This is a genomic window from Pseudomonas sp. HMWF032 (assembly GCF_003060885.1).
In the GTDB taxonomy this organism is placed as follows: Bacteria; Pseudomonadota; Gammaproteobacteria; order Pseudomonadales; family Pseudomonadaceae; genus Aquipseudomonas.
The window spans coordinates 606,542-663,366 of sequence record NZ_QAIG01000005.1 but is presented as its reverse complement, the minus strand read 5'-3'; the positions used below and the strand labels follow the sequence as shown (position 1 = coordinate 663,366).

The following is a 56,825-nucleotide window of genomic DNA, read 5'->3' as shown; positions in this document are numbered from 1 at the left end:
AAGTCATGCGCCGCTGCCTGAGCACGCCGTACTGCTGCAGGGCGACGGCGGGCGCCGCGCAGATAGCCGCGAACAGCTTGCCGGCCTTGGCCTGCTCACGCAGCCGCTCAGCCAGCGGCTCATGCTCGGCCAGGCGCTGCGCGCCCGGCATGCCGCCAGGCAGCACGATCAGGTCGAAGGGCTGGGCCAGCACATCCACCAGCATGATATCGGCGGTCAGGCGCGTGCCACGGGCACAGGTGATCATCCGCCGGCTTTCGATGCTGGCCACTACCACCTCAACCTCGGCACGCCGCAGTACGTCAATCAGGGTTACGCATTCAAGGTCTTCGATACCATCGGCAACGCTGATCAGGGCCCGTGCAGTCATCCTTCCACTCCTTGTTTAGGGCGTGCATAAACTGTCCGAGCGGTCATAAATTCACCCGCTCCAGACGAGCTGATATGATGCGCGCCTTTTTCCAGATCGCCAGCAAAAACATGCACTCACATGTGGATGTGCTTTGCTTTCGGTTTGCATAAACACGGCAAGAAGGCCGTTACGGGGAGCGCCACATGCTGGAAAGATTGTTCCAACTCAAAGCCCACAACACCACGGTGCGTACCGAGCTTCTGGCGGGTTTGACCACCTTCCTGACCATGGCCTACATCCTCTTCGTCAACCCGAGCATCCTCGGTGAAACCGGCATGGATAAAGGCGCGATCTTCGTCGCCACCTGCCTGGCCGCCGCCATCGGCTCGGCGATCATGGGCCTGATCGCCAACTACCCGATTGCCCTGGCACCGGGCATGGGCCTCAACGCCTTCTTCACCTACACCGTGGTGCTGGGCATGGGCCACACCTGGCAGGTGGCACTGGGCGCAGTATTTATCTCCGCCTGCCTGTTCTTGCTGCTGTCGATCTTCAAGATCCGCGAATGGATCATCAACAGCATTCCCCTGGAGCTGCGTTCGGCGATTGCCGCCGGTATCGGCCTGTTCCTCGCACTGATTGCCCTGCAAAGCGCCGGCATCGTGGTCGACCACCCGGCCACGCTGGTGAGCATGGGCGACCTCAGCAAGCCCCAGGCACTGCTGGCCATTCTCGGTTTCTTCGTGATCGTCGGCCTAGAGGCGCGCAAGGTCACCGGCGCGGTACTGATCGGCATTCTGCTGATTACCCTGATCAGCATGGCCCTGGGTATTTCGCAGTTTGGCGGCGTGGTCTCGATGCCGCCGTCGCTGGCACCGACCTTCCTGCAGCTGGACATCATGGGCGCGCTGGACATTGGCCTGATCAGCGTGATTTTCGCCTTCCTGTTCGTCGATCTGTTTGACAACTCCGGCACCCTGATCGCCGTCGCCAAGAAGGCTGGGCTGATGCGCAAGGACGGCCATATGCCGAAGATGGGCCGCGCACTGATCGCCGACAGCACTGCCGCCATGGGCGGCTCGCTGCTGGGCACCTCGACCACCACCAGCTACATCGAATCGGCGGCTGGGGTGTCCGCTGGCGGGCGTACCGGTCTGACGGCCTGCGTGGTCGCCGTGCTGTTTCTGCTGGCGCTGTTCTTTGCCCCGCTGGCCGGCAGTGTACCGGCCTTCGCCACCGCCCCGGCGCTGATGTTCGTCGCGGTGCTGATGACCGCCGGAATGGCCGAGATCGACTGGGAAGACATCACCGTTGCCGCACCCGTGCTGATCACCGCCCTGGCCATGCCGCTGACCTTCTCCATCGCGTCCGGCATCGCCTTCGGCTTTATCGCCTGGGTGGCCGCCAAGACCCTGGCGGGCCGCTGGCGCGAGCTGAACCTGATGCTGGTGATCCTCGCTGGCTTCTGCGTGGTCAAACTCGGCCTGTTCTCTTAAGCCCGTTCGCACCGCCCGCCAGCAGCCATGCCGGCGGGCGCCTCCAGCGCTGATTAGCGAGTAACCCATGAGCCGTTCCCAGTTCGATCCCGCCAACTACGCCGCCCAACTTGCGGAAAAGCAGCAGCGCCTGATCGAGCTGTTGGCAGCCTTCGATGCGCCCGCTCCCGAGGTATTCGAGTCGCCGCGCGAGCACTATCGCCTGCGCGCCGAGTTTCGCCTGTGGCGCGAAGGGGAAGACCGCCACTACGCCATGTTTGAAGCGGGCGACAAGTTCACACCGATTTTCTTCGAAGATTTCCCCATCGCCAGCGCGCAGATCAATGCGCTGATGCCGCGCCTGAAAGCGGCCTGGCAAGCCAGCCGTGAGCTGGGCCACAAGCTGTTCCAGGTTGAGTTCCTCACCACCCTGGCCGGCGACGGGCTGATCACCCTGTGCTATCACCGCCCATTGGATGCCGCCTGGCAGGCCGACGCTGAAAAGCTCGCCGCCGAGCTGCAGGTCAGCATCATTGGCCGCTCCAAGGGCAAGCGCATCGTCATGGGTAAAGACTATGTCGAGGAGAAACTGCAGGTTGCCGGCCGCACCTTCAGCTACCGCCAACCGGAGGGTGCGTTTACTCAACCCAACGGCGAAGTGAACCAGAAGATGCTCGCCTGGGCTTATGACGCGCTCGGCGAACGCAAGGACGACCTGCTGGAGCTGTATTGCGGCAATGGCAACTTCACCCTGCCGCTGGCCACCCGCGTACGCAAGGTGCTGGCCACCGAGATCAGCAAGTCCTCGGTGAATGCCGCGCTGGCCAACCTGGCCGACAATGGCGTGGACAACGTCACGCTGGTGCGCCTGTCCGCCGAAGAGCTGACCGAAGCGCTGAATGACGTACGACCGTTCCGCCGCCTGGCCGGCATCGACCTGAAAAGCTACGACTTCGGCTGCGTCTTCGTCGACCCACCGCGTGCCGGCATGGACCCGGACACCTGCGAGCTGACCCGACGCTTCGAGCGCATTCTGTACATCTCCTGCAACCCGGAGACCCTGGCCGCCAACATCGCCCAACTCAACGACACTCACAAGGTGACGCGCTGCGCGCTGTTCGACCAGTTCCCCTACACCCACCATATGGAGTCGGGCGTTCTGCTGGAGCGCCGTTAAGGTTAGAGGCGCTGCAGGCCACGCAGCGCCCAGAAGCACAGCCCCGCAGAGACCACTTCCAACAGCAGCGCGTAGAGATTGAACGTCTGCTGCGCGCCACCATCCAGCCACAACCCGCCAATGCGTGCCAAGGCCAGGGCGCTGTAGAGCAGCACCAGCAGGGTCAGCGCCGCACGGGTCAGATCGAGCCGACTCAGCGACAGGCCGATAAACGCCGCCAGGCCCAGTTGCAGGCCACCATAGTAGGCGCGCACGTCCGTGGCAGCGGCCGGCGTCATCAGCAACATGCCACTGAGGTTGGTCATTTCATGGGGCTGAACAAAGTAGGCCAGCCCCAGACCGGCCAGCGCCAACAGTTGAATCACCAGTACTACGCGTGCAAACAGCATGGACACTCCCCCCTGAAATCGAGCACGCAGCATAAGCTGCGCCCGTCCGATTCGGAAATCGCCGGTGGCTGGCCACGGCCGCCCGGCGCTATGCTCAGCCTTTTACCTGCCAGGAGTCACCCCATGCGCCAGTTGTTTGTTGTTGCCGGGCTACTGCTCAGCAACCTGAGTTTTGCCGCCGATCCGCTGACCATCGACGTGCACCGCGATGCCAACTGCGGCTGCTGCAAGGCCTGGATCAGCCACCTGCAGGACAACGACTTTAACGTGGTCGACCATGTCGAAACCGACATGGTCGCTGTCAAGCAGCGCCTCGGCGTGCCGCCACGCCTGGCCTCGTGTCATACCGGAGTGATCAACGGCCAATTCGTTGAAGGCCACGTACCAGCCGCCGACATCCTCAAGCTGCGCCAGCAACCCGATCTGCTCGGTGCAGCCGTACCGGGTATGCCTGCCGGCTCACCTGGCATGGAGTATGGCAATGTGCGTGATGCCTACCAGGTCATCGGCCTGGATAAACAGGGCGCAGAACGAGTGATCAGCGAATACCCGGCACACTGATAGCAAGGAGCCCATATGTCACCTGTGGTTTATTGGCAACTCGATGTCTTCGCCGAACGGCCGCTGGCCGGTAACGGCGTAGCGGTATTCCCTGATGCGCGCCAGCTGGATCCGGCCGTCATGCAGGCGCTGACCCGCGAGCTGCGCCAGTTCGAATCGATCTTTCTGCTGCCTGGCAGAGACCCGCAGGCTCAGGGCGCGCGAATCTTCACCATGGAAGAGGAACTGCCCTTCGCCGGCCATCCGATCCTCGGCGCCGCTGCCCTGCTGCACCATCTGCAGAGCGATTACACACACGCCGAATGGACTCTACAGCTGGCGGCCAAGAGCGTGCGCTTGCTTACCCGTCGCCAGGAACGCGGTTTCTATGCGCAGATGGACCAGGGCGCAGCCGAATTTGGAGCGCAGCTCAGCCCCGCGCAAGCGCAGGTGATCGCCGAAGCCTTTAACTTGAACAGCACCCACCTGGATCACCGCTACCCAGCCAGGGTAATCAGCACCGGCCTGCCCTACCTGATTCTGCCCGTCAGCGCCCAGGGCTTAGCCCTGGCCCGACAGCAGCGCATGCTAGATGCCGAGCTGGCGTCCCATGCAGCTGCCTTCGTTTTCCTGCTGGACATGGATAACCGCGAAGGGCGCACCTGGGATCCTTTGGGGGTTATCGAAGACATCGCAACCGGCAGCGCCGCGGGTCCGGTCGCGGCCTTCTTGGTGGAGCACGGCCTGCACCGGCGTGCCGAACACTTCAGCCTCAATCAGGGACGTTTCCTCGGCCGTCCCAGCAGGCTGGATGTTTGCGTTGGCAGCGACGACAGGATCAGCGTGGGGGGCAGCGTGCAATTGTTGGCACGCGCCGAGTTATGGGTAGATCCGCGCGAACTCGCCTGAGTGCCGGGTAAACGACGTTGCATGGCTGAAACAGACAAAAGGGGCAGGACGATGCACAGGAAACGCGAAACACGCAGTGACAACAGACTGAACGCTGCCCGCCTGGATAACTGACATAAAAAATGCCGCTCACCTGACCCGGTCAGCGGCAGGTTATGCCTATTGCGCCCAAGGCGGTGGCGGTTCTTCGCCCTTGGGCTCGTCTTCGGCATTCAGCAGCGCCTGGCGGCGTGCTTCATCGGCCAACGCGGCCTTGATCTCACGCATCACCGCGTCGATATCAGCCTCTTCTTCCGGATCATCGAACTCACCGGTCAGCGGGCTGTCCGGGGTCAGTTCACCGGCTTCATACAGCGCCCACATTTCCTTGGCGTACTTGGTGAACTTCAATTCCGGGGCAAACTGACCGAAGTAGGCGGACATGTTGCCGACATCACGCTCGAGCATCTTGAACGCATGGTTATTGCCAGCCGCATCCACCGCCTGCGGCAGGTCGATGATCACCGGGCCCTCGGGGCCGAGCAGCACGTTGAATTCCGACAGGTCGCCATGCACCAGGCCAGCGCAGAGCATCTTCACCACTTCCTGAATCATGAAGGCGTGGAACTCGCGGGCATCGTCGGGGTGCAAGTCGACATCATTGAGACGCGGGGCCACATCGCCCTCGCCGTCGTCGACCAGCTCCATCAACAACACGCCCTCAAGAAAATCATAGGGCTTGGGCACGCGCACACCGGCATTGGCCAGGCGGAACAACGCCGCCACTTCGGCGTTCTGCCACGCCTCTTCCTGCTCCTTGCGCCCGTACTTACTGCCCTTGGCCATGGCGCGAGCGTCACGACTGTTGCGCGTCTTGCGGCCCTCCTGATACTCGGCGGCCTGGCGGAAACCACGTTTGTTGGCTTCCTTATAGACCTTGGCGCAACGCAGCTCATCGCCACAGCGCACCACATAGACGGCGGCTTCCTTGCCGCTCATCAGTGGTCGTACCACTTCATCGACCAGCCCGGCCTCAACCAGCGGCTCAATACGTTTTGGCGTCTTCATCAGCTTTAATCAGGGGTCCTTTGTTGCCCAAGTCGACTCTGCCGCCCGTTATACGGCAATCTGCGCCAAGCGCCCACCCTGGACGGGCCATCAGCTCGCCAGCAGGTGCTGTCGCAGTGCGGCGATGGCGTAACGCACCTTGGCTGGCTGGGCATCGCGGCGCGGGGTCACCAGGTAAATGCCGAAGGGCGCAAGCCGCCACTGCGGCAGCAGTTCACGCAAACGGCCACTGGCTAGCTCCTCGCGTACTTCCTGTTCCGGCTGCAATGATACGCCCATCCCCGCGAGGGTGAAGTGACGCACGGCGAGGATGTTGTTGCAACTCACCCGACTTTCCACCCGCAATTTTTCCACCTGACCATGTGGTCCCTGCAGTTGCAGTGCGTTGAAGGCATTGTCGCCGTGCAGGACCAACCAGTCCTGGCCGATCAGGTCATGCGGCTGCTCGATCGGCGCCTTGCGTTGCAGATAGGCCGGCGCAGCGCACAGCAGCATGCGGGTGTCACCGATATGCCGCGCCACCAGGCTGGAGTCGTCGAGATGACCGACGCGAATCGCCAGGTCGATGCGTTGCTCGATCAGATCAATGTGTTCGTCATGAAAGAACAGTTTGAGACTCAGGCCGCTGTGCGCCTGCAGCAACGGCGCCAAAGCGGCACTCAGTGGGCGTCCGGAGAAACCCACCGGCGCGGCAATGCGCAACTCGCCCACTGGGGCATCACGCAACTCAGCCAGACGCTGCTCCGCCTGCTGAGCCAGCACCAGCACCTGGGCACAGCTCTGGTAGAAGGTCGCACCAGCCTCGGTCAGCGTCAGCTTGCGGGTGGTGCGGTGCAACAGACTGACCTGGGTACTCTGCTCCAGCTTGCGGATCTGCTGGCTGACCGCCGAGGCGGTCATCCCCAGCACCTCGGCGGCCGCCACCATAGAGCCGCAATCAACCACCGTGGCGAACACCGCCATGCGTTTCAGCTGCTCCATTCGTAAGCCCTGCTTAATAGTTAAAGCCTTTTTAACCTATTTTTCCGCGCTTTATCCATCTGCGATTATCTTTGTCAAATAATCGTATCTGGAGACACCCATGAAACTTGCTCTGATCGGTGCCAGCGGCTTTGTTGGCGCAGCGGTGCTGCAAGAGGCCCTCGACCGCGGCCACCAGGTCACCGGCATCGTCCGCGACCCAGCCAAGCTGGCGCAACACCCAGCACTGCATGCCGTGGCCGGCGATGCCTACAACGCGGCCGCCCTGGCCGAACAGCTCAAAGGCCATGATGCGGTAATCCACGCCTTCAATCCGGGCTGGGGCACTGCGGATCTGCGCGAGCGTTTTATCGCCGGCAGCCAGGCGATCATCGCGGCCAGCCAGCTAGCCGGAGTGCGCCTGCTGGTGGTCGGTGGCGCAGGCAGCTTGTATGTCGCCCCGGGGGTACAACTGATCGACACCCCGGAATTTCCCGCCGAGTACAAGGACGGTGCGGAAGGCGCACGGCAGACGCTGCGTCTGCTTCAGGCCGAACAGCGGTTGGACTGGAGCTTTGTCTCGCCACCGGCCTTGCTGCAGCCCGGTGTGCGCACCGGGCAGTTCCGCATTGGCGGCGATCAATTGCTGATGGCGGGCGACGCCCCCGCACAGATCTCGGTGGCTGATCTGGCGGTGGCCATCATCGACGAACTGGAACACCCGCAGCACCTGCGCCAGCGCTTTACCGTGGGTTATTGAACGCCACGCTTGTCCATCCCATCAGGAGAACACCATGCAACTGCACACCAGTGCCTATGTCGCCACCAGCACTCCGGCCCGCTATATCAGCCGCCTGTGCAAGCACTTTGCGCACAAAATCCCGGTGAGTTTCGATGACCAGCAAGGCCGTATCGAATTCGACATCGGCACCAGCACCCTGCAGGCCAGTGCCGAGGGCCTGACCTTGCGGGTGGAAAGCAGCAATGCCGGTCACCTGCTGAAACTGCAGCAGGTGATCGCCAGCCACTTCGAACGTTTCGCCTGGAAAGAAGCGCTGAATCTGGAGTGGCGCTGATCAGCGCGCGGCTGGCTCCGGTCAATCGCCTCGTCAAGCGAGGGGTGAGCAAGGCAGCACTGTTTGCCATGACGGAGCCGGCTTAACCCTCTACACCCAAGCCAACCCAGTGCATTCAGCAGCATACGAGCTGACCGTGACCACGCCGCCCCCGTCTCTCGCGATCGTTACCTGCTATTTGAAAGTCAGATATGAATTGGCAGTACCTCCAGCACAGCCGACAATCGGTTCAGGATCAAGGAGGCGCCCATGCTCGATTCAGACCTTTGCTGGCAGGCCGTCTGCACGCGTGATGCCGCGCAGGATGGACGCTTTGTCTTCGCCGTGCGCAGCACCGGCATCTATTGTCGGCCCAGCTGCCCGGCACGGCGACCCAAGCGGGAGAACGTGAGTTTTCATGTCGATGCTGACGCCGCCGCAGTCGCGGGCTTTCGTCCGTGCCAACGCTGCTCGCCGCAGGGACAGAGCCCGGCCGAGCAATTAGACGCGCTGGTGGTGGCCGCCTGTGAATTGCTCGACCACAGCGAACAGCCGCTGACCCTCGCCCAGCTAGCCGCCCGCATCGGCGTGTCCGCCTCGCACCTGACACGCGCCTTCAAAGCCCGCACCGGGCTGACCCCGAAGGCCTGGTGTGAGGCGCAACGCCGCGCGCGCCTGGAACAGCAGTTGCCGACGGCAGGCAGCGTGCTGGACGCCGCGCTGAACGCCGGCTACTCCAGTACCCGCGCGTTGTATCAGCAGGCGGCAGCTCTGAGTCCAGCGCAACGACGTAAGCAGGGTGCGGGCGAACAGCTGCACTACTGCATCGCACCCTGCCCGCTCGGCCACTTACTGCTGGCCAGCAGCGCCAAGGGCATCTGCGCGCTGCTGTTTGGCGACGATCCGGCTGCGCTGCAACATGAGCTGCTGCAACGCTTTGCCGCCGCCGAACTGCACCGGGATGACGCACGCCTGGGCGATAGCTTGCGCCAGGTGCTGGCGCAGATCAGCGAGCCGCAACGCGCAGCTCAATTGCCGCTGGATATTCGCGGCACCGCGTTTCAGCAACAGGTGTGGCGCGCCCTGCAACAGATTCCGCTGGGGCAGACGCGCAACTACACCGAACTGGCCGTACAACTGGGCAGCCATCCCCGCGCCATAGCACGCGCCTGCGCCAGCAACCCGCTGGGCCTGCTGGTGCCGTGCCACCGGGTCATTGCCAGCAACGGCAGCCTCAGTGGCTACCGCTGGGGGCTGGCACGCAAAGCGGCGCTGCTTAAGCAGGAAACCAGCGGCGACGCGCAATAGCGCTGTCTGCAAACGACATAAATGGCAGAGAACCATTTTTAGCGTCGCACAGCGACGGCCCGGAGGGTGGCCGCCAGGGACGACAGGCCATAAAAAAGAGCGGCGCCACCTACGTGGGCCGCTCCAAATCACGGAGTTGCATACATCAGCCCCTGCACAGCGTACGGGGGCTGCTGTTTGATTACTTTTCCAGGATCGCAGTCACACCTTGCCCACCCGCCGCGCAAATTGAGATCAAGCCACGCCCCTCCTGCGCCACCGACAGTAACTTGGCCAGGTTGGCGACAATGCGCCCGCCAGTGGCGGCAAACGGATGCCCCGCCGCCAGCGAGCTGCCCTTGACGTTCATTTTGCGGCGGTCGATGGAGCCCAGCGGCGCATCCAGACCCAGGCGGGTCTTGCAGTAGTCGGCGTCTTCCCAGGCCTTGAGGGTGCACAACACCTGGGCGGCGAAGGCCTCGTGGATTTCGTAGTAGTCAAAGTCCTGCAGGCTCAGCTTGTTGCGCGCCAGCAGGCGCGGCACGGCATAGGCAGGGGCCATCAACAGGCCTTCCTTACCCGCGCCGACAAAATCCACGGCGGCGGCTTCGCCGTCCTTCCAGTAGGCCAGAATCGGCAAACCACGGGCTTTGGCCCACGCCTCACTGGCCAACAGCACCAGGGATGCGCCATCGGTCAGCGGCGTCGAGTTGGCGGCGGTCAGGGTGCCGCGCGGGCTGCGCTCAAAGCAGGGCTTGAGGGTGGCGAGTTTTTCCAGGCTGATATCGGCGCGCAGGTTCTGGTCGCGGGTCAGGCCACGGAACGGCGTGAGCAGGTCGTCGTGCCAGCCTTCGGCATAGGCGGCAGCGAGTTTCTGGTGGCTGGCCACGGCCAGTTGGTCCTGCTCATCACGGGGGATCGCCCAGGTTTGCGCCATCAGCTCGCAATGCTCGCCCATCGACAGCCCGGTACGCGGCTCGCCATTACGCGGAATGGCCGGAGCCAGGTGGCGCGGACGAATCTGCAGCAGGCTCTTGATCTTCTCGCCCGTGCTCTTGCCTCGGTTGGCCTGCAACAGAATCTTGCGCAGCCCTTCGTTCACGCCGATCGGCGCATCCGAGGTGGTGTCGACGCCGCCGGCAATGCCGCACTCGATCTGCCCGAGCGCAATCTTGTTGGCCACCAGCAGCGCGGCTTCCAGGCCGGTGCCGCAGGCCTGCTGCAGGTCATAGGCCGGAGTTTCCGGGGCCAAACGCGAGCCGAGCACGCATTCGCGGGTCAGGTTGAAGTCGCGCGAATGCTTAAGCACCGCACCGGCCACCACCTCCCCCAGACGTTCGCCATGCAGGTTGAAGCGCTCGACCAGGCCATCCAGTGCGCAGGTCAGCATCTCCTGGTTGCTCGCGGTGGCGTAGACGGTATTGGAGCGGGCGAACGGAATACGGTTGCCACCAACAATGGCGACGCGACGCGGCTGGGTCATGGACGACTCCTGAACAGAGAAGGGGGCTAAGAACCGGTTCTAATAAGTGGCGCACAGGCTAACCTGTCGCGGCAGTGTGGCATTGGCCGCCTTGCCGGCACAGCAGGCGGATGCGGTCAATTGCGCATTTCTGTGGGCTGCGTAGAGTGGGCGCACTTTTGATCCATGCGCAGGAGCCGTTTCATGTCAGACCGTTATCTCGCCTTTGCCAACTCCACCTCAGGTCGCCGTTTGGTCAGTGCGCTCGGCCTGCCCGCGCCGCTGCTGCTGGAGCGTTGGATGGCTGGACGCAGCCGGCCGGTCGACGGTGCTCTGCTGCTGGGCGGCGACGGCAGCCTGGCCAGCGCGGTGCGGCCCTTTGCGCACAAGCTGACCGACGCCCTGTATGCAGCTCGCGAAGGCCAGCTCGAGCTGCCGCGCTGGACCGCCGAACACAGCCCCAAGCTCAAGGCGCTGGTGTTTGATGCCAGCGGGCTGACCCGCTTTGAGCAGCTGATTGAGCTGCGCGACTTCTTCCAGCCGGCCTTCAAAGGCTTGGATAAATGCCCCCGGGTGGTGGTGCTGGGGCGTGCCCCGGAGTCACTGAAAGACCCGATTGCCGCCAGCGTGCAGCGCTCGCTGGAAGGCTTCACCCGCTCGCTGGGCAAGGAAATCCGCCGTGGCGGCAACGTGCAGCTCATCTATGTCGGCAAAGGCGGCGAAGCGCAGCTTGAAGGCGCGTTGCGCTTCTTCCTCTCGCCGAAAAGTGCGTATGTGTCGGGTCAGGTGCTGCGTTTGAACGCCTGCAGCGAGCAGGTCAAAGACTGGACCCGCCCGCTGGCCGGCAAGAAAGCGCTGGTCACCGGCGCTTCACGCGGTATTGGCGCAGCCATCGCCGAAACCCTGGCCCGCGACGGTGCCGAGGTGGTGCTGCTGGACGTACCACCGGCCAAGGATGCCTTGGATGCCCTGGCGGCACGCTTGGGCGGGCGAGGCTTAGCGTTGGACATCTGCGCCGAAGAGGCTGCCGCCCAGCTGATCGAGGCGCTGCCAGACGGCGTGGACATCGTCGTGCACAACGCCGGCATCACCCGCGACAAGACCCTGGCCAAGATGACCGATGCGTTCTGGAACTCGGTGATCAACGTCAACCTGAATGCCCCGCAGGTGCTAACCCAAGCCCTGCTGGATGCCGGCAAGCTGCACGACAACGGCCGCGTGGTGCTGATCGCCTCGATCAGCGGCATCGCCGGCAATATGGGCCAGACCAACTACGCAGTGAGCAAGGCCGGGGTGATCGGCCTGGCCCAGGCCTGGGCGCCGACGCTGGCCAAACGCGGCATCAGCATCAACGCGGTGGCGCCGGGCTTTATCGAAACCCAGATGACCGCCGCCATCCCACTGACCATCCGCGAAGCCGGCCGGCGGATGAACTCCATGGGCCAGGGCGGCCTACCGCAGGACGTTGCCGAAGCCGTGGCCTGGTTCGCCCAGCCAGGCTCGGGTGCCGCCACGGCACAAGTTTTACGCGTATGCGGACAAAGTCTACTAGGGGCTTAATCGCCCCCGGATTGCATCCGGGCTACGGTTTTTAATCAATGTCAGCAGATAGCAAAAGGCCCCGCAGTGCGGGGCCTTTTGCATTCAGCGCGAGCTTGTACCTGCTCAAGATCTCGCGAGCTAGAACACTACAAGGCGCTACGTTAGTAACAGCCTTCGGCTGGTCAAAACGGCGAGGAAGCGGAGTGTACTGTTGTACATGAGCATTCCGACTGGGCTCGCATCCGAGCCTGTTTTTAACGCAGTAGTGCCGACGCGCAGCAGATCGATTGTTCCCTAGGACGACAGGTAAGACGAACGGGTCAGCCCAAGACGCAATGCATCGAGGAACTGCGTGCGCTCGCGCGGGCTGATCTTGGCGCTGGCGACCTTATCGCGGTAGTGGTTCATCAACTCCTCCGGTGACAGGTGCACGTAGCGCAGCATGTCCTCGATGGTGTCGTGGGTCTCGATACCGGCGTGGTAAACGCTGCCATCCGCGTTCTGATAGATGTTCACCGAATCGGTGTCGCCGAACAGGTTGTGCATATCACCGAGAATTTCCTGGTAGGCACCGACCAGGAAGATCCCCAGTAGGTAGTCCTCGCCCTCGCGCACTTCGTGCACCGGCAGGCTGGTCTCGATGCTCTGCTCATCGACGTACTGGCGGATCTTGCCGTCGGAATCGCAGGTCAGGTCCTGCAGCACAGCGCGGCGCAGCGGCTCTTCGTCGAGGCGGTTGAGCGGCAGAATCGGCAGCACCTGGCCGATAGCCCAGGTGTCCGGCAAGCTCTGGAACACCGAGAAATTGCAGATGTACTTGTCGGCCAGCTTGTCGTTCAGCTCATCCAGCACCTGACGGTGCGAACGCTGACGGGCTTTGAGTGAGTTGTGCAGGCGGCGGCACACGGCAAAATAGCACTGCTCGGCCAGAGCCTTTTCGGTCAGGCTAAGTTTACCGTCGGCGTACTGAGTGGCCACGTCGCTCATGTAGTGGGTGGCGCGCCAGTAGGTCTCGGTGACCATCTCGATATCGGTCGGGCCGAGCAATTCAACCAGGTAGCGCACGGTTTCCGGCAGGCTGGTGACATCCTCGATACGCGGAATCTCGTCGTTGTGTTTTTCCACATCGGTGACCTGCACCACCAGCATGGCGTGATGCGCGGTCAGCGAGCGGCCGCTTTCCGAGAAGATATGCGGATGCGGCAATTCCTGAGCGTCGCAGAACTCCTTAAGCATGCCGACCACGACACCCGCGTAGTCATCCATGTCGTAGTTGATCGAGCTGGCATTGCGCGAGTGTGTACCGTCGTAATCCACGCCCAGGCCACCGCCGACGTCGATATGGTCGACCGGCAGGCCCAGACCACGCAGCTCGCCGTAATAGCGGATGGCTTCCTTGAAGCCGTGCTGGTAGTCGGACAGGTTGGCGATCTGCGAGCCCATATGAAAGTGCAGCAGGCGGATGCCCTGATCCAGCCCCGCCGCGCGGAAGCGCTCGACCACCGACAGCAGCTGCGCCGCCGACAGGCCGAACTTGGATTTTTCGCCGCCGGTGTCAGCCCACTTGCTCGAGGCCAACGAGGACAGGCGCACGCGCAGACCGACCTGCGGCGCCACTTTGAGTTCGGCGGCTTCGTCGATCACCAACTGCACTTCGGATTCTTTCTCGATGACAATAAACACGTTGTGACCGAGCTTCTGCCCCATCAGCGCCAGCTTGATGAACTCGCGATCTTTGTAGCCGTTGCAGACGATCGTGCCACCTTTTGGTGCCAGCGCCAGCACCGCCATCAACTCCGGCTTGGAGCCGGCTTCCAGGCCGATGGAAACGTTCTGCGTGGCGATGATGTTCTCCACCACCGCTTCCTGCTGGTTGACCTTGATCGGGTACAACGCGGTGTAGCGGCTCTGGTATTCCAAGCGTGCAATGTTGGCGTCGAAAGCACCGGTCAGCTGGCGCACGCGGTCTTGCAGGATGTCCGGAAAGCGCACCAGCAACGGCAGCGACAAACCACTGGAACGCAGCTCATCGAGCTGCTCGTAGAGGTCAATCGGCGTGCTCTGCGGGCCATTCGGGCGCACCTCGACACAGCCCTTGTCATTGATCGCGAAGTAACCCGCGCCCCAATGGCGAATACCATAGACACTGCGGCTGTCCGCTACGGTCCACTGGCTGCCGTCATCTTTGCGTGTGCGTCGTGCAGACATCGAAGTCTCCCTTGCTGGCGATAGTGGCCTTGGCCGTGCCAAGACGCGTACAAAATAAAGTCAGAAAATGACGATTCCTCAGCTGTGACACGAAGTCCGCTGAGGAAGTTTAGAAAAGACGGGATCAGCCGCCGGACTTCTTGGCTTTGAAACCGTGCTTGCTCAGTTCGGCGAGCAACAGTTCGACGTGGTCACCCTGAATCTCGATCACGCCATCCTTGAGCGAACCGCCGCATCCACAGCGTTTTTTTAGGGCACTGGCAAGATCCTTGAGCGGATCCTCGGCCAGCGGCACTCCGCTGATGGTGGTGACGGTCTTGCCGCCGCGGCCTTTGGTTTCGCGGCGCACACGGGCAATGCCGTCACCGGCAGGAATCTGGGTCTGTTTGCAGGTGCAGGCGTCCACCGGTTGACTGCAATCGGGGCAATGCCGACCGCTGTCAGTGGAATACACCAGGCCGCTGAGAGCGGCGAATGAAGAAGCTTTCTTGACCACCGGTTTGTCCTCGAAGGGGTCAGGATAGCGACTGGTCGACACCGCGTGGCGGCATCGACCGCGAAGCCCCACTCTGGCAGGGGCAGCGCACCCCAGCGCGATGGCCGGGGCTTGAAGGCGGCGCAGTGTAACGGCAAAAAGCGCAGCTGCTAAGTGTAAAAATGCGCCATTAATCGGCGGATTGGCGACGCTGTGCGGGATGCCGAACGAAACGTCCAAATATCCTGCACAAAGCCAGTAACGACGAGGGTTTTCCGGTTCAGCCAATGGCTGCCAGGTAGCGCTGCAAGGCGGCCAACGAGTCGGGGCAATAGGGCATGTGCCGGGTTTCGGCCAGCGCTTGCTCGATGGAGATAAAGCGCGCTTCCAGGACCTCTTCCGGCTGCAGCTGCAGCGGCGCATCGGACACCGCCGAATAGGCCATGCACCACAGCCGACTTTCCGGGGCGTCATAGAAGAAGTGCGCATGCTCGATCAGCGGTACATCACGAATGCCCAACTCTTCTGCCAGCTCGCGGGATGCCGAGTCGGCATAGCTTTCGTCTTCCAGCACCATGCCGCCGGCTGCCACATCCCAGTAACCGGGGTACAGCGCCTTGCTCAGGGTGCGCCGATGCACGCACAGCAGCCCGGCACTGTTGAACAGCAGGATATAGGTGCCGCGACCGATCAGGTGCCGCTCGCGTAGCTCACTGCGCAACACGCCACCCAGCGGCCGATCCTGCTCATCGACCCAGGCGATGCGCTCGGCATCAGAGGCTGCGCGGTGCGCCACCTCAGCGTCAGACCAGACCACCGATCAGCCCTGGGACAACAGTTGGCGCAGGTCGATCAACCCGGCATTGGCGCGCGAGATGTAATTGGCCATGACCAGTGAATGGTTGGCCAGCAGACCATAACCGCTGCCGTTGAGAATCATCGGACTCCACAGGGTTGCCTGCGCAGCCTCCAGCTCACGGATGATCTGCCGCACACTGACAGTGGCGTTCTTCTTCGCCAGCACATCGGCAAAATCCACCTCGATGGCACGCAGCAGATGCGCCAGTGCCCAGGCCTGACCTCGCGCTTCGTAGAACACGTTATCAATCTGCAGCCATGGCGTTTCATAATTCACGCCCTCGACAAAATCCGGCGGTGCTGCCCCGTTATTCTGAGCAGGATCAACCACGGCCGTGTTCAGGCGCACTTGACCAACGCTCGCTGACAGGCGCTGCGACAGTGAACCCAGGCGCGTTGCCGCATCACCCAGCCAGTTGTTCAAGTTGTCGGCACGGGTGTAGAACTGAGCATTGCCCTGGGTCGGATCGCTCAGGCGTGCGAGGTAACGATCAAGCGACTTGATGCCTTCGGCGTACTCAGCTTCGGAGGCCGGCAGCGCCCAGCTCTTGTTGTCGAAGTGGAAGCGTGGCTCCGCCTTGACCAGATCTGGGTCTTCGGTGGACTGTGACTGCGAGCGGGTAAAGTCTTTGCGCAGCGCTCGGGACATGTCGCGCACCTGCACCAGAACACCGAATTCCCAGCTGGGCATGTTGTCGAGCCACAGCCCCGGTGGTGCCAAGTCGTTGGACAGGTAACCGCCCGGTTTGTCGAGCAATGTGCCTGCGACCTGCTTGAGGGTTTCCACCGTGGTGTAGCCGTTGACCAGTTTGCGCCCGCTCAACTCGGCACTGGCTTCTGCCTGCTGCTGCACGGAGAACTGCACCGGCTCCTGGCTCCAGTACCAGCCCACCACCAATGCCACAACCAGATAAAGCCCCAGCAGGCCACCAACAGTACGGGTGGCCCAGCCCCCAGCGAAGTAGCTGCGAACATTGTCCACTGAGCCTGCGGCGCCATCTCGCGCATCAGCAGTACGGTTCTTCCAATCCAGCATGGCCTTGTCCTTTTACTCAAGTGGCGGGAGCGTATGAGTGCTGCCGCGCCTGGCGATGATTTCAAGCAACTGCTCGTTCGACCACAACTTGCAAGCAGGGTTGCGCAACGGTCAAGCACTATAAGGTATGCATGTCATGCTGCGCAGTGGCGGGCGACAAACTTAGCGCCGGTTGTGTGTATTGGTGTATCTGTGAACGCCTAGACAGAAGGCCGACGTCAATAGATCGACGGCTCTAGCATTAACTATTGCCGGTGTTAGCATTGCTAGCACTAAGCCATCACCGTCGGCAGATGCCGCGCAACCGAACCCAGGCCATGACAGAACAAGAAGACCCCAGTCGCGATCGCCTCAAGCAACACTTTGCCCAGCGCGTGATCAACCAGGCGCGCCAGGTCTTGGAGGTCTGGCAGCGCCTGCAGCGCAGCGAGTGGAGTGACGCCGGGATGAGTGAGCTGCGTGAAGCGACGCAGTTGCTGCAACGCTATGCCGAACGTTTCGATCAAGCCGAGCACAGCCAGCTGGCCCAGGAAATCGACAGCTGCCTACAGTTAGTGACCGAAAACCGCGGCCGGCTCAACAGCGTACTGATCAGCCAGCTCAACCTGTTACTGCAGCGCCTGTCACGCACCGGTCTACGCCACGGGGATCGCTTCGAACAGACGCTCCTGCCACCGCTGCGCAAGCCGGTCTATCTGGCGCTGCAACACCTGGAGCGGGCCGAACAGCTGGTGCAGCGCCTGGAGTTCTTCGGTATGAACGCCATTGCCCTGGACAGCGCCAATGCGTTTCGCAATGCGATTCGTGAACGCCACCCGGCCGCCATCATCATGGATGTCGACTTTTCCGGGCCGGGCTGCGGACTGGAACTGGCGCAAAGCGTACAAGACGGCCTGGCTGACAAAATTCCGCTGCTGTTCTTCAGTGCTGAAGACACTGACACCATGACTCGCCTGTCCGCCGTGCGCGCAGGCGGCCGAGAGTTTTTCAGCGGCAGCCTGGATGCCTCGAACCTGTTCGAGCGCATCGAGGTGCTGACGCATATTTCCCAGTACGAACCCTATAAGGTGCTGATCATTGATGATTCGCGGGCCCAGGCCACACACACTGAGCGCGTACTCAACAGCGCCGGCATCGTTACCCGGACCTTGATCGAACCGATCCAGGCCATGTGTAACCTGGCCGATTTCCAGCCTGATCTGATCATCCTCGACATGTACATGCCCGAGTGCAATGGCACCGAACTGGCCCAGGTGATCCGCCACAACGACCGTTATGTCAGCGTACCGATCATCTACCTGTCCGCCGAAGATGATCTGGACAAGCAACTCGACGCGATGAGCGAAGGTGGCGACGATTTCCTTACTAAGCCGATCAAGCCGCGCCACCTGATCGCCACTGTACGCAATCGCGCCGCGCGTGCTCGCAGCCTCAAGGCGCGCATGGTGCGCGATAGCCTGACCGGCTTGTACAACCACACCCACACCCTGCAACTGCTTGAAGACGCCCGCTTTCGTGCCGAGCGCGACGGTCAGCCGCTGAGCTTTGCGATGATCGACATCGACTACTTCAAGAAGGTCAACGACACCTACGGTCATCCCATGGGCGACCGGGTGATCAAGAGCCTGGCGCTGTTCCTCAAACAGCGCCTGCGCAAGAGCGACCATATTGGTCGGTATGGCGGCGAAGAGTTCGCGGTGGTCATGCCCGATACGGATGCTGCCTCGGCGCGCCGCGTTCTCGATGACATCCGTCAGCGCTTCGCGGAAATCCAGTTCTCGGCACAGCCGCATGACCTGTCATGCACCTTTAGCTGCGGGATTGCTCAGCTGGCACCGCAACAGGACGGTAAACTGCTGTCACAACAGGCCGACCAGGCCTTGTATGTGGCCAAACACGGCGGACGCAATCAGGTTGCCATCTATCAGGGCACCTGAGGTAAGAACAGTCCGACGACAACCGTTGGGCGGAAAACCGTGACGCAGTTGGCGCAGTCATATAACGGTCACGAAAAAGCAATAAATTCCAAGGCCTAGCTGCCGCCTCGACGCTTGCGTGGTGGTCTGAACCGTTCGTTGTCGGTCGAGCCTTATGCGCCTCAAATCTCTCACCAATCTCAACACCCTGCTGCTGGTCACCGTCTGCGTGGCGCTGGCGGCAACGCTCTGGTGGTCGCAACGCGCCCTGGAACGCCCCTACCTGCTGATGGCTCGCTACCTGAGCCTGTCGCAACAGTTTCAAGCTGACGTGGCACAAAACATCAGCACCTATCTGGACAGTGGCGATGCGCTGCGTCACAGCGCCGCAATGCAGTCGTTAGGCAGCCTGGAACAAGCCCTGAGCGAGCTACCCGAGCAACTGGCCGCCGACCTGCGTCCCAGCCTGGTCGAACTCAGCACCTTCAGCGCCAATGACCTACTCGCCGCCGGCAAGCTGTCTGCCGATTCGCAGGGCCTGCTGCTGCAAGCCGAACGGGAAATGGACGCGACCCTTGAACAACTGGCGCAATACGCTGACAGCAGCACCGCCGAGGCCGCCGCCAAGTACCGCCGGCCGCTGTTCAACGCGGCACGTCACCTGACCCGCCTGGCCCATGCCCGCGATAAACTGGTACGCAGTGGTCGCAGTGAACTGGCCAGCGAGGTTGAGCGCGAACTGGCGGCGCTGGATAAACAGGCACAGCAACTCAATGATCTGCCGCTTCTGGGCGTCGCCGATGCCAGTGAGTCCTCCAGCAGCTCGTTTGCCGACCTGCTGGGCCTGGATGCCAGCACTGACAGCAGCCAGGCCGAAGACCGCGGCATTGCCCTCAAACGCGACCTGGGCAATCTGATTAAACGCTACCCAAGTGAGCTGCAACGAACCCGCAACCTGATCGAACAACGCAGCGCGCTGGCCAGTAGCACCCGCGTACAGGTCGACAAGGTGCACCAGGCCCTGGCTGCTCTGGAACCTCAAGTACGCGCCGAACACGGCCGCATTCAGGGCGAGGTTCAGTTGATTCTGGGCCTGATGATTGGCCTGATCCTGCTCATTGCGCTGATCATCGACACCCTCCAGCGTCGCCTGACCCGTGTCCTCACACGGCTGGTACCGGCACTTTCCGCCTGGGCTCAGGGTGACTTTGCCGACGATGTACGCCTTGATTCGCGCACGCGCGAACTGCGTGATATCGAGGAGTCGCTCAACCGCCTGCGCGCCTACCTGGTCAATCTGGTGGGAACCATTCGCCAGCATGCCGAACAGGTGGTCGGTTCCAGCCGCACCCTGGCCGACCTCAGCAGCGGCTTACACAACGGCGCCGAACGCCAGGTTGGCGACACCGCACAGATTCGCGACGCACTGGGCGATTTGCAGACGACCATCCAGCAAGTAGCCGGCGATGCCAGCCAGGCTGCAGATGCCAGCCGTGACGCCAGCCGCGCCGTCGAACAGGGCCAACAGGTGATTGGCAACAGCCTTACCGGCTTGCACGAACTGGTTGATGAAGTACAGGGCAATGCCCAGGCGATTGAGCGCCTGGCCGAAGAAACCGCGACCATCGGCAATGTCTTGACCGTTATTCGCGGTATCGCCGAGCAGACCAATCTGCTCGCCCTGAATGCTGCGATTGAAGCGGCACGGGCCGGCGAACTGGGCCGAGGTTTTGCTGTGGTGGCCGATGAAGTGCGCTCGCTGTCACAGCGTACCAGCGGTGCGACTGCGCAGATTCAGGAACTGATCGGCCGCCTGCAGCAGGCTGCACTGCAATCCGTGCAGGCCATGCGCACCCAAGTGGAGCACGCCGAAGCCACCGCCAGCCAGGCCGAAGCAGCCGATGGCGCGCTGGCCGAGATTGTTGCCGCGATCCGCACCATCGCCAGCATGGCCGAACGCATTGCCGACGCCACGGCCCAGCAGAGCGGCGCCGTCAGCGAAATTCGCGGGCACAGTGAGCGCATTCACCACCTCGGCGGTGACAACCTGCAGCGCATCGGCGAGGGGCGTAATCAGGGCGATCAGCTGCTGCAACTCGGCGGGCAGTTGCATACCGCCGTGCAGGCGTTCAGGGTCTAACTGACGGTTAACGGCCGCTGGCGCGGCAATCTGTCGCGCACCATACAGCCGGTAGACAAGACCGCTTACAGCCTGGACCGTGCCTTGAGCCTCCCGCCTCCGCTATGATGCGGCGATTCCCGCATCACGAGCCTGCCATGCACCGTTTTCTCAGCCTGCTTCTGCTTCTGATCGTATTACCGGCCAGCGCCGGCCTGTTCGACAAGCCGCCCGCCCCTGCGCAATTCGGCGCGCCGCTGAACAACAGCGCGGACTTTCTGCCGGTACGCGAGGCGTTCAAGCTGAGCCTGATCAGCAGCTCCAGCGAGTCAGTAAAACTGCGCTTTGTCGCGGCCGAAGGTTATTACCTGTACCGGCACCGCTTCAGCTTTAGCAGCGAACCAGGCGATATAAGCCTGGGTCAGGCCGTTCTACCCGCCGGCAAAGCCAAGCATGACGAGTACTTCGGCGATGTCGAGGTGTATTACGAGGTGCTGGATGTCGAGGTGCCGGTCGATAACCCGGACAATCGCCCCTTCAACCTCAGCGTCAACTATCAGGGCTGCGCTGACAAAGGCCTGTGCTACCCGCCAGAAACCGAAGTGCTGGCGATTGGCGGCGGTGCAGCGACCAGCAGCGCCACGCCGAATGCCGCAACGCCCTGGAGCTGGACCGATCTGGCACTGTTCTTCCTCGGCGGCCTGGCGCTGACCTTCACCCCGTGCGTGCTGCCGATGCTGCCGATCCTCAGCGGCGTAGTGCTGCGCGGCCAGCCGGGCGGCCTGCGCAGCCTGGTGCTGTCGCTGGCCTACGTACTGCCGATGGCCCTGAGCTTTGCCATCCTTGGCGCATTGATGGGTCTGTTCGGTGCCGAACTCAACCTGCAGGCGCGCTTGCAATCACCCTGGGTGCTGGTGCCGTTTGCGATCTTCTTCGCCCTGTTCGGCGCGGCCAGCCTGGGCTTTCTCGAACTGCGCCTGCCGGCGGCCATCGACGGCCCGCTGCAGCGCCTGAGCCAACGCCTGCACGGCGGCACGATTATCAGCGCCGCAGCGCTGGGCGTGCTGTCCAGCGTGCTGGTTTCGCCCTGCGTATCCGCGCCACTGGCCGGTGCGTTGCTGTATATCAGTGCCAGCGGCGATGCCCTCGGCGGCGGTCTCAAGTTGCTGGCTCTGGGTCTGGGTATGGGCGCCCCCCTGGTGCTGTTCGCCGTCGGCGGCGGTGCTCTATTGCCGAAATCCGGGCCGTGGATGCTCACCGTGCGCAACCTGTTCGGCGCACTGCTGATGGCCGTGGCGATCTGGCTGCTCGAACGCGTGGTGCCCGGCCCCGTCAGCCTGGGGCTCTGGGGCCTGCTCGCAGCAGGCATCGCATTGTGGCTCGGGGTGCTGGAACTGACGCCGAAAACCCATCACCAGAAACTCGCGCAACTGCTCGGCCTGCCACTGCTGGTCTACGCCCTGGTGGCCTGGGTCGGCGCGCTGCAGGGCCAGGATGACCCGCTACGGCCACTCGGGCGGATGGTCAGCAGCGCCGAAGCCACTCAGGTGCAATCCGGCCAATGGCAAACCATCAGCACACCCGCCGAGCTGGATGCCGCTCTGCTTGCCGCAAAGAACAACGGCAAGCCACTGCTGCTCGACTGGTACGCCGACTGGTGCATTAGCTGCAAGGTGATCGAACGCGAAGTGCTCAACGCATCGGAGGTCGGCCGCCAGCTCGGCGACTATCAACTGGTGCGTTTCGACATCACCGAGAGCAACCCTGCACAACGCGCCCTGCTCGACCGCTACCAGCTGTTCGGCCCGCCGGCAATTCTGCTGTTCGACGCCAAGGGTGACGAATGGCTGGATTTACGTGTCGTAGGTGAGGTGGATGCGGCGACCTTTGCCGCCCGTCTGAGCACGGCGCGGGAACGCCTTTAACCTCCCGAGTCATATATCTGCCGCAATCTGCGGCCATCGTGACGACTATTGCTGAGAACTGGACAGCCCCGCGCTGTCGCGGCATAGTCCTGCGCAGTAGAAAAACAAGGATTAAGGACCATGGCGACCTTATTGGTACTGCACGGCCCCAACCTCAACTTGCTCGGCACTCGCGAGCCAGGGGTTTACGGCGCCGTCACTCTGGAGCAAATCAACCTCGACCTGGAACGCCGTGCGCGCGAGACAGGCCACCATCTGCTGTACCTGCAGAGCAATGCCGAATACGAACTAATTGATCGTATTCACGCCGCGAAAGGCGAAGGTGTCGACTTTATCCTGATCAATCCTGCCGCTTTTACTCACACCAGCGTCGCATTACGTGACGCATTGCTGGCAGTGAGCATCCCATTCATCGAAGTGCATTTGTCCAACGTGCACAAACGCGAAGCTTTCCGCCATCACTCCTACTTTTCCGATGTTGCGGTGGGAGTGATCTGCGGCCTTGGCGCCAGCGGTTACCGACTGGCATTGGAGGCTGCACTCGAACAACTTGAACTTAAGCGCCCCTGACCTCACCGGGAGTTGAACCACTATGGATATTCGTAAAGTCAAAAAACTGATCGAGCTGCTGGAAGAGTCCGGTATCGACGAGCTGGAGATTCGCGAAGGCGAAGAGTCCGTGCGCATCAGCCGTCACAGCAAGCAGCCGGCCTTTATGCAACAGCCGATGTACGCTCAGGCACCTGCGCCTGCAGCTGCTCCGGTTGCGGCAACACCGGTCGCCACTGAAGCAGCAGCTCCGGCTGCCGCCAAGCTGAATGGCACCGTAGTGCGCTCGCCAATGGTCGGCACGTTCTACCGCGCATCCGGCCCAACGTCGGCCAACTTCGTAGAAGTCGGTCAGAGCGTGAAGAAAGGCGACATTCTCTGCATCGTTGAAGCGATGAAGATGATGAACCACATCGAGGCCGAAACCAGCGGCGTGATCGAATCCATCTTGGGCGAGAACGGTCAGCCGGTGGAATACGACCAGCCTCTGTTCACCATCGTTTGATCCACGGAGAGCCAGCGATGTTGGAAAAAGTTCTGATCGCCAACCGCGGCGAGATCGCCCTGCGCATCTTGCGCGCCTGTAAAGAGCTGGGCATCAAGACCGTCGCGGTGCACTCCACTGCCGACCGTGAACTGATGCACCTGGGCCTAGCCGACGAAGCGGTGTGCATCGGCCCGGCTGCTGGCGCGCTGTCCTACCTGAATATTCCGGCGATCATCAGCGCCGCTGAAGTGACCGGCGCGACGGCCATTCACCCCGGCTACGGCTTCCTCGCGGAAAACGCCGATTTCGCCGAACAGGTGGAAAACTCTGGCTTCGCCTTTATCGGCCCGAAAGCCGAGACCATTCGCCTGATGGGCGACAAGGTATCGGCCAAGGACGCCATGAAGCGCGCCGGCGTACCTGTGGTGCCTGGCTCTGACGGCCCACTGCCGGAAGACGAGGAAACGGCCCTGCAGATTGCTCGCGAAGTTGGCTACCCGGTGATCATCAAAGCCGCTGGCGGCGGCGGTGGTCGCGGTATGCGCGTGGTATACAAGGAAGAAGACCTGATCAAATCGGCCAAACTGACCCGCAGCGAAGCCGGTTCGGTGTTCGGCAACCCGATGGTCTATCTGGAGAAGTTCCTCGGCAATCCACGTCACGTGGAAGTCCAGGTGATCTCCGACGGCCAGGGCAACGCCATCCACCTGGGTGACCGCGACTGCTCGCTGCAGCGCCGTCACCAGAAGGTACTGGAAGAAGCGCCGGCACCGGGCATCGATGAAAAAGCCCGCGCCGAAGTGCTGCAACGCTGCGTCGATGCCTGCATCGAGATCGGCTACCGCGGCGCCGGCACCTTCGAGTTCCTTTACGAAGACGGCCGCTTCTACTTTATCGAGATGAACACCCGCGTGCAGGTTGAGCATCCGGTTTCGGAAATGGTCACCGGTATCGACATCGTCAAGGAGATGCTCAGCATCGCCGCTGGCAACAAACTGTCGTTCAAGCAGAGTGACGTGGTGATTCGCGGCCATTCGCTGGAATGCCGGATCAACGCCGAAGACCCGGACAACTTCATGCCCTGCCCCGGCAAGGTCAAGCACTTCCACGCCCCAGGCGGTAACGGTGTACGGGTCGACTCGCACCTGTACAGCGGTTACACCGTGCCGCCGCACTACGACTCGCTGATCGGCAAGCTGATCACCTACGGCAAGGACCGCGACGAGGCCATGGCCCGTATGCGCAACGCGCTGGATGAGATTGTGGTCGACGGCATCAAGACCAACGTGCCGCTGCACCGCGACCTGGTCCGTGACAAAGGCTTCTGCAAAGGCGGCGTGAATATCCACTACCTGGAGAAAAAACTGGGGATGGATAAGCACTAAACCGCAATGACCTGCTGCGCGTCGGCGGTACTGCGTTAAAAACGGCCTCGGAAAGCCGCTTGCGGCTAACGCACTTTAGTGCGGCCCCGAAAGGGCGAGCGAAGCGAGTAATGCTCATTTACAGACGTAAACTCCGCTTCCTCACCCGTTTTGCCTTGTCCCGCTCTAGCTCGCGCGGTCATGACTGAAATGCTAAACAAAGGCTGCCATTCGGCGGCCTTTGTCGTTTCTGCCAACCGCAAGCGGTGGCAGCTGCACCACCGCTTCAAGTAAGCTGCGCGCCAATTTGCGCCATCCCGCCACAACGTTCACGAGGTTTTCCCATGCCCTGGTTACAAGTCCGTCTCGCCATCACCCCAGAGCAGGCGGAAACCTACGAAGATGCGTTGCTGGAAGTCGGCGCCGTCTCAGTGACCTTTATGGACGCCGAAGACCAGCCGATTTTCGAGCCGGACCTGGGCACCACCCCGCTGTGGTCGCACACTCACCTGCTCGCCCTGTTTGAAGCCGATACCGACGCCAACGCGGTGTTCGCGCACCTGCAGCTGCTGACCGGCGCCGACTTGCCGGAGCACCAGGCCGAAGTGATCGCCGACCAGGACTGGGAGCGCAGCTGGATGGACGGCTTCCAGCCGATGCGTTTCGGCCAGCGCCTGTGGATCGTGCCGAGCTGGCACGCCGCGCCGGAGCCCGACGCCGTCAACCTGCTGCTCGATCCGGGCCTGGCCTTCGGCACCGGCACCCACCCGACCACCGCGTTGTGCCTGGAATGGCTGGACGGCCAGAACCTGCAGGATTGCAGCGTGATCGACTTCGGTTGTGGCTCAGGCATTCTGGCGATTGCCGCCCTGCTGCTCGGCGCGCCGCAGGCAGTCGGCACCGACATCGACATTCAGGCCATCGAAGCCTCGCGCGACAATGCCCAGCGCAATGGCATCGACGCCGCACGCTTCCCGCTTTACCTGCCTGAAGACATGCCGCAACAACCTGCGGATGTCGTCGTCGCCAATATCCTCGCCGGCCCGCTGGTGGCGCTGGCCCCGCAGATCACCCGCCTGGTCAAGCAGGGCGGCCGCCTGGCACTGTCGGGCATCCTTGCCGAGCAGGCTGACGAGGTTCGCGCGGCCTACAACGACGCCTTCACCCTCGACCCAACCGCCGATAAAGACGGCTGGGTACGTATCAGTGGCGTGCGCCGCTAACCGCCACAGCGCGCAGCTGCTGCATTAGCAAGCACTTGCGTTAGACTAGCCGCCTTGCTTAGCCGGATCACCGCATGACCCAGAGCTTCATCACCCAGTGCCCCCATTGCCGTACCAGCTTTCGCGTGAACCTCACGCAGCTGGGCGCTGCCCATGGTGCTGTGCGCTGCGGAGCCTGTCTGCATGTGTTCAATGCCGCGCAACAGCTGCGTGAGCAGGGCCAGCAACTGCCGCCGCCCACAGCGCCAGCCGCCGCGCCAACACCGACTCCACAGCCGAGCAAACCACCCGTGCCGCCCGCGCCACGCCCGGCAATGCCCAGTGCCGCGCCCGCAATACCGGCGGCGCCTGCCAGCAGTAAAACCGGCGATACGCTGTGGATTCATGACGACTTGGACCTCGACAGCCTCGACCTGGATGAAGAGTTGGCCAAGCTCGAAGCCCAGGAACAGCAACTGTCGAAACAGTTTCTGGCGATTGATAGCGCGCCCAAATACAGCGAAAACTTTCTCACCCCGGACCCCATCGAGCATGATCCGCACGACGAGCGCTGGGCCGAAGCACTGTTGCAGGATGAACAACCCAGGCCCACTGCCAGCTTGACCTTGCAGGATGAGCGGCCTCTCGACATGCCACCGCCAGCACCACGCGCACCCAGCCCGGCTGAACCGATTGCCGCCGCGCCGGAAACCTTTTCGCTGCCGGCAACAGAACCGCCGCTCAACCTCAACACCGCTGACCGCCGCGTGGCGCCGCCGGAACCTGAGATCGAACTGCATGCTGAGCACAAACCGTTCAGCGCACGACGCGACGACGACGTGCAAGCCACAGCCGCCACTAAGAAAACTCCACGCAACGAACCCGAATTGCGGGACGAGCACCTGTTCGAGCTAGACGACGAGCCGCTGCAGCTGGATTGGCAACAGCCGAAGAAACCCTGGGGGCGCTGGATCGGCTGGGGTCTGCTGAATGTGCTCGGCGCGGCTGCCCTTGCCGGGCAGTACGTGGCATACCACTTCAATGAACTGGCGCGCCAGGATCATTACCGCCCCTGGTTTGAGCAACTGTGCCCGGCTGTCGGCTGCCAGCTGCCCTCCAAGGTCGACATCGCCCAGGTCAAGAGCAGCAACCTGGTGGTACGCAGCCATCCGGAATTCAGCGGCGCCCTGATAGTTGATGCCATCCTCTACAACCGTGCGGCGTTCTCGCAGCCCTTCCCGCTGCTGGAAATGCGCTTTGCCGACATCAACGGCCAACTGCTCGCCAGCCGCCGTTTCAAGCCCAGCGAATACCTCGCTGGCGAGCTGGCCGGCAACGCGGAAATGCCGCCGCAGACGCCTATTCACATATCCCTGGACATCCTCGACCCGGGCACCCAGGCGGTGAACTACAGCCTGAGCTTTCACTCACCGGAATAGCCTGCAGCAGGCGTATTGCCTGACAATCTGCCACAACCAAACACTTGGCGATAAGCCAATAGCTGTTCAGAATTTGTTCAAAACGGCCTTTCTCAGGTCATCCAGAGCGGGTATCATGCCCACCCTTTTTCGCACTCTCCTAATTGTTCAACAGCACGTCTCTTGAGCAGGGAAGCCCTATGTCGGCGCTACGCATCGGCCCTTACACATTGCCAAACTCGCTGATTCTCGCTCCCATGGCGGGCGTCACTGATCAGCCGTTTCGCCAGCTGTGCAAGCGCATGGGAGCGGGTCTGGTGGTGTCGGAAATGGTCACCAGCGATGTGCGCCTGTGGAACACCCGCAAGTCGAGCCTGCGCATGATCCACAGCGGTGATCCCGAGCCCCGCTCAGTGCAGATCGCCGGCGGTGATCCGGAGATGCTCGCCGAGGCGGCGCGGCGCAACGTGGACATGGGCGCGCAGATTATCGACATCAACATGGGCTGTCCGGCCAAGAAGGTCTGTAACAAGGCCGCCGGCTCCGCCCTGTTGAAAGACGAAGTTTTAGTTCGCGAGATTCTTCAGGCTGTGGTCGCCGCCGTGGATGTGCCGGTGACCCTGAAAATCCGCACCGGCTGGGACCGTGACAACAAGAACGGCATCAGCGTGGCGAAGATCGCTGAAGACAGCGGGATTGTCGCCCTGGCCGTACACGGCCGCACCCGCGCCGACCTGTACATGGGCGAAGCCGAGTACGACACCATCGCCGCGATCAAGCAGGCGGTGTCGATTCCCGTGCTGGCCAACGGCGATATCGACTCGCCGCAGAAGGCCAAGGCCGTACTGGCTGCCACTGGCGCCGATGGCCTGCTGATCGGTCGCGCAGCCCAGGGCCGGCCGTGGATATTCCGTGAGGTCGAGCATTATCTGCGTACCGGTGAGCAGCTCCCGGCACCCAGCCTGCTCGAAGTGGAACGCATTCTGCTTGAACATCTGACTGCACTGCACGCCTTCTACGGCGATGTAATGGGCGTGCGGATTGCCCGCAAGCATGTCAGTTGGTATCTCGCAACCTTGCCGGGCGCGAGGGAGTTCCGCGCCCAATTCAATCGTCTGGACAGTACGGACGCGCAGTGCGCCAACGTTCGCGAGTTCTTCAGCGAGCGTAATAACAATGGAGAAGGGGTGGCCGCATGACGATGTTGACTGAGACTTTAGGAAGTGAAATGGCTCCCGTGAGTGACAACAGCAGCTTGAAGCAGCATCTCAATACGCCAAGCGAAGAGGGGCAAACCCTGCGCGGCAGCGTTGAGAAGGCCCTGCACAATTATTTCGCCCATCTTGAGGGCGCAGACGTCAGTGACGTTTACAACCTGGTGCTCACCGAAGTCGAGGCACCGTTGCTGGAAACCGTGATGAACTACGTCAAGGGCAACCAGACCAAGGCCTCCGAGCTGCTCGGCCTGAATCGCGGCACCCTGCGCAAGAAGCTCAAGCAATACGACCTGCTGTAATCCCGAATTCCCGAAAAGGGCGGCCCACATGAGCCGCCTTTTTTGCTGATATCCCTGCTCTGATGGATTCTGAAATGACCGACCAGACCACCCTCCTCCCCGTTCGCCGCGCCTTGATCAGTGTTTCCGACAAGACCGGCATCCTCGAGTTTGCCCGCGAGCTCGTCGCCCTGAATGTGGAAATTCTCTCCACCGGCGGCACTTACAAGCTGCTCAAGGATAACGGCATCGCTGCCGTGGAAGTGGCCGACTACACCGGCTTCCCGGAAATGATGGACGGTCGCGTCAAGACCCTGCACCCGAAGATCCACGGCGGCATCCTCGGCCGTCGCGCCGTCGACGGCGCGGTGATGGAGCAGCACGGCATCAAGCCGATTGACCTGGTCGCGGTCAACCTCTACCCCTTCGCCGCCACCGTAGCCAAGCCCGGCTGTGACCTGGCCGACGCCATCGAGAACATCGACATCGGCGGCCCGACCATGGTCCGCTCTGCCGCGAAGAACCACAAAGACGTGGCCATCGTAGTCAACGCTGGCGACTACGCCGGCATCGTCGAAAGTCTGAAAGCCGGCGGCCTGAGCTACGCCCAGCGCTTCGACCTGGCGCTGAAAGCCTTCGAGCACACCGCCGCCTACGACGGCATGATCGCCAACTACCTGGGCACCATCGACCAGAGCCGCGAAACCCTGTCCACCGAAGAGCGCGGCGCCTTCCCGCGTACCTTCAACAGCCAGTTCATCAAGGCTCAGGAAATGCGCTACGGCGAGAACCCGCACCAGAGCGCGGCGTTCTACGTGGAAGCACAGAAAGGTGAGGCCAGCGTGGCCACTGCCGTGCAGCTGCAGGGCAAGGAGCTATCGTTCAACAACGTGGCCGACACCGACGCCGCGCTGGAATGCGTGAAGAGCTTCGTCAAGCCGGCCTGCGTCATCGTCAAGCACGCCAACCCGTGCGGCGTGGCCGTGGCCACCGATGAAGAAGGCGGCATCCGCCAGGCCTATGACCTGGCCTACGCCACCGACACCGAGTCGGCCTTCGGCGGCATCATCGCCTTCAACCGCGAGCTGGACGGCGCCACCGCCCAGGCCATCGTCGAGCGCCAGTTCGTCGAAGTGATCATCGCCCCGAAAATCAGCGCCGAAGCCCGTGCCGTAGTCGCCGCCAAAGCCAACGTGCGCCTGCTGGAATGCGGCGAGTGGCCGGCCGAGCGTGCCGCTGGCTGGGACTTCAAGCGGGTCAACGGTGGCCTGCTGGTGCAGAGCCGCGACATCGGCATGATCAAGGCCGAAGACCTGAAGATCGTCACCCAGCGCGCACCAAGCGAGCAGGAAATTCATGACCTGATCTTCGCCTGGAAAGTGGCCAAGTTCGTCAAATCCAACGCCATTGTCTATGCCAAGGGCCGCCAGACCATTGGTGTCGGTGCCGGCCAGATGAGCCGCGTCAACTCTGCGCGCATTGCCGCGATCAAGGCCGAACACGCCGGCCTGCAGGTTGCCGGTTCGGTGATGGCGTCCGACGCCTTCTTCCCGTTCCGCGACGGCCTGGACAACGCGGCGGCCAATGGCATCACCGCGGTGATCCAGCCAGGCGGCTCGATGCGCGATGCGGAAGTGATTGCCGCGGCCGACGAAGCGGGCATTGCCATGGTGTTCACCGGCATGCGTCATTTCCGTCACTGATTGATGGAACGGTGGATGGCTGCGGCCATCCACCCTACGCAGCACCCATTTCGTAGGGTGGATAACGTTTTGCTTATCCACCAAACGGGCTCAACGCCCGCCTCCACTGGGAGAGCAACATGAACGTATTGATCATCGGCAGCGGCGGTCGTGAACACGCCCTGGCCTGGAAAGTGGCACAAGACAAGCGCGTCACGAAAGTCTTCGTCGCCCCCGGCAACGCCGGCACCGCCGTCGAACCCAAGTGCGAGAACGTGAATATCGACGTGCTGGCCATTGAGCAGCTGGCTGACTTCGCCGAAAAGAATGTGCAGCTGACCATCGTCGGCCCGGAAGCGCCGCTGGTGAAGGGCGTGGTTGATCTGTTCCGCTCGCGTAAGCTGGATATCTTCGGCCCTACCGCCGCCGCCGCCCAGCTGGAAGGTTCCAAGGCCTTTACCAAGGACTTCCTCGCCCGCCACGCGATCCCTACCGCCGACTACCAGAACTTCACCGAAGTCGAGCCGGCCCTGGCCTACTTGCGCGAGAAAGGCGCGCCGATCGTGATCAAGGCTGACGGCCTGGCTGCGGGCAAAGGCGTGATCGTCGCCATGACCCTGACCGAAGCCGAAGACGCCGTACGCGACATGCTCGCTGGCAACGCTTTCGGGGACGCGGGTTCGCGCGTGGTCATTGAAGAGTTTCTGGACGGAGAAGAAGCTTCGTTCATCGTCATGGTCGACGGCGAGAACGTGCTACCGATGGCCACCAGCCAGGACCACAAGCGCGTCGGTGACGCCGATACCGGCCCCAACACCGGCGGCATGGGCGCTTACTCGCCAGCCCCGGTGGTCACCGCCGACGTGCACCAGCGCGTAATGGACGAAGTGATCTACCCGACCGTGCGCGGCATGGCCAGCGAAGGCAACGTCTACACCGGTTTCCTCTACGCCGGGCTGATGATCGACAAGGCTGGCAAGCCCAAGGTCATTGAGTTCAACTGCCGCTTCGGCGACCCGGAAACTCAGCCGATCATGTGCCGCCTGGAAAGCTCTCTGGTGCTGCTGGTCGAAGCCGCACTGGCCAAGGCGCTGGACAAGGTCGAAGCCACCTGGGACCCGCGCCCGACCGTAGGCGTGGTGATCGCCGCTGGCGGCTACCCGGCCGATTACGCCAAGGGCGATGTGATCGAAGGCCTGGACGCTGCGGCGCAATTGGAAGGCAAAGTGTTCCATGCGGGAACCGCACTGAAGGATGGCCAGATCGTCACCGCAGGTGGCCGCGTATTGTGCGCCACCGCCATCGGTCGCACGGTTGAGGAAGCCCAACAACAGGCTTATCGCCTGGCCGAGAAAATTCGCTGGAGCGGCAGTTTCTACCGCACTGATATCGGTTACCGTGCCATCGCCCGCGAACGCGGGGAGAAGTGAAGGTAAATAATAGGTAAAACACGACAAAGGTGGCCAATTGGCCACCTTTGTCATATTTCCCTCGCGAACAGCTTGGCTATAATCCGACCACTTATTTTTGAAGGGACTTCACTGTGCGCCGGCTGAGGATTGCCACCTACCTGCTGCTCAGCACACTGCTGATGACGCTTACCCTGGCGTCAGTTCAGGCAGAGCCACAGGCTTCCTGGTCACGCCTCACTGATTCAAACGCCGAACTGCAACTCAATGATATTCGCAGCCCTGCGCGTAAATCCCAGTTCCTCCCCACTGACCTGACCCAGCTGTATACGCCAGGCGGTTCCAGTGCTCTATGGCTTCATCATCGGCTCTCGGCCAACACCGATGCGCAGATGCTACGGGTCTTTGCCCCCTACCTGGCCTACCTCGATCTGTATGTCGTACAGGGTGATGAACTGATTGAGCAGGCACACACGGGCAATAACCTGCCGTTTTCCAGCCGCCCTCTGGCTAGCCGTGACTTCCTTCTGCCGCTGCCCAGGACCGACCAGCCGCTGGACATCTACCTGCGCCTGGCTTCAGAACATGCTCTGCGACCCAGCATTACCCTACAAAGTGCGCAGTCCATGGCAGCCGATGATAATCGGCCCTTGTTGTTCGGCCTGCTGCTTGGCTGCCTGGGCATGCTGGTGGCCTATAACCTGGTACGGTTCCTCTATACCCGTGCCGTCAGCGGACTCTGGCTGGCCGCCACTCAGGTTTGCCAACTGGTGGCAGTCGTCAGTCTGTTGGGAGTCAGCACACCATGGCTGGATGAGTGGCAAAGCCTGCAGCCGCAGATCGCCAACCTGTCGATGCTGCTGGCCGCACTCTGCGCCCTGTGCTTTACCGCCAGCTTCTTCCACAAGGTTTGCCCGCGTACGCCGCTCAACCATGTGCTGACCGCTGAAGTGGTGGTGATCAGCCTGGTGTGCGTCATCCTGCTGATCGCCACCAGCTTGCAGTTCAACCAGCTGGTCTATCTGCTCAACGGGGTCGCGGGCCTGAGCATCCTAATTGTCGCCCTGACTCATTGGCGCCACGGTTATCAACCCGCACGACTGTTCAGCCTGGCGGTGCTGCTGTTTTGTGCAGCCTTTATCTGCGCTCTGCCAATCCTGTTCGGCTACTGGGCGGTACAGAGTGAGTGGATCGCCTACGGCCTGCTCGCCACCACCACCGTCAGCGGCTTTATCCTCAGCATGGCGCTGAGCGAGCGACAGCGCCGCATCATGCAGGATCATTTCAGCACCAGCCGCGCCCTGGCGGCCAGCTCCGCCGAGCTGAAGGCCAAAGCGGAATTTCTCGCCAAGATCAGCCATGAAATTCGCACCCCGATGAATGGCGTGCTAGGCATGACCGAGCTGCTGCTCGGCACCCCGCTGTCGGCCAAGCAGCGCGACTACGTACAGACCATCCACAGCTCGGGCAATGAACTGCTCACCCTGATTAACGAAATCCTCGATATCTCCAAGCTGGAGTCCGGGCAGATCGAGCTGGATGACGTGCAGTTTGACCTCAACGCACTGATCGAAGACTGCCTGGATATCTTCCGCGCCAAGGCCGAGCAGCAGAAGGTCGAGCTGATCAGCTTTATGCAGCCGCAAGTGCCGCGGGTGATCAGCGGCGATCCCACACGTCTGCGCCAGACCCTGCTGAGCTTGCTGGACAATGCCTTCAAGCAGACTGATGAAGGCGAAATTCTCCTGGTGGTCGCCCTCGACACCACCGGCGAGCAGCCACGCCTGCGCATCGCCGTGCAGGACAGCGGCAAACCGCTGGACGCCAGCGAGCGCGATGCGCTGCTGAATGCCGAACTGCACAGCAAGGACTTCCTTGCCGCCAGCAAACTCGGCGGCCGCCTCGGCCTGATCATCGCCCGCCAATTGGTGCGTCTGATGGAAGGCGAATTCGGCATCCAAAGCGGCGGCAGCCAAGGCTCGACCCTGTGGCTCACCCTGCCGCTGGACGCCTCGCGCCTGGAGCAGCCCACCGCCGACCTCGATGCCTCGCTGCAAGGTGCGCGTCTGCTGGTGGTGGACGACAACGACACCTGTCGCAAGGTGCTGGTGCAGCAATGCAGCGCCTGGGGCATGCAAGTCAGTGCGGTGCCGTCAGGCAAGGAGGCCATGGCCCTGCTGCGCACCAAGGCGCACCTGCGTGAATACTTCGATGCCGTGCTACTTGATCAGGACATGCCCGGCATGACCGGCATGCAGCTGGCCGCGCGGATCAAGGAAGACGCCAACCTCAACCACGACATTCTGGTAATCATGCTCACTGGCATCAGCAATGCGCCGAGCAAGATCATCGCGCGTAACGCCGGGATCAAACGCATCCTGGCCAAGCCCGTGGCCGGCTACACCCTGAAAACCACCCTGGCCGATGAACTGGCACAGCGCGGCAAAGGCAACTCGCCGATGTTCAGCCCGGCGCCACAGAGCACGCCGCTGAATGTTCCCGGCGATTTCCGCATTCTGGTGGCCGAGGACAACACCATCTCCACCAAGGTGATCCGCGGCATGCTGGGCAAACTCAACCTGCAGCCCGAAACGGCCAGCAACGGCGAAGAAGCCCTCAGTGCGATGAAAGCCCAGCAATACGATCTGGTGCTGATGGACTGCGAAATGCCGGTACTTGACGGTTTCTCCGCCACCGAGCAGTTACGCGCCTGGGAAGCGGCCGAGCAACGCCCACGTACTCCGGTGGTGGCACTCACCGCGCATATCCTCAATGAGCATAAAGAACGCGCGCGCCAGGCTGGCATGGACGGGCACATGTCCAAGCCGGTGGAGATGTCGCAACTGCGTGAGCTGATCGAACACTGGGTCGCCGAACGGGAAATCCGTCGCCAGCGCGACGCCCTGCCTTCCTGAGCAGGGTTGATTGCCCGGCAACCGATACACGCTTACCCTGCCACCCTTCTTTATCGAGACGAGTCCTTTCCATGGCGTCCGCGCTGTTCAGCCTGTATTTGAAACTGCTGGTGCTCTATAGCCCGTTCTTCGTGCTGTCGTGCTTTATCGGTCTGAGCCGTGGTTACACGGTCAAGGAGCGTAAGCGCCTGGCCTGGAAAGTCGCGCTCGGCGTGCTGATCGCCAGCGTACTGCTGTACCTGTTCGGCAAGCATATCTTTACCCTGTTCGGCATCACCATCGACGCCTTCCGCATTGGTGCCGGTAGCGTGCTGTTTATCTCGGCCCTCGGCATGGCCCAGGGCAAATCGGCGGTGCAGAGCGACAACGTGCAGCAGGACGTGACCATCGTGCCGCTGACCATCCCGCTCACCGTCGGCCCCGGCACCATCGGCGCGCTACTGCTAATGGGCGCCAGCCAGCCGGACTGGGGCGACAAGGCCATCGCCGTGCTGGGCATCGCCCTGGCCAGCCTGACGGTGGGCGTGGTGCTGTATATGTCCAACCAGTTCGAACGCCTGCTCGGCGATCAGGGCTTGCAGATTGTCAGTCGTTTGATGGGGCTGTTCGTCTGTGCACTGGCCGCGCAGATCATCTTTACCGGGGTTAAGAACTACCTCGCGCTCTGATGCCCCCGGCTGGATTAGTGAAGCCTGATACGAGCCTGCAGCGAACCCCGGATTACGCCTCCGGCTAATCCAGGCTACGACTAAGCAAAACCCTGACTGCCGCCGTAGTGGACGACGCACTTTTCGTCCACCGTGACGGCTACGACTGCCGAACACTGCCGCCCATAAAGTCAGGCCGTAGCCCGGATAAAATCAGGGAGCGGTTAATGCCATCAGCACGTTAAGTCCTGGATTGCATCCGAATTACAGGCGCGCAACCCCCTCGCACCATCGGCATGCAATGCAGCCCTACGGCGGTGCATAACGCCGATCAGAACCATCACCCCACGCCCTTAAAAACACTTAACCACTTGAAAATAAATAACTTCTATTAACTGGCACCGACATTGCTCTAGGCATTCCATCTCTTGGATACAAGATGGAATTTCAGCGCATGGCCAACGCCCCCCACGCCTTCACCCTGAACGATTGGCAACAGGCCTACCGCGACAGCCAATCGCCCGCCGAACTGCTGCATAGCCTGCGCCTCGCACTGAGCACAAAGGACAATGCCTGGATCACCCTGGCCAGCGAAGCTCAGCTCAACAGCCAACTCGATGCTTTGTCAGCGCTGCTCGACGCGGCCAACGGCGAGCTAAGCAAGCTGCCGCTGTACGGCGTGCCCTTCGCCATCAAAGACAATATCGACGCCGCCGGCTGGCCCACCACCGCCGCCTGCCCGGAGTTCGCCTACAGCGCTGCCGCCGACGCCACGGTGGTGGCCAAGCTGCGCGCCGCCGGCGCCATCCTAATCGGCAAAACCAACCTCGACCAGTTCGCCACCGGACTGGTCGGCACCCGCTCGCCCTATGGCGCGGTGCCCAATAGTTTCAACCCGGATTACGTCAGCGGCGGGTCCAGCTCCGGTTCGGCCAGCGTGGTCGCGCGCGGCCTGGTGCCCTTCTCGCTGGGCACCGACACCGCCGGCTCGGGCCGCGTGCCGGCCGGTTTCAACAATATTGTCGGGCTCAAGCCGAGCAAAGGCTGGCTGTCCAATAGCGGCCTGGTGCCCGCCTGCAAAACGCTGGATTGCATCTCGGTGTTTGCCCTGACCGTCAGCGATGCCCTGAGCGTGGCGCAGATCGCCGGCGGCTATGACGCAGCCGATCCCTACAGCCGCAAGAACCCCAATAGCGCCAAGGTCGGCATGCCGGCCAAGCCGCGCCTGGCGGTGCCGAGCAACCCCGAGTTCTTTGGCGATACGCAGAACCTAGCGGTGTTTGAGCAGGCCTTGGGCACGTTGCGCGAGCTGGATGTGCAGCTGGTAGAGATTGATTTTTCGCCCTTCCAGCAACTGGCCGAGCAGCTCTATTACGGCAGCTGGGTCGCCGAACGCAGCGTGGCGCTGGAAGGCGTCGACCCGGCACAGATCAACCCGGTGGTGCGCGGCATCGTCGAGAACGGTCACACGTACAGCGCCGGTGATGCCTACAAGGCCGAATACACTCGCGCTGCGCTGAGCCGGACGATCAATGACGTGCTGGCCGGTTTCGACGCGCTAGTCGTACCAACCTCGCCGACCCTGCGCACGCTGGCCGAGATGGACGCAGAGCCCGTGCTGTTCAACAGCCAGTTCGGCACCTACACCAACTTCACCAACCTCGCCGATTTGTCCGCCCTGGCCCTGCCCGCCGGTTTTCGCGCCGATGGCCTACCGGCCGGAATCACCCTGATCGCCCCAGCCTGGCACGACCAGGCCCTGGCGGCCTTCGGTCAACGCTGGCAGCAAGCGCTCAAGCTGCCGCTGGGTGCCACGGGTAAAGCATTGCCCGAGCAAGCGCCGAGCAGCACGCCAGCCCCCGGCAGCGTGCGCGTCGCCGTGGTCGGTGCACACCTGACCGGTATGCCGCTGAATTTCCAGCTGACCAGCCGCGACGCCGTGCTGGTCGAGCAAACCACCAGCGCCGCCACCTATCGCCTGTATGCCCTGCCTGGCACCGTGCCGCCAAAACCGGGCCTGGCGCGGGTGGCCGCCGATGGCGCGGCGATCATCGTCGAGCTGTGGGATATCCCCCAGGCACGCTTTGGCGAATTGGTCGCGGAGATTCCGGCGCCGCTGGGCATCGGCAATCTGCAGCTGGCCGACGGTCGCTGGGTCAAAGGCTTTATCTGCGAACCCTATGCGCTGGATGGCGCCCGCGATATCACCAGCTTCGGTGGCTGGCGCGCCTTTATCGCCAGCCAGCAGCAGGGCTGACGCCATGCAACTGAGCGACGCCGCCAGCAGCGGCAATGAACGCCCGGACAACCTCGCCGAACGCATCTACCAGCAGCTCAAAGACGACATCTTCGAGTTCCGCCTGCTGCCCGGTGATCGCTTCTCCGAAGGCGAGATCGCCGAGCGCGTGGCCGCCAGCCGTACCCCGGTGCGCCAGGCGCTGTACCGCCTGCAACGCGAGGGCTATCTGCAGGTGTACTTCCGCAGCGGTTGGCAGGTGATGCCGTTCGACTTCACGCATTTCGAGGAGCTGTACGAGGTGCGCATCGTCCTCGAACTGGAGGCCGTACGGCGGTTGTGCGAACGCCCCCAAGACGAGCACAGCGACGCACTGGTGCAACTTCAACGCACCTGGCTGGTGCAACCCGAGCAGCGCTTACAGGACGGCCGCGAAGTCTCGCGCCTGGATGAGCGCTTTCACTGCCAGTTGCTGGAAGCCGCCGGCAACCGCGAGATGGCCCGCCTACACGCCGAGGTGAGCGAGAAGATCCGCATTATCAGGCGCTTGGACTTCACCCAGAGCCCGCGCGTGGCGGCCACTTATGACGAACATGGCGAAATTCTCGCGGCAATTTTGTCGCGGCGATGCGAAGAGGCACAGCTATTGCTCAAGACCCATATAGAGGTCAGCAAGGCCGAAGTGCGCAAGATCACCCTGCACATGCTGCACAGCGCGCGTCAGCGCACCATGCCGGCACCAGAGGTGAAGACCTGAAGTGAAGACCCAGGGCCCTGCCCTGTTTCAACTGCCAGACAAACAACTAAAAACCAGCAGCTCAAACACTTAAGTTCGTGAATGGAGATCGCACCATGCAACGTCGCAACCTGATCAAGGCCTTTACCCTCACCGCGTCCATCGCCGCCATGGGCATGACCTGGACCGTGCAAGCCGCCGAGACCATCAAAGTCGGCATCCTGCACTCGCTGTCCGGCACCATGGCCATTTCGGAAACGTCGCTGAAAGACATGGCGCTGATGACCATCGACGAGATCAACGCCAAGGGCGGCGTGAACGGCAAACAACTGGAAGCCGTAGTCGTTGACCCGGCCTCCAACTGGCCGCTGTTCGCCGAGAAAGGCCGCCAGCTGTTGACCCAGGACAAGGTCGACGTGGTGTTCGGCTGCTGGACCTCGGTGTCGCGTAAATCCGTGCTGCCGGTCTTTGAAGAGCTCAACGGCCTGCTGTTCTACCCCGTGCAATACGAAGGCGAAGAGCTTTCCCCGAATGTGTTCTACACCGGCGCCGCGCCAAACCAGCAGGCTATTCCAGCGGTCGAGTACCTGATGAGCGAAGACGGCGGTGCGGCCAAGCGCTACTTCCTGCTCGGCACCGACTACGTCTACCCGCGCACCACCAACAAGATCTTGCGCGCCTTCCTGATCAGCAAGGGCGTGGCTGAAAAAGACATCGAAGAGGTCTACACCCCGTTCGGTCATAGCGATTATCAAACCATCGTTGCCAACATCAAGAAGTTCTCCGCGGGTGGTAAAACTGCGGTGATCTCCACCGTCAACGGCGACTCCAACGTGCCGTTCTACAAGGAACTGGCCAACCAGGGCCTGGAAGCCACCGACGTTCCAGTCGTGGCCTTCTCCGTGGGTGAGGAAGAACTGCGCGGCATCGACACCAAGCCACTGATTGGCCACCTGGCCGCATGGAACTACTTCCAGTCGGTAGAGAACCCGGTCAACACCGAGTTTGTCGCCAAGTGGAAGGCCTACGCCAAAGCCAAGAACCTGCCAGGCGCTGACAAGGCCGTGACCAACGACCCAATGGAAGCCACCTACGTCGGCATCAATATGTGGGCGCAAGCGGTCGAGAAAGCTGGCACCACCGAGGTCGACAAGGTCCGTGAAGCGCTCTATGGCCAGACCTTCGCTGCACCCAGCGGCTACACCCTGACCATGGACAAGACCAACCACCACCTGCACAAGCCCGTGATGATCGGTGAAATCCAGGACGACGGGCAGTTCTCCGTGGTGTGGGAAACCAGCAGCCCGGTCCGCGCCCAGCCGTGGAGTCCGTATATCGAAGGCAATGACAAGAAGCCGGATTACGCGGTCAAGTCAAACTAAGCACCTGCCAGTAAGCCCGGATGACATCCGGGAACGCCCTGCCCGGATCGCCTCCGGGCCAAGGCTGACCAGCCGCCGCGCCCACGCGGCGGCTGGTACTCCCAAAGGACTGCCCTATGCCCACTGCCGTTACCCGAATTCTGCTGAGCCTGCTGTTGCTGCTGCCACTGGCCGCGCACGCCGGTGATGCCCAGGACTTTGTCGCCGCCAACCCCGCCAAGCAGGCCAGCCTGCTGGAGCGCTGGTCCACCGCGCCCGATGCCGCGCGCCTGCCGCTGATCGAAGCCCTGCAACAGGGCCGCGTCGCTGCTGACAGCGCGAAAAACGCCTTTATTGAAAGAGATGGCGCGTATCAGTCTGCTGAAGGCGACGTGCAGCCTGTCGAAACACCCAAAAAGCTGCGCCTGAATAACCGCCTGCGCGGGCTGACCGCCACCGCACTGGCCAGCCACCAGCTGCTGGTTGATGACCCGGCGCTGCGCCTGGCCGCCGCCCAGCAACTGCAGAAGAGCGCCAAGCCGGCGCAGCTGCAACTGCTTAACGCCCAGGTCGCCAGCGAAACCGACGATGCCGTGCGCGATGCCCTGACCCTGGCCCTGGCCAACCTGCAACTGGTAGACAGCGACCTCGCCGTGCGTCTGGCCGCCGTGCGCCTGCTCGGTGAAACCGGCGACCCGCTGGCCCGTACCCGCCTGGAAGCCCTGCTCGACCCCGCCGTGGAAAGCGACCCGACGGTACGCACCGCCGCGGAAACCAGCCTGGCCCAGGTCAAACGCAAACTGCTGATTGGCGAGATGCTGGGTCAGGCCTTCAGCGGCCTGTCGCTGGGTTCGATCCTGCTGCTGGCCGCACTGGGTCTGGCCATCACCTTCGGCCTGCTCGGCGTGATCAACATGGCCCACGGCGAGATGCTGATGCTCGGGGCCTACTCCACCTACATGGTGCAGGTGCTGTTCCAGCGCTTCGCCCCGGAAGCCCTGGCGCTCTACCCGTTGGTGGCGCTGCCGGTGGCGTTCTTCGTCACCGCCGCCATCGGCATGGCGCTGGAACGCACGGTGATTCGCCACCTTTACGGCCGCCCGCTGGAAACCCTGCTCGCCACGTGGGGCATCAGCCTGATTCTGATCCAGCTGGTGCGGGTGATCTTCGGTGCGCAAAACGTTGAAGTGGCCAACCCCGCCTGGCTGTCCGGGGGCATCCAAGTGCTGCCCAACCTGGTGCTGCCGTACAACCGCATCGTGATCATCGGCTTCGCCCTGTTTGTGGTGGTGCTGACCTGGCTGCTGCTGAACAAGACCCGCCTCGGCCTTAACGTCCGCGCCGTAACCCAGAACCGCAATATGGCTGCCTGCTGCGGCGTGCCGACCGGCCGGGTAGACATGCTGGCGTTCGGCTTGGGCTCCGGTATCGCCGGCCTCGGCGGCGTGGCCCTGAGCCAGATCGGCAACGTCGGCCCGGACCTCGGCCAAAGCTACATCATCGACTCCTTCCTGGTGGTGGTGCTCGGCGGTGTCGGTCAGCTGGCCGGTAGCGTGATGGCCGCCTTCGGCTTGGGTATCGCCAACAAGATTCTCGAACCACAGATCGGTGCCGTGCTCGGCAAGATCCTTATCCTCGCGCTGATCATTCTGTTTATTCAGAAACGCCCGCAAGGTCTGTTTGCTTTGAAAGGACGGGTGATCGACTGATGACTATGCCCCTGAATCAAACGTTATTAGCCCGCGCCAGCGCCAAGCTTGGCCCGCAAGCGTCCATGGCCATCGGCCTGCTGGTACTCGCCGTATTGCTCGCCATGCCGCTGCTGCACCTGCTGCCCGCGGACAACGCCCTGCATGTGTCGGCCTACACCCTGACCCTGGTCGGCAAAATCCTCTGCTATTGCATCGTCGCCCTGGCGCTCGACTTGGTCTGGGGGTATGCCGGGCTGTTGTCGCTCGGCCACGGCCTGTTCTTTGCCCTCGGCGGTTACGCCATGGGCATGTACCTGATGCGCGAAGCAGCGGGTGACGGCCTGCCGGCGTTTATGAGCTTCCTCGCCTGGACCGAGCTGCCTTGGTATTGGTACGGCACCGACAGCTTCCTCTGGGCCCTGTGCCTGGTGGTGCTGGCCCCCGGTTTGCTCGCGCTGGTGTTCGGCTTCTTCGCCTTCCGCTCGCGGATCAAGGGCGTGTACTTCTCGATCATGACCCAGGCGCTGACCTTCGCTGGCATGTTGCTGTTCTTCCGCAACGAAACCGGCTTTGGCGGCAACAACGGTTTTACCAACTTCCGCACCATTCTCGGTTTCGACATCACCGCCGCGCACACCCGCGCGGCGCTGTTCTTCGCCACCGTGGTGCTGCTGGTGGCCAGCCTGTACCTGGGCTGGCGACTGGCGCGCAGCAAGTTCGGCCGCGTGCTCACCGCGCTGCGTGATGCAGAAAACCGCCTGATGTTCTGCGGCTACGACCCGCGCGGCTACAAGCTGTTTATCTGGGTGCTCAGCGCCGTGCTCTGTGGTCTTGCGGGTGCGCTGTATGTGCCGCAGGTGGGCATCATCAACCCCAGCGAAATGTCGCCGACCAACTCCATCGAAGCGGCCGTGTGGGTCGCCCTCGGTGGGCGCGGCACGCTGATCGGTCCGCTGCTCGGTGCCGGCTTGGTCAACGGCATGAAGAGCTGGTTCACCGTAGCCTTCCCCGAGTACTGGCTGTTCGCCCTGGGCTTTCTGTTTATCGTCGTGACGCTGTTCCTGCCCAAAGGCGTGATCGGCTTGTTACGCAAGAAAGGAGAGCAATGATGCGTGCCACTCCGGTCCCCGAATTTATGCTCGAACCCGCCTATGACCCGTCCGGCAGCGGCCGTGACCCAATCGGTGCCAGCGCCCTGGCCACCAAGGGTCTGAATGTGCGCCACGGCACCATCCTGACGCTGGAAGACATCAACGTCAGCTTCGATGGTTTCAAGGCGCTGACCAACCTGACGCTGTACATCGGCGTCGGTGAACTGCGCTGCATCATCGGCCCCAACGGTGCCGGCAAGACCACCATGATGGATGTGATCACCGGCAAGACCCGCCCGGACAACGGCGTCGCCTACTTCGGCGAAACCCTCGACCTGACCCAGATGAGCGAGGTGCAAATCGCTCAGTCCGGCATCGGCCGCAAGTTCCAGAAGCCGACCGTCTTCGAAGCGCTGAGCGTGTTCGAAAACCTCGAACTGGCGCAGAAGACCAACAAATCGGTGTGGGCCAGCCTGCGCGCCAAACTGACCGGCGAGCAGCGTGATCGTATTGATGAAGTGCTGCAGACGATCAAACTCGACAGCTCGCGCAATCGCCCCGCCGGGCTGCTGTCGCACGGCCAGAAGCAGTTTCTCGAGATCGGCATGCTGCTGGTGCAAGACCCGCAACTGCTGCTGCTCGATGAGCCGGTGGCGGGCATGACCGACGCCGAAACCGAGTTCACCGCCGAGCTGTTCAAGTCGCTGGCACGCAAGCACTCGCTGATGGTGGTCGAGCACGACATGGGCTTCGTCGGTTCCATCGCCGACCACGTCACCGTGCTGCACCAAGGCAGCGTGCTGGCCGAAGGCTCGCTGGAGCAGGTGCAGAACGATGAGCGGGTGATTGAGGTGTACCTCGGCCGCTAATGCCGCGATCACGACCGTCCAAACTCCACAGAATTGAGAGCCTGAACATGCTGCAAGTTGAGCAACTGCATCAGTACTACGGTGGCAGCCATATCCTCCGTGGCCTGTCGTTCGAGGTGAAGGTCGGCGAAGTCACCTGCCTGCTCGGCCGTAATGGCGTGGGCAAGACCACCCTGCTGAAATGCCTGATGGGCCTGATCCCGGCCAAAGAAGGCGCGGTGAAGTGGGAAGGCCAGCCCATCACCGCCTTCAAGCCGCACCAGCGCGTGCACGCCGGCATTGCCTATGTGCCCCAGGGCCGGGAAATTTTCGGCCGCCTGACCGTGGAAGAAAACCTGCTCATGGGCCTGTCACGTTTTCCCGGCAGCGACGCCAAGGCAGTGCCGGAATTTATCTATGAGCTGTTCCCCGTGCTGCGTGAGATGAAACATCGCCGTGGCGGCGACCTTTCCGGCGGCCAGCAGCAACAGCTGGCCATCGGCCGCGCCCTGGCCAGCCAGCCGCGCCTGCTGATCCTCGATGAGCCCACCGAAGGCATCCAGCCCTCAGTGATCAAGGAGATCGGCGTGGTGATCAAAAAGCTCGCGGAACGCGGCGACATGGCCATCCTGCTGGTCGAGCAGTTCTATGACTTTGCCGCCGAGCTGGCCGATCAGTACCTGGTGATGAGCCGTGGCGAAATCGTCCAGCAGGGCCGTGGCGAAACCATGGAAGCCGATGGCGTGCGCGGACTGGTCGCAATCTGAATGGCGACGCTGGCCCTTTACTTTGCGCATAATCAGGCTTTCGCCTACGGATTCGAGGCTCCGATGTTTGCCCTGCGTCACGTCCTGCTCCCGCTCACCGCACTGACGGGCATCGCCCTGCTGATCTGGGCCGGCAGCCTGCCGGATTACTGGATGCTGCGCACCTTGCCAGTAGGCAGCGAAGTGCCCTACCCGCTGAAACCGGTGCTGATTTTCTGCGCCATCGTCCTGGCCGAATGCAGCCTGCTGCTGGCGCTGCTGCGCCCGCGCTCCTATTGCCGCTCCTGGGGCCGCGCGCTGTGCGCCTGCCTGCTGGCCATCGGCCTGGCGCTGTTCTGGCTGCAAGGTGCGTTGCATGCACCGCCCTACTACGGCATGCACCTGCAATGGTGGCTGGCGGTCAGCTTGGGCCTGGTTCTACTGTGTGTTTACTCCGCCGTGCAGGCCTGGCGGCAACGACGCAACCGGGTGAGCGCATGAACGCCCCCGCCGCCGTCTTCACCCCCAGCTGGCACGCCGAGCTGGAGCTGGGCTATGGCCGCGATGGCGACCGCACGCGGCCGACCTTGCGCCGGCATAAAGGCCCGCTGCGGGTGCAGAAGCACCTGTACGCCGAAGGGCCCGAGGTGTGCCAACACATCATCGTCCACCCGCCCGGCGGCATTGCCGGTGGCGATCGCCTGGATATCTCGGCCACGGTCGGCACCAACGCCTGGGCGCAACTGACCAGCCCCGGTGCAGCCAAGTGGTACCGCGCCGCTGGCCCGGCTTATCAGAGCCTGAAACTGCGCGTGGATGCCGGTGCCACCCTGGAATGGCTGCCGCAGGAAACCATCGTCTACGCCGCTGCTCAGGCGGAACTGATCACCGAGATCGACCTGTTCGGCGATGCCAAGCTGCTCTACTGGGACATCGTTGCCCTCGGTCGCCCTGCCAGTGGCGAACGCTTCGACGCCGGTCACTTCCAGGCCCAGCTGAATATCCGCCGCGACGGCCAGCTGCTCTGGCACGAACGCCAGCGCGTGGCCGGTGGCGATGGCCTGCTCGACTCGCCCATCGGCCTGGCGGGCAAACCGGTGTTCGCCACCCTGCTGATATCCGGTGAAATCGACAGCGACCTGCTGGAGCACTGCCGCAACCTGAGCACACCGGTGCGCGGCGACCTGACCCAATTACCCGGCCTGCTGGTGGCCCGCTGCCTGGCCGACGAAGCCCTGCACGCGCGCGCCTGGCTGATCGCCCTCTGGCAGCTGTTGCGCCCGGCCCTGCTCGGCCGCACGGCCGTGCCCCCACGTATCTGGAGTACCTGATGGACCTGACACCGAGAGAAAAAGACAAACTGCTGATCTTCACCGCCGGCCTGGTGGCTGAACGCCGCTTGGCCCGGGGCCTCAAACTCAACTACCCGGAAGCCATGGCCTATATCTCCGCCGCGCTGCTGGAAGGCGCGCGTGACGGCCAGACCGTGGCCGAGCTGATGCACTTCGGCACCACCCTGCTGAGCCGCGATCAAGTGATGGAAGGCATCGCGGAAATGATCGCGGAGATTCAGGTCGAGGCCACCTTCCCGGATGGCACCAAGCTGGTCACCGTCCACCAGCCGATTGTTTAAGCATGAAAATTCAAAACGCCACCGCTGCTGACCTGCCTGCCATCCAGGCCATCTACAACGACGCCGTGCAGCACACCACGGCGATCTGGAACGAAACCCTGGTTGACCTGAACAACCGTCAGGCCTGGTTGAGTGAGCGCAACGCCGCCGGCTTTCCGGTGCTGGTGGCCCACAACGACGCCGGCGATGTTGTCGGCTACGCCAGCTACGGCACCTGGCGCGCCATTGAAGGCTTTCGCCACACCGTCGAACACTCGGTGTACGTGCGCAGCGACCAACGCGGTCAGGGGCTTGGCCCCTTGCTGATGCACGCCTTGATCGAACGCGCGCAAGCCGCCGGTCTGCACGTGATGGTGGCGGCCATCGAGAGCGGCAACAGCGCCTCGCTCCGCCTGCACGAGCGCCTCGGCTTCGTCACCACCGGCCAGATGCCCCAGGTCGGCCGTAAATTCGGCCGCTGGCTGGACCTCACCTTTATGCAGCTGATGCTGAGCCCCGAAAGGAGTGCGCCCTGATGCTGAGCATTGAGCGCCTCGACGCGGCTGACTTTGAGTCTTATCGCCAAGGCCTGTTGGCCCTGCTGCTCGACTCCGTGGCACATGGCGCCTCGGTGGGTTTTCTCGCCGGTCTCGATGCTGACGCGGCCAACCTCTATTTCGACCAGGTCCTGGCAGGCATACGCGACGGCACTCACTTGCTCTGGCTGGCCTGTGAGCAGGGCCAGGTGCTGGGCAGCGTGCAACTGGTGCTCTGCCAGAAGCCAAACGGCCTCAACCGTGCAGAAGTACAGAAGCTCCTGGTACACAGCAACGCCCGCCGCCGTGGCATCGCCAACAGCCTGATGCAGCGACTGGAAGGCGAAGCGGCGGAGCTGCAACGCGGCCTGCTGTACCTGGACACCGAAGCCGGCAGCGATGCCGAAACCTTTTACCAGGCGCTTGGCTACAGCTGCATCGGCGGGCTACCTGACTACGCCTGCGGCCCCGACGGGCAGTACCGAGCAAACGCCATCTACTACAAAACCTTGTCGAGGCCACAGCCATGATTCCCGGCGAATACCAGATCCAAGACGGCGATATCGAACTGAATGCCGGACGCCGCACGCACCGCCTGACCGTGGCCAACAGCGGCGACCGGCCGATCCAGGTCGGCTCGCATTACCACTTCTTCGAAACCAACGACGCCCTGACCTTCGACCGGGCCAGCACACGCGGCATGCGCCTGAACATCCCGGCCGGCACTGCGGTGCGCTTCGAACCCGGGCAGAGCCGCGAAGTGGAACTGGTCGACCTGGCTGGCCATCGCCGCGTATTCGGCTTTGCCGGCCGGGTGATGGGCGATCTGTAACGTCTGGGTAGGATGGGTGGAGCGAAGCGATACCCATCGCCAAAACCGAACCAAGCCTTGATGGGTTACGCCGCTTCGCCGCTAACCCATCCTACGGATAGGACAAACATGAAAATATCCCGCCAAGCCTACGCCGACATGTTCGGCCCCACCGTCGGCGACAAGGTGCGCCTGGCCGATACCGAGCTGTGGATCGAAATCGAGAAGGACTTCACCACCTACGGTGAAGAAGTGAAATTCGGCGGTGGCAAGGTGATCCGCGACGGCATGGGCCAGGGCCAACTGTGCGCCGCCGATGTGGTCGACACGCTGATCACCAACGCGCTGATCATCGACCACTGGGGCATCGTCAAAGCCGACGTGGGCCTCAAAGACGGGCGCATCGCCGCCATCGGCAAAGCCGGTAACGCCGACATTCAGCCGGACGTGACCATCGCCATCGGCGCAGGCACTGAAGTGATCGCCGGTGAAGGCATGATCCTCACCGCCGGCGGCATCGACAGCCATATCCACTTCATCTGCCCGCAGCAGATCGAAGAAGCCTTGATGAGCGGCGTCACCACCATGATCGGTGGCGGCACCGGCCCCGCCACCGGCACCAACGCCACCACCTGCACCTCCGGGCCGTGGCACATGGCGCGCATGCTGCAGGCCGCCGATGCCTTCCCGATGAACATGGGTTTTACCGGCAAGGGCAACGCCTCGCTACCAGAACCGCTGATCGAGCAGGTCAAGGCCGGCGCCATCGGCCTCAAGCTGCATGAAGACTGGGGCACCACGCCGGCGGCCATCGACAATTGCCTGAGCGTGGCCGATCAATACGACGTGCAGGTGGCGATTCACACCGACACGCTGAACGAATCCGGCTTTGTCGAAACCACCCTCGGCGCGTTCAAGGGCCGCACCATCCACACCTACCACACCGAGGGGGCCGGTGGCGGTCACGCGCCGGACATCATCAAGGCCTGCGGCTTCCCCAATGTGCTGCCCAGCTCGACCAACCCGACCCGGCCGTTCACCAAGAACACCATCGACGAGCACCTGGACATGCTCATGGTCTGCCACCACCTTGACCCGAGCATCGCCGAAGATGTGGCCTTCGCCGAAAGCCGCATTCGCCGCGAGACCATTGCCGCCGAAGACATCCTGCATGACCTTGGCGCGTTCAGCATGATCAGCTCCGACAGCCAGGCCATGGGCCGCGTCGGCGAGGTGATCACCCGCACTTGGCAGACCGCCGACAAGATGCACAAGCAACGCGGCCCGCTGGAAGGCGACGGCCCCGGCAACAGCAACTTCCGGGTTAAACGCTACATCGCCAAGTACACCATCAACCCGGCCATCACCCACGGCATCAGCCACGAAGTCGGCTCGGTCGAAGTGGGCAAATGGGCCGATCTGGTGCTCTGGCGGCCGGCGTTCTTTGGCGTTAAACCGACGCTGATTCTCAAGGGTGGCGCGATTGCCGCCAGCCTGATGGGCGACGCCAACGCCTCGATCCCCACGCCGCAGCCGGTGCATTACCGACCGATGTTCGCCAGCTACGGCGGCAGCCGTCACGCCACCAGTTTCACCTTTATCAGCCAGGCGGCCTTCGAGGCGGGCGTGCCCGAGCAGTTGGGCCTGAAGAAGAAAATCGGCGTGGTCAAAGGCTGCCGCACCCTGCAGAAGAGCGACCTGATCCACAACGACTACCAACCCACCATCGAAGTGGATGCGCAGAATTATCAGGTCAAGGCCGACGGCCAACTGCTCTGGTGCGAACCGGCAGAGGTGTTGCCAATGGCGCAGCGGTATTTTCTATTCTGACCCGCACGCCGCTGTTGGGCTTCGCTGCGCTCAACCACAACCTACCCACCTGTAGGTTGCGATTGAGCCGCGCAGCGGCGAAGCCCAACAGCCACAACCCCCCGTAGGTTGCGGTTGAGCCGCGCAGCGGTGAAGCCCAACAGCAATCACCTAGACCCTCAGCGCAATTGACTGTCCTTACTGCCCCTGCGGTTATAACCACTGAATTTGGCCTGTTCCTTGTCGTGCTCGGTTTGGCAGACCACGCACAGGTGCACGCCGGGGATGGCTGTGCGCCGGGCTTGGGGAATGACCGCGTCGCATTCTTCGCAATTGCTCAGGCTTTCGCCGCGCGGCAATTGGCTGCGAACGCGGGCAATGGCGTCCTCAAGGCTGCTGTCGATCTGCTCCTGTACCGCACCATCGGTTGCCCAACCACCGGCCATGCACGCGCCCTCCGTTGTTTAGGCGGTAGGTATGCGCCGAAATGCGATGAACCTCAAGCGCAGGTGGTCGGCCTACTCCTTGACCTCCATAAACTCGCGCGCCCAGACGATGTAGTCCTCGGGTTGCGTGTATTTATGGGTCAGTTCGGTGGCGTTGAGTTCGCAAGGTTCGGCATTGCGTTGCTCGCGCAGGCAATCGTAGGTGGCCTTGATTGCTGCGAAGTAAGCGGCGTGACCGTTGACCACGATGCGCACCCCCAGCGCCGCCAGGCGGGCGTTGTCGCGCAGCTTGGGGTTGCCGTAGGTGACCAGCATCAGCGGGATACTTAGAGCGGAAGCAATCTGCTCCAAATGGGCAAAATCCTCGACGCCGACCAGGCAGATGGCATCCGCCCCGGCGGCCTGATAGGCCTGCGTGCGGCAAATAACTTCGCTGACATCCAGCACGCCGGCATGGGTGCGGGCGATGATCGCCAGGTCCGGATCAACCCGCGCTTCCAATGCCGCGCGGATTTTGCCGACGCCTTCGTCAACGCTGATCAGGTCAGTAGACTTGCGCCCGAACTGCGCGGGTAGCAGGGTGTCTTCAAGGGTCAGCGCGGCAATCCCAGCGCGCTCCAGCTCAACCACGGTGCGCATCACGTTCAGCGCATTGCCGTAGCCATGATCCGCGTCGGCAATCACCGGCAGACGGCTAACGCGGCCAATGCGCGTGGCCTGCTCGACAAACTCACCGAGGCTAATCAGCGCGAAGTCGGGGGCGGCCAGAACTTGTAGTGAAGCTACAGAACCACCCAGAATTCCCACCTCAAACCCCAGGTCGGCGGCAATGCGCGCGGCCATCGGGTCAAACACTGAAGCCGTGTGATAACAGCTATTTGAAGCCAATAGCGCACGAAACTGTGCGCGAAGGTCATGGTGTGAGGCTCGTTGCATGGGGTGCACCATCGGTCATAGTCAATTCTGAACGAGGATTATGTAGTAAAACTACAAAAACCGTCATGTAGTAAAACTACATAGTCGACCAGTAACCTTGCACCCGCCTTTCAGGCGGCGAACAACCAGGCCCTAAAGCAGCTCTACCGGCAAACGCGGCCCAAAGCCTGCGCCTGTCAGCAGCCCATAGGCCATCCACAGCATCACCCCGGCATACAGCGCACGCGGCAACCAGGTCGCCAGCTGTTCGGTCAGGCTATCCAGTTTCTGTGTTTCCACCCCGGCGTAGTTGAGCAGGCTGGCTGGCAAGGTGCCGCTGGCCTCCCCCGTACGAATCAGGCCAAGGGCCAACCCCTGGCCGGGGAAGTCCAGATTGGCCAACGCCTGCGCCAGGCTCTGGCCACGCTGCACAGCCAACTGCACACCGCTGAAGCGTTTGCGCAGTGGCGCATGGCGGATCACCGCGCAGGCCTTGGCCAGGGCATCCAGCATGGGCATGCCGGCCTCCAGCATCAGCCCCAGGCTGTCGAAAAAATCGCGCAGGTTACGCCGCAGCAACGCGGGGCCGAGAATCGGCATACTCGCCAACAGGCTATCGAACGGCGAAGCCGCCCCTGCAGGCGCGTACTCATGACGCACGTATAACCGACGGCCCAGGCCATAGAGCGCCCCCAGCACCAGCAACGGCCAGAGCACGCCCCACAGATAACCGGCGATGCTCAGCTGCCCCCCCACCAGCGCTGGCAGCGGCTGGATAAACAGCCCCAGCACCAACACAGCCGCCGGCATCAGCAGGCGTGACTGCAGCGCAGCGACCTGCAGCGCCCGGTGGGTGTAACGCTCGGCCAGACGCTGATAGATCGCAGCCAGACAACCACTGGCCTGCGCTGCGCCCAGCAGGCTGCTGTCCAATGGCGTCAACAGGCCGCTGCGTAAACCGGCGCAGGCCATATCGCGACCGCCGGCAACCTGCGCCTGCACACCCTGCAGTGCTGCCCTGGCATGCGCAGGCAACGCCACACCGAGCAGCGCCTGCTCCACGGGCACGCCGGCCTTTTCCATGGCGGCCAAGTGGCTGAACAGTTGGGCACGGGCAGCAAAATCCAACATTACGGGACGGGAGCGGGGCATCGGCAGGCTCTGCAGGTGATAACGGAGATGGCTCAGGCTATTCAGTGGCGGTGGGTAACTGTGCGTGCGGCATCCAGCGGCGAAAGATCTCGGCAAAGCTGCCGTCCTTATGCATGGCATCCAACGCACGGCGCCAGCGCTGCACCACGGCGGCGTCGGTCTGCGGGGAAAAGGCAATGTAATAGGCCGAGCGCATAAACGGCAGGTGCGCCTGCACCTGATCGGCACGCAATCCTCCTCGCGCCAGTTCGGCATCGAGGGTCAAGTCCTCGGTGGCAATCAGTTGAACGCGCCCGTGCTTGAGCATGGTCACCATACTCTTCGAACTGGTAACCCCGTAGAGGTTCTTGAACCCACGCGCCTCCAGCGTTTCATAGGTGTACCACTGCTTCGGCACGGCCAGCGGGCCGCTCTCGGCCGCCTGCTGCAGGCTGTCGAATCGCAAATTGCGCGATTTCAGCGAATAGAAACTGGTAGTGCCAATCAGCAGGGGCCCTACCCACTGGAAACGAGCCTCGCGCTCCGGCGTACGTACGGTGGAAAAGATCGCCGTATCGGCCTGATGCTGTGCCAGCGCGTATGCCCGCGTCCAGGGCAACAGTTCCAGGCGCGCCGCATCGCCGGTTCGCGCGATCAGTTGGCGCACAATATCCACTGCCAGCCCGCGCAACTCACCATCCTGACTGTAGCTGGTTGGCGGTGCCTCTTCAGTCAGCAAACGCAGTTCAGCCTGCGCACTGCCTGCCATACAGCACACAAGCCAGATCACCAGCAGGCAACTACGTTTACGCAAGATAAAATCTCCGCCGCTTTCCCTCAGACTAGCTCAGCACCCACGGATTGCATCAAAGAGCAGGGAGCACCACCGGCACGCTGTCAGCCCCTGGAAACCCGCGATGATGGATGCGCTGCAAACGGTCATCGCGCGTCAACTCGTCCAGTGCGTATAGCCAGCACGGGACCCGCTCCGGATCGATCGTGTTGGAAAAACAATCTAGGCGTTGGTTTGCATCAGGGTGAACGGCAGCTCAACCTCTTCGCGCTTCGTGCCTGCTTCAGCCAGCATTTCATCCAGGGCCAGCGAGTTGGCCACTCGCAATTCAATCCGACCCTGCTTGAACATCGTGGTCATGTGCTGCGGGGTGGGCACGCCATAGAGGCTCTTCAAGCCCTGCTCGCCAAGGTACTCGTAGGAGTACCACTGCTTCGGTACGGCCAGGTCGCGAAACGCTCGACATCGGCCAGCGTACGAACATTCAGCCCGGCACCACGCAATGAGTAGATGCCCGTCTGACCCCGCGCAATCACCCCCCACTGGAATAACTCTTCACGACCTGGGGTGCGAACAATCGAGAACCGTGCGGCATTCGCGGGGCGCGCCGTGAAAGTGCATCGCCTGGCCACTGTCAGTGCGGCTTGGCGACCCCTCTCAACCAGCGCCCAATAGGCCGTGTACTGGCCATCACCACGCCGATGCAATCATCTATTGCCGCCTGAGATAGAGCGCCTGAGCAGCAGAGGGCGACCACCATCAGAGCAGGTTTAAAGCGCCATCGGCAATGCGGTGCAGCCACCCCAACAAACGAAACCGGTCAGATGCCGATGAAAAAAGCACCGCAGCGCAACTGATATCCGATGAGTATCGGCGGCCTGGCCGTGTCACCGGTCGCAGACTCGAATCGGACCAGAACCACTCGCGCCCTCACACTTTTTCACACACAAGATGAGCGCTGGGCTGGTAGCAAGGCCCCAGGCAGGCGATGATCAGCACTCATCCCCGCCATTTGAACGACATGACCGATATCACCCAGAACCATCACGCCAGCCATAAGCCACGCCCACTGATCGATTTGCTGGTCAGCATCCTGATCCCCTCACTGATTCTGATGAAACTCAGTGGCGAGAGCCGACTCGGCGCTGACGGTGCGCTGATGCTGGCACTGGCCTTCCCTTTGGGCTGGGGCAGCTTCGAGCTGATCAAGTACCGCAAATTCAACTTCATTGCCCTGCTCGGCCTGGTCAGCGTGCTGCTGACCGGCGGCATCGGCCTGCTCAAGCTGGACAACCAATGGCTGGCCATCAAGGAAGCGGCGATCCCCGGCATTATCGGTATTGCCGTGCTGATATCGACCCACACGCGCTTCCCGCTGATTCGCACCATGTTGTTCAACAAGAATGTGCTCAACGTCGACAAGATCCACGAGCGCCTGGAACAGGCCGGCAACACCGAACAATTCGAAAGCCGCCTGCTCAAGGCCACCTATTGGCTGAGTGGCACCTTCTTCTTTTCCTCGGCAATGAACTACGCGCTGGCCAAGTGGATAGTCATCAGTCCAGCCGGCAGCGAAGCCTTCAACGAGGAACTGGGGCGGATGAACCTGCTCAGCTATCCGATGATCGCGATCCCCTCGATGATCATGCTGATGGCCATCTTCTACTACCTGTGGCGAACCATTCACGGCCTGACCGGCCTTAAACTGGAAGACGTGATGGCCAATGCCGATCAGGAAAAGCAATCCTGAGCCAGGCTGAACGGTGCACCCGCGAGACAGGCCAGAACTGAACCATGCTGAGCCTCTCGGCTTACCTTGGCCTGTTCGCTTCGGCCCTAGGCGCCGCCACCCTATTGCCACTGCAATCGGAAAGCGTACTGGTGGCCCTGCTGCTCAGCACGGCCTACTCACCCTGGGCCCTGCTGGCGGTAGCCAGCGTCGGTAATATCATCGGTTCACTGCTCAACTGGCTGCTCGGCCGCTACCTGGAACACTTTCGCCAACGCCGCTGGTTTCCCGTCAGCGATACACGCCTGCAACAGGCCCAGCACTGGTATGCCCGCTATGGTCGCTGGTCACTGCTGCTCAGCTGGTTGCCGATCATTGGTGACCCACTGACCTTGATCGCCGGGGTAATGCGCGAACGATTGTGGATATTCCTGCTGATCGTCAGCCTGGCGAAAACCGGCCGCTACGCCGCGCTGACACTCCTGACACTTGGGCTGGCCTGAGCATGATGGTGCAATGCAAGACATACTCGGTAACGGCCCAGACTGGCTGAGTGGTTGAGCATCCGGCACGACTCCGTGATACTGCGCGCCTTGCGCCAACTCGGCGCATACTGATTAAGCGTCAACAACGGCTGTGTCGACGATCAACTGCAGTTCAGACCGCCAATAAAAGCATGCGCCCTGCAGGTTAATTAACCTTTTGCCCAAGTGGTCGTTGTAAGGTGAAGGAGCTACGTCCGTGATGAAAAGGAGCGATCTGATCTGGACCCTGGTGGGTCTCGGCGCCGTTCTGCTGTCGTGTTATCTGCTCTATCACGAAGTGCGCAACATTTCCCTGCATGAAATTGCCGACAGCCTGCACGCTATCCCGCGCATGAACTGGCTACTGGCCGCTGGCGCAACGTTCGGGGCCTATTGTGCCCTGGCCTGGTACGACCGCATCGCGCTGGCCCACCTGGGCAAACAGATCCCCTGGCGCTTTATCAGCCTGTGCTCCTTTACCACCTATGCCCTGGCCCACAACATCGGCGCCTCGGTGTTCTCTGGCGCACTGGTGCGCTATCGCGCCTATCGCACCAAAGGCATGACACCCCAGGAAATCGGCATCCTGATTGTCTTTTGCTCCTTTACCTTTGCCCTGGGTACTGTCCTGGCGGGCGGCTGTGTACTGGTGCTTGAACCCGACCTGATTCACCGCGTGGCCAAAGTGACCCCCCTGGTGTCCGAGATCATCGGCGTGCTGCTGCTGTCGCTGGTGGCCCTCTACGTGCTCGGTTCCTGGCGACACTTCAAGCCATGGCACTGGGGCAAACTGCATGTTGAATACCCGCGCCTGGGGATTGTCGGCCGCCAACTGCTGGCCGGTCCACTGGAACTGGCCTGCGCGGCCGCCATCATCTACTTCGCCTTACCAGCCGAAAACAACCCTGGCTACTTGGTGGTATTCGGCGTCTTCCTCGCGTCATTTTCCCTGGCCCTGCTGTCACACGCACCAGGAGGCCTGGGCGTTCTCGAAGTGACATTTCTTGCTGCAATGCCGGAACTGCCCGCCCCAGATGTATTGGCCGCGTTGATCGTATTCCGCGCGTTCTACCTGCTGCTGCCCTTCGCCTTATCACTCCTGGTGGTTGTGGGCTTTGAATGGTCGCAGTGGAAAACCCGCCGCACACAAGCCGACAATCCGGAACAGCCCTGATCCATCCATCGCTCAGATCATCAGGGGCAGCATTACGCGCGCCACTCGCATAGAATGCGCGGCCGTTTTTTGCAGACCACACGGGGATGGTTACCCAGCACTCCGTTCAAGCCAGCACAACACTCAGGGTCATCACGCGTGACCCGCCTCTGGCCATGCCGTTGTGCTCGGACGCATCAACACCCTCGCGAATTTTTCTGGATCAACACCGTACATGACCGTATCAGCCCCCGCCCGCGCCTGCGGCATCGATTTTGGCACCTCCAACTCCACCGTCGGCTGGCTGCGCCCCGACGCCGAGACGCTGATCCCACTGGAAGACGGCAAGATCACCCTGCCCTCCGTGGTGTTCTTCAACCTCGAAGAGCGCCGCCCGGTCTACGGCCGCCTGGCCCTGCATGAGTACCTGGAAGGCTATGAAGGGCGCCTGATGCGCTCGCTGAAAAGCCTGCTGGGCAGCAAATTGCTGAAAAGCGAAACCACGGTGTTGGGCAGCGCCCTGCCGTTTAAAGACCTGCTCGGCTTTTTTATCGGCGAACTGAAAAACCGCGCCGAAGCCACTGCCGGCCGCCCCTTCGAGGAAGTGGTACTGGGTCGCCCGGTGTTCTTCGTCGATGACGACCCGGTGGCTGACCTGGAGGCACAAAACACCCTGGTGGCCGTGGCGCACAAGCTTGGCTTCAAGGACGTGTCGTTCCAGTACGAGCCGATTGCGGCGGCCTTCGACTATGAGTCC

General features: G+C 62.3%; 52 protein-coding genes and 2 pseudogenes (1 of these 54 cut by a window edge). 40 read left to right on the top strand and 14 right to left on the bottom strand.

Annotated features, from left to right (window positions below; genetic code table 11):
* A protein-coding gene (locus DBR00_RS05810) for a DJ-1 family glyoxalase III (protein ID WP_108486875.1) crosses the window boundary here: on the bottom strand, positions 1-370 show its 5' portion. 185 nt of this gene lie to the left of the window's left edge; only the first 370 of its 555 coding nucleotides appear in the window; its start codon is at positions 368-370; the stop codon falls past the left edge of the window.
* A gap of 185 nt (positions 371-555) precedes the next feature.
* Between DBR00_RS05810 and DBR00_RS05805 the strand changes: the two genes are divergently transcribed.
* Both DBR00_RS05805 and trmA read left to right on the top strand, forming a co-directional pair.
* On the top strand, positions 556-1,848 hold the full coding sequence (locus DBR00_RS05805) for an NCS2 family permease (protein WP_108486874.1): 1,293 nt from the start codon (positions 556-558) through the stop codon (positions 1,846-1,848).
* A 67-nt stretch (positions 1,849-1,915) separates the two neighbouring features.
* On the top strand, positions 1,916-3,004 hold the full coding sequence (gene trmA / locus DBR00_RS05800) for a tRNA (uridine(54)-C5)-methyltransferase TrmA (protein ID WP_108486873.1): 1,089 nt from the start codon (positions 1,916-1,918) through the stop codon (positions 3,002-3,004).
* A gap of 2 nt (positions 3,005-3,006) precedes the next feature.
* Here trmA and DBR00_RS05795 read toward each other — a convergent pair whose 3' ends face one another.
* Positions 3,007-3,393, bottom strand: coding sequence for a DUF4345 domain-containing protein (locus DBR00_RS05795; RefSeq protein WP_108486872.1), 387 nt, complete (start codon positions 3,391-3,393; stop codon positions 3,007-3,009).
* A 123-nt stretch (positions 3,394-3,516) separates the two neighbouring features.
* Here DBR00_RS05795 and DBR00_RS05790 point away from each other — a divergent pair, with 123 nt between their 5' ends.
* Positions 3,517-3,954: a DUF411 domain-containing protein gene (locus DBR00_RS05790; protein ID WP_108486871.1), complete on the top strand. Its 438-nt coding sequence runs from the start codon at positions 3,517-3,519 to the stop codon at positions 3,952-3,954.
* Positions 3,955-3,969: 15 nt separating this feature from the next.
* Positions 3,970-4,842 (top strand): PhzF family phenazine biosynthesis protein, encoded by an 873-nt coding sequence (locus DBR00_RS05785; protein ID WP_108486870.1) that lies wholly within the window; start codon positions 3,970-3,972, stop codon positions 4,840-4,842.
* A gap of 159 nt (positions 4,843-5,001) precedes the next feature.
* Here DBR00_RS05785 and DBR00_RS05780 read toward each other — a convergent pair whose 3' ends face one another.
* Positions 5,002-5,889 (bottom strand): PA4780 family RIO1-like protein kinase, encoded by an 888-nt coding sequence (locus DBR00_RS05780; protein WP_108486869.1) that lies wholly within the window; start codon positions 5,887-5,889, stop codon positions 5,002-5,004.
* A 90-nt stretch (positions 5,890-5,979) separates the two neighbouring features.
* Positions 5,980-6,870, bottom strand: coding sequence for a LysR family transcriptional regulator (locus DBR00_RS05775; RefSeq protein ID WP_108486868.1), 891 nt, complete (start codon positions 6,868-6,870; stop codon positions 5,980-5,982).
* 100 nt (positions 6,871-6,970) lie between these two features.
* On the opposite strand from DBR00_RS05775, the gene DBR00_RS05770 reads away from it, so the two are divergent.
* The 3 genes from DBR00_RS05770 (at position 6,971) to ada (ending at position 9,212) form a co-directional block, all read left to right on the top strand.
* Positions 6,971-7,609, top strand: coding sequence for an NAD(P)-dependent oxidoreductase (locus DBR00_RS05770; protein ID WP_108486867.1), 639 nt, complete (start codon positions 6,971-6,973; stop codon positions 7,607-7,609).
* A gap of 34 nt (positions 7,610-7,643) precedes the next feature.
* Positions 7,644-7,925 carry a DUF2218 domain-containing protein gene (locus DBR00_RS05765; RefSeq protein WP_108486866.1) on the top strand — a complete coding sequence of 94 codons (282 nt, stop codon included), beginning with the start codon at positions 7,644-7,646 and terminating at the stop codon, positions 7,923-7,925.
* Positions 7,926-8,174: 249 nt separating this feature from the next.
* Entirely contained in the window at positions 8,175-9,212 is a 1,038-nt protein-coding gene (gene ada / locus DBR00_RS05760) for a bifunctional DNA-binding transcriptional regulator/O6-methylguanine-DNA methyltransferase Ada (protein ID WP_108486865.1), read from the top strand.
* Positions 9,213-9,393: 181 nt separating this feature from the next.
* Here ada and DBR00_RS05755 read toward each other — a convergent pair whose 3' ends face one another.
* Positions 9,394-10,674, bottom strand: coding sequence for an acetyl-CoA C-acetyltransferase (locus DBR00_RS05755; protein ID WP_108486864.1), 1,281 nt, complete (start codon positions 10,672-10,674; stop codon positions 9,394-9,396).
* A 183-nt stretch (positions 10,675-10,857) separates the two neighbouring features.
* Here DBR00_RS05755 and DBR00_RS05750 point away from each other — a divergent pair, with 183 nt between their 5' ends.
* The gene (locus DBR00_RS05750) at positions 10,858-12,213 is read left to right on the top strand and encodes a 3-oxoacyl-ACP reductase (RefSeq protein ID WP_108486863.1); all 1,356 of its coding nucleotides are present in this window, start codon (positions 10,858-10,860) and stop codon (positions 12,211-12,213) included.
* Positions 12,214-12,489: 276 nt separating this feature from the next.
* On the opposite strand, the gene speA is transcribed toward DBR00_RS05750, so the two are convergent.
* The 4 genes from speA to DBR00_RS05730 all read right to left on the bottom strand — a co-directional run bounded on the left by speA (position 12,490) and on the right by DBR00_RS05730 (position 16,772).
* Positions 12,490-14,403, bottom strand: coding sequence for an arginine decarboxylase (gene speA, locus DBR00_RS05745; protein ID WP_108486862.1), 1,914 nt, complete (start codon positions 14,401-14,403; stop codon positions 12,490-12,492).
* A gap of 124 nt (positions 14,404-14,527) precedes the next feature.
* The gene (locus DBR00_RS05740; protein WP_108486976.1) at positions 14,528-14,899 is read right to left on the bottom strand and encodes a translation initiation factor Sui1; all 372 of its coding nucleotides are present in this window, start codon (positions 14,897-14,899) and stop codon (positions 14,528-14,530) included.
* A gap of 259 nt (positions 14,900-15,158) precedes the next feature.
* Positions 15,159-15,695 (bottom strand): NUDIX hydrolase, encoded by a 537-nt coding sequence (locus tag DBR00_RS05735; RefSeq protein ID WP_108486861.1) that lies wholly within the window; start codon positions 15,693-15,695, stop codon positions 15,159-15,161.
* A 3-nt stretch (positions 15,696-15,698) separates the two neighbouring features.
* Positions 15,699-16,772: a DUF2333 family protein gene (locus DBR00_RS05730; protein WP_108486860.1), complete on the bottom strand. Its 1,074-nt coding sequence runs from the start codon at positions 16,770-16,772 to the stop codon at positions 15,699-15,701.
* Positions 16,773-17,089: 317 nt separating this feature from the next.
* On the opposite strand from DBR00_RS05730, the gene DBR00_RS05725 reads away from it, so the two are divergent.
* The 28 genes and pseudogenes from DBR00_RS05725 to ureC all read left to right on the top strand — a co-directional run bounded on the left by DBR00_RS05725 (position 17,090) and on the right by ureC (position 49,398).
* A complete protein-coding gene (locus tag DBR00_RS05725; RefSeq protein WP_108486975.1) occupies positions 17,090-18,709 on the top strand; it encodes a PleD family two-component system response regulator in 1,620 nt (539 codons plus the stop codon).
* A gap of 1,603 nt (positions 18,710-20,312) precedes the next feature.
* Positions 20,313-20,828: pseudogene (locus DBR00_RS21395) on the top strand (methyl-accepting chemotaxis protein); the annotation flags it as partial.
* Positions 20,829-20,965: 137 nt separating this feature from the next.
* Entirely contained in the window at positions 20,966-22,732 is a 1,767-nt protein-coding gene (locus DBR00_RS05715) for a protein-disulfide reductase DsbD (RefSeq protein ID WP_108486858.1), read from the top strand.
* A gap of 120 nt (positions 22,733-22,852) precedes the next feature.
* Positions 22,853-23,302 (top strand): type II 3-dehydroquinate dehydratase, encoded by a 450-nt coding sequence (gene aroQ / locus DBR00_RS05710; RefSeq protein WP_108486857.1) that lies wholly within the window; start codon positions 22,853-22,855, stop codon positions 23,300-23,302.
* Positions 23,303-23,324: 22 nt separating this feature from the next.
* Positions 23,325-23,786 (top strand): acetyl-CoA carboxylase biotin carboxyl carrier protein, encoded by a 462-nt coding sequence (gene accB, locus DBR00_RS05705; RefSeq protein ID WP_108486856.1) that lies wholly within the window; start codon positions 23,325-23,327, stop codon positions 23,784-23,786.
* 17 nt (positions 23,787-23,803) lie between these two features.
* A complete protein-coding gene (accC, locus tag DBR00_RS05700) occupies positions 23,804-25,153 on the top strand; it encodes an acetyl-CoA carboxylase biotin carboxylase subunit (RefSeq protein ID WP_108486855.1) in 1,350 nt (449 codons plus the stop codon).
* Between the two features lie 323 nt (positions 25,154-25,476).
* Positions 25,477-26,355, top strand: coding sequence for a 50S ribosomal protein L11 methyltransferase (gene prmA, locus DBR00_RS05695; protein ID WP_108486854.1), 879 nt, complete (start codon positions 25,477-25,479; stop codon positions 26,353-26,355).
* Positions 26,356-26,429: 74 nt separating this feature from the next.
* Positions 26,430-27,773: a DUF3426 domain-containing protein gene (locus DBR00_RS05690; RefSeq protein ID WP_108538024.1), complete on the top strand. Its 1,344-nt coding sequence runs from the start codon at positions 26,430-26,432 to the stop codon at positions 27,771-27,773.
* A 179-nt stretch (positions 27,774-27,952) separates the two neighbouring features.
* Complete coding sequence (dusB, locus tag DBR00_RS05685) at positions 27,953-28,951, top strand: tRNA dihydrouridine synthase DusB (protein ID WP_108486852.1); 999 nt, start codon at positions 27,953-27,955, stop codon at positions 28,949-28,951.
* Positions 28,948-29,268 carry a DNA-binding transcriptional regulator Fis gene (gene fis / locus DBR00_RS05680; RefSeq protein WP_108486851.1) on the top strand — a complete coding sequence of 107 codons (321 nt, stop codon included), beginning with the start codon at positions 28,948-28,950 and terminating at the stop codon, positions 29,266-29,268. Before dusB ends, fis begins: the two co-directional genes overlap by 4 nt.
* Before the next feature lie 74 nt (positions 29,269-29,342).
* On the top strand, positions 29,343-30,950 hold the full coding sequence (purH, locus tag DBR00_RS05675) for a bifunctional phosphoribosylaminoimidazolecarboxamide formyltransferase/IMP cyclohydrolase (RefSeq protein WP_108486850.1): 1,608 nt from the start codon (positions 29,343-29,345) through the stop codon (positions 30,948-30,950).
* Between the two features lie 119 nt (positions 30,951-31,069).
* Positions 31,070-32,359, top strand: coding sequence for a phosphoribosylamine--glycine ligase (gene purD / locus DBR00_RS05670; RefSeq protein ID WP_108486849.1), 1,290 nt, complete (start codon positions 31,070-31,072; stop codon positions 32,357-32,359).
* Between the two features lie 113 nt (positions 32,360-32,472).
* Positions 32,473-35,253 carry a hybrid sensor histidine kinase/response regulator gene (locus DBR00_RS05665; protein ID WP_177479913.1) on the top strand — a complete coding sequence of 927 codons (2,781 nt, stop codon included), beginning with the start codon at positions 32,473-32,475 and terminating at the stop codon, positions 35,251-35,253.
* Positions 35,254-35,324: 71 nt separating this feature from the next.
* Positions 35,325-35,921 carry a MarC family protein gene (locus DBR00_RS05660; protein ID WP_108486848.1) on the top strand — a complete coding sequence of 199 codons (597 nt, stop codon included), beginning with the start codon at positions 35,325-35,327 and terminating at the stop codon, positions 35,919-35,921.
* Positions 35,922-36,354: 433 nt separating this feature from the next.
* Complete coding sequence (gene atzF, locus DBR00_RS05655) at positions 36,355-38,157, top strand: allophanate hydrolase (protein ID WP_256582933.1); 1,803 nt, start codon at positions 36,355-36,357, stop codon at positions 38,155-38,157.
* 4 nt (positions 38,158-38,161) lie between these two features.
* Complete coding sequence (locus tag DBR00_RS05650; protein WP_108486846.1) at positions 38,162-38,893, top strand: GntR family transcriptional regulator; 732 nt, start codon at positions 38,162-38,164, stop codon at positions 38,891-38,893.
* A gap of 95 nt (positions 38,894-38,988) precedes the next feature.
* Positions 38,989-40,254, top strand: a complete 1,266-nt coding sequence (urtA, locus tag DBR00_RS05645; protein WP_108486845.1) for an urea ABC transporter substrate-binding protein — start codon at positions 38,989-38,991, stop codon at positions 40,252-40,254.
* Between the two features lie 116 nt (positions 40,255-40,370).
* Complete coding sequence (gene urtB, locus DBR00_RS05640) at positions 40,371-41,942, top strand: urea ABC transporter permease subunit UrtB (RefSeq protein WP_108486844.1); 1,572 nt, start codon at positions 40,371-40,373, stop codon at positions 41,940-41,942.
* Positions 41,942-43,033, top strand: a complete 1,092-nt coding sequence (urtC, locus tag DBR00_RS05635; RefSeq protein ID WP_177479911.1) for an urea ABC transporter permease subunit UrtC — start codon at positions 41,942-41,944, stop codon at positions 43,031-43,033. The genes urtB and urtC overlap by 1 nt, the downstream gene beginning before the upstream one ends.
* The gene (gene urtD, locus DBR00_RS05630) at positions 43,033-43,884 is read left to right on the top strand and encodes an urea ABC transporter ATP-binding protein UrtD (protein ID WP_108486843.1); all 852 of its coding nucleotides are present in this window, start codon (positions 43,033-43,035) and stop codon (positions 43,882-43,884) included. Before urtC ends, urtD begins: the two co-directional genes overlap by 1 nt.
* Positions 43,885-43,931: 47 nt before the next feature.
* Positions 43,932-44,630, top strand: coding sequence for an urea ABC transporter ATP-binding subunit UrtE (gene urtE, locus DBR00_RS05625; protein ID WP_108486842.1), 699 nt, complete (start codon positions 43,932-43,934; stop codon positions 44,628-44,630).
* A gap of 63 nt (positions 44,631-44,693) precedes the next feature.
* Positions 44,694-45,110, top strand: coding sequence for a hypothetical protein (locus DBR00_RS05620; protein WP_146180669.1), 417 nt, complete (start codon positions 44,694-44,696; stop codon positions 45,108-45,110).
* Positions 45,107-45,940, top strand: coding sequence for an urease accessory protein UreD (locus DBR00_RS05615; protein WP_108486840.1), 834 nt, complete (start codon positions 45,107-45,109; stop codon positions 45,938-45,940). The genes DBR00_RS05620 and DBR00_RS05615 overlap by 4 nt, the downstream gene beginning before the upstream one ends.
* Positions 45,940-46,242: an urease subunit gamma gene (gene ureA / locus DBR00_RS05610; RefSeq protein WP_108486839.1), complete on the top strand. Its 303-nt coding sequence runs from the start codon at positions 45,940-45,942 to the stop codon at positions 46,240-46,242. Before DBR00_RS05615 ends, ureA begins: the two co-directional genes overlap by 1 nt.
* A gap of 2 nt (positions 46,243-46,244) precedes the next feature.
* Positions 46,245-46,757: a GNAT family N-acetyltransferase gene (locus DBR00_RS05605; protein ID WP_108486838.1), complete on the top strand. Its 513-nt coding sequence runs from the start codon at positions 46,245-46,247 to the stop codon at positions 46,755-46,757.
* On the top strand, positions 46,757-47,287 hold the full coding sequence (locus tag DBR00_RS05600) for a GNAT family N-acetyltransferase (protein WP_108486837.1): 531 nt from the start codon (positions 46,757-46,759) through the stop codon (positions 47,285-47,287). The genes DBR00_RS05605 and DBR00_RS05600 overlap by 1 nt, the downstream gene beginning before the upstream one ends.
* Positions 47,284-47,589, top strand: a complete 306-nt coding sequence (locus tag DBR00_RS05595) for an urease subunit beta (RefSeq protein ID WP_108486836.1) — start codon at positions 47,284-47,286, stop codon at positions 47,587-47,589. The genes DBR00_RS05600 and DBR00_RS05595 overlap by 4 nt, the downstream gene beginning before the upstream one ends.
* A gap of 108 nt (positions 47,590-47,697) precedes the next feature.
* Entirely contained in the window at positions 47,698-49,398 is a 1,701-nt protein-coding gene (gene ureC, locus DBR00_RS05590; RefSeq protein ID WP_108486835.1) for an urease subunit alpha, read from the top strand.
* 158 nt (positions 49,399-49,556) lie between these two features.
* Here ureC and DBR00_RS05585 read toward each other — a convergent pair whose 3' ends face one another.
* The 5 genes from DBR00_RS05585 to DBR00_RS20635 form a co-directional block, all read right to left on the bottom strand.
* Positions 49,557-49,823, bottom strand: coding sequence for a DksA/TraR family C4-type zinc finger protein (locus DBR00_RS05585; RefSeq protein ID WP_108486834.1), 267 nt, complete (start codon positions 49,821-49,823; stop codon positions 49,557-49,559).
* A gap of 72 nt (positions 49,824-49,895) precedes the next feature.
* Positions 49,896-50,759, bottom strand: a complete 864-nt coding sequence (locus tag DBR00_RS05580; RefSeq protein ID WP_108486972.1) for an oxaloacetate decarboxylase — start codon at positions 50,757-50,759, stop codon at positions 49,896-49,898.
* A gap of 132 nt (positions 50,760-50,891) precedes the next feature.
* Entirely contained in the window at positions 50,892-51,890 is a 999-nt protein-coding gene (locus tag DBR00_RS05575) for a type II secretion system F family protein (protein WP_108486833.1), read from the bottom strand.
* Between the two features lie 37 nt (positions 51,891-51,927).
* On the bottom strand, positions 51,928-52,638 hold the full coding sequence (locus DBR00_RS05570) for an ABC transporter substrate-binding protein (protein ID WP_108486832.1): 711 nt from the start codon (positions 52,636-52,638) through the stop codon (positions 51,928-51,930).
* A gap of 246 nt (positions 52,639-52,884) precedes the next feature.
* Positions 52,885-53,058: a hypothetical protein gene (locus DBR00_RS20635; RefSeq protein WP_158271547.1), complete on the bottom strand. Its 174-nt coding sequence runs from the start codon at positions 53,056-53,058 to the stop codon at positions 52,885-52,887.
* 625 nt (positions 53,059-53,683) lie between these two features.
* On the opposite strand from DBR00_RS20635, the gene DBR00_RS05560 reads away from it, so the two are divergent.
* The 4 genes and pseudogenes from DBR00_RS05560 to DBR00_RS20925 form a co-directional block, all read left to right on the top strand.
* Positions 53,684-54,412 carry a VC0807 family protein gene (locus DBR00_RS05560; protein ID WP_108486971.1) on the top strand — a complete coding sequence of 243 codons (729 nt, stop codon included), beginning with the start codon at positions 53,684-53,686 and terminating at the stop codon, positions 54,410-54,412.
* Positions 54,413-54,456: 44 nt separating this feature from the next.
* The gene (locus tag DBR00_RS05555; RefSeq protein ID WP_108486831.1) at positions 54,457-54,894 is read left to right on the top strand and encodes a YqaA family protein; all 438 of its coding nucleotides are present in this window, start codon (positions 54,457-54,459) and stop codon (positions 54,892-54,894) included.
* A 241-nt stretch (positions 54,895-55,135) separates the two neighbouring features.
* A complete protein-coding gene (locus DBR00_RS05550) occupies positions 55,136-56,089 on the top strand; it encodes a YbhN family protein (RefSeq protein WP_177479908.1) in 954 nt (317 codons plus the stop codon).
* A 214-nt stretch (positions 56,090-56,303) separates the two neighbouring features.
* A pseudogene (locus DBR00_RS20925) lies at positions 56,304-56,825 on the top strand (Hsp70 family protein); the annotation flags it as partial.

Excerpts from the sequence above, each read along its gene's own strand:
- DBR00_RS05550 (WP_177479908.1), top strand. The coding sequence starts at position 55,136 with ATGAAAAGGAGCGATCTGATCTGGACCCTGGTGGGTCTCGGCGCCGTT.
- DBR00_RS05725 (WP_108486975.1), top strand. The coding sequence starts at position 17,090 with ATGACAGAACAAGAAGACCCCAGTCGCGATCGCCTCAAGCAACACTTT.
- urtE (WP_108486842.1), top strand. The coding sequence starts at position 43,932 with ATGCTGCAAGTTGAGCAACTGCATCAGTACTACGGTGGCAGCCATATC.
- DBR00_RS05600 (WP_108486837.1), top strand. The coding sequence starts at position 46,757 with ATGCTGAGCATTGAGCGCCTCGACGCGGCTGACTTTGAGTCTTATCGC.
- DBR00_RS05795 (WP_108486872.1), bottom strand. The coding sequence starts at position 3,393 with ATGCTGTTTGCACGCGTAGTACTGGTGATTCAACTGTTGGCGCTGGCC.
- ureA (WP_108486839.1), top strand. The coding sequence starts at position 45,940 with ATGGACCTGACACCGAGAGAAAAAGACAAACTGCTGATCTTCACCGCC.
- prmA (WP_108486854.1), top strand. The coding sequence starts at position 25,477 with ATGCCCTGGTTACAAGTCCGTCTCGCCATCACCCCAGAGCAGGCGGAA.
- DBR00_RS05580 (WP_108486972.1), bottom strand. The coding sequence starts at position 50,759 with ATGCAACGAGCCTCACACCATGACCTTCGCGCACAGTTTCGTGCGCTA.
- DBR00_RS05585 (WP_108486834.1), bottom strand. The coding sequence starts at position 49,823 with ATGGCCGGTGGTTGGGCAACCGATGGTGCGGTACAGGAGCAGATCGAC.
- urtC (WP_177479911.1), top strand. The coding sequence starts at position 41,942 with ATGACTATGCCCCTGAATCAAACGTTATTAGCCCGCGCCAGCGCCAAG.
- urtA (WP_108486845.1), top strand. The coding sequence starts at position 38,989 with ATGCAACGTCGCAACCTGATCAAGGCCTTTACCCTCACCGCGTCCATC.
- DBR00_RS05790 (WP_108486871.1), top strand. The coding sequence starts at position 3,517 with ATGCGCCAGTTGTTTGTTGTTGCCGGGCTACTGCTCAGCAACCTGAGT.
- DBR00_RS05770 (WP_108486867.1), top strand. The coding sequence starts at position 6,971 with ATGAAACTTGCTCTGATCGGTGCCAGCGGCTTTGTTGGCGCAGCGGTG.
- DBR00_RS05595 (WP_108486836.1), top strand. The coding sequence starts at position 47,284 with ATGATTCCCGGCGAATACCAGATCCAAGACGGCGATATCGAACTGAAT.
- DBR00_RS05805 (WP_108486874.1), top strand. The coding sequence starts at position 556 with ATGCTGGAAAGATTGTTCCAACTCAAAGCCCACAACACCACGGTGCGT.
- fis (WP_108486851.1), top strand. The coding sequence starts at position 28,948 with ATGACGATGTTGACTGAGACTTTAGGAAGTGAAATGGCTCCCGTGAGT.
- DBR00_RS05660 (WP_108486848.1), top strand. The coding sequence starts at position 35,325 with ATGGCGTCCGCGCTGTTCAGCCTGTATTTGAAACTGCTGGTGCTCTAT.
- DBR00_RS05605 (WP_108486838.1), top strand. The coding sequence starts at position 46,245 with ATGAAAATTCAAAACGCCACCGCTGCTGACCTGCCTGCCATCCAGGCC.
- DBR00_RS05560 (WP_108486971.1), top strand. The coding sequence starts at position 53,684 with ATGACCGATATCACCCAGAACCATCACGCCAGCCATAAGCCACGCCCA.
- dusB (WP_108486852.1), top strand. The coding sequence starts at position 27,953 with ATGTCGGCGCTACGCATCGGCCCTTACACATTGCCAAACTCGCTGATT.
- urtD (WP_108486843.1), top strand. The coding sequence starts at position 43,033 with ATGCGTGCCACTCCGGTCCCCGAATTTATGCTCGAACCCGCCTATGAC.
- urtB (WP_108486844.1), top strand. The coding sequence starts at position 40,371 with ATGCCCACTGCCGTTACCCGAATTCTGCTGAGCCTGCTGTTGCTGCTG.
- ureC (WP_108486835.1), top strand. The coding sequence starts at position 47,698 with ATGAAAATATCCCGCCAAGCCTACGCCGACATGTTCGGCCCCACCGTC.
- ada (WP_108486865.1), top strand. The coding sequence starts at position 8,175 with ATGCTCGATTCAGACCTTTGCTGGCAGGCCGTCTGCACGCGTGATGCC.
- DBR00_RS05615 (WP_108486840.1), top strand. The coding sequence starts at position 45,107 with ATGAACGCCCCCGCCGCCGTCTTCACCCCCAGCTGGCACGCCGAGCTG.
- DBR00_RS05765 (WP_108486866.1), top strand. The coding sequence starts at position 7,644 with ATGCAACTGCACACCAGTGCCTATGTCGCCACCAGCACTCCGGCCCGC.
- atzF (WP_256582933.1), top strand. The coding sequence starts at position 36,355 with ATGGCCAACGCCCCCCACGCCTTCACCCTGAACGATTGGCAACAGGCC.
- DBR00_RS05555 (WP_108486831.1), top strand. The coding sequence starts at position 54,457 with ATGCTGAGCCTCTCGGCTTACCTTGGCCTGTTCGCTTCGGCCCTAGGC.
- DBR00_RS05750 (WP_108486863.1), top strand. The coding sequence starts at position 10,858 with ATGTCAGACCGTTATCTCGCCTTTGCCAACTCCACCTCAGGTCGCCGT.
- DBR00_RS05755 (WP_108486864.1), bottom strand. The coding sequence starts at position 10,674 with ATGACCCAGCCGCGTCGCGTCGCCATTGTTGGTGGCAACCGTATTCCG.
- trmA (WP_108486873.1), top strand. The coding sequence starts at position 1,916 with ATGAGCCGTTCCCAGTTCGATCCCGCCAACTACGCCGCCCAACTTGCG.
- DBR00_RS05570 (WP_108486832.1), bottom strand. The coding sequence starts at position 52,638 with ATGGCAGGCAGTGCGCAGGCTGAACTGCGTTTGCTGACTGAAGAGGCA.
- speA (WP_108486862.1), bottom strand. The coding sequence starts at position 14,403 with ATGTCTGCACGACGCACACGCAAAGATGACGGCAGCCAGTGGACCGTA.
- DBR00_RS05650 (WP_108486846.1), top strand. The coding sequence starts at position 38,162 with ATGCAACTGAGCGACGCCGCCAGCAGCGGCAATGAACGCCCGGACAAC.
- aroQ (WP_108486857.1), top strand. The coding sequence starts at position 22,853 with ATGGCGACCTTATTGGTACTGCACGGCCCCAACCTCAACTTGCTCGGC.
- DBR00_RS05730 (WP_108486860.1), bottom strand. The coding sequence starts at position 16,772 with ATGCTGGATTGGAAGAACCGTACTGCTGATGCGCGAGATGGCGCCGCA.
- DBR00_RS05575 (WP_108486833.1), bottom strand. The coding sequence starts at position 51,890 with ATGCCCCGCTCCCGTCCCGTAATGTTGGATTTTGCTGCCCGTGCCCAA.
- DBR00_RS05620 (WP_146180669.1), top strand. The coding sequence starts at position 44,694 with ATGTTTGCCCTGCGTCACGTCCTGCTCCCGCTCACCGCACTGACGGGC.
- accC (WP_108486855.1), top strand. The coding sequence starts at position 23,804 with ATGTTGGAAAAAGTTCTGATCGCCAACCGCGGCGAGATCGCCCTGCGC.
- DBR00_RS05785 (WP_108486870.1), top strand. The coding sequence starts at position 3,970 with ATGTCACCTGTGGTTTATTGGCAACTCGATGTCTTCGCCGAACGGCCG.
- DBR00_RS05780 (WP_108486869.1), bottom strand. The coding sequence starts at position 5,889 with ATGAAGACGCCAAAACGTATTGAGCCGCTGGTTGAGGCCGGGCTGGTC.
- DBR00_RS05775 (WP_108486868.1), bottom strand. The coding sequence starts at position 6,870 with ATGGAGCAGCTGAAACGCATGGCGGTGTTCGCCACGGTGGTTGATTGC.
- DBR00_RS05715 (WP_108486858.1), top strand. The coding sequence starts at position 20,966 with ATGCACCGTTTTCTCAGCCTGCTTCTGCTTCTGATCGTATTACCGGCC.
- accB (WP_108486856.1), top strand. The coding sequence starts at position 23,325 with ATGGATATTCGTAAAGTCAAAAAACTGATCGAGCTGCTGGAAGAGTCC.
- DBR00_RS05690 (WP_108538024.1), top strand. The coding sequence starts at position 26,430 with ATGACCCAGAGCTTCATCACCCAGTGCCCCCATTGCCGTACCAGCTTT.
- purH (WP_108486850.1), top strand. The coding sequence starts at position 29,343 with ATGACCGACCAGACCACCCTCCTCCCCGTTCGCCGCGCCTTGATCAGT.
- purD (WP_108486849.1), top strand. The coding sequence starts at position 31,070 with ATGAACGTATTGATCATCGGCAGCGGCGGTCGTGAACACGCCCTGGCC.